The following is a 56,052-nucleotide window of genomic DNA, read 5'->3' on the forward strand; positions in this document are numbered from 1 at the left end:
GGCGATCTGCATCACCCTGGACGGCCGGCCGCGCAAGCCGACGGCGGAGATGGTGGCGCGGCTGGCGCCGTGGTTCGAGGTTTAGGCCTCCATCCCCCCACGTGCAAAAAACCCACTCGCCCGCCTATCGTCATAGTTTCACCATTGCCCCGCTTCATGCCAGTAAGGCGCAACGGAACCAGAGCAGGCGCGCTATCACCTGCTCTTACGAATTTGACGCCCCAACGGAGCAGGACCCCGCATGGACGCCGCCGCAGGCCCCCAGAGCTTTTCCTTCATTTCGCTGTTCCTTCAGGCCGATTGGGTGGTCAAGGCGGTGATGATCGGCCTGATCGTGGCCTCGCTGGGCTCGTGGGCGGTGATCATCGACAAGCTGTTCCGGTTCGGCGCGGCCAACCGGGCCGCCGACCGATTCGAGGATCAGGTCGGCTCGGGCCAGGGGCTGGAGGAGGTCGCCGCCCAAGCCGGGAACAATCCGCGCGACCCGCTGCCGCGCATGCTGCAGGCCGCCCTCAAGGAATGGCGCGAGACCAAGGCCAAGGGCGTGCTGGGCGAGGGGCAGGCCGCCTTCCTGATCCAGCGCATCGACCGCGTGCTCGACACCCTGATCGCCCGCGAGAGCAGCAAGGCCGAGGACGGCCTGGGCAGCCTGGCCATCGTCGCCACCGCCTCGCCGTTCATCGGTCTGTTCGGCACGGTCTGGGGCATCATGCACGCCTTCCAGAACATCGCCCTGTCGAAGAACACCTCGCTGGCCGTCGTGGCCCCGTCGATCGCCGAGGCGCTGTTCGCCACCGCCATCGGCCTGATCGCCGCCATCCCGGCCTATATCGCCTACAACAAGTTCTCGACCGACGCGGGCAAGTACGCCGGCCGGCTGGAGAACTTCGCCGACGACCTGTCGACGGCCATCCAGCGTCGCCTGAGCGAGCGGGTCTGACCCCATGGCGATGTCCGCGAATGACGCCTTCGCCACCGGCGGCCGACGCGGCCGCCGCCGGCGCGGCCGCCGGGGCAGGGGCGCCCTGTCCGAGATCAACGTCACCCCGCTGGTCGACGTGATGCTGGTGCTGCTGATCATCTTCATGATCAGCGCCCCGCTGCTGACCGCCGGCGTGCCGCTGGAACTGCCCAAGACCGAGGCCGCCGCCCTGCAGAACCAGCAGGAGCCGGTGACCGTGTCGATCAAGGCCGACGGCGCGGTGTTCGTCGGCGAGACCCCCGTGCCGTTCGCCGACCTGGCCCCGCGCCTGACGGCGATCACCGGCGACGGCTACGACAAGCCGATCTTCGTGCGCGCCGACGGCAAGGCGAACTACGCCACCGTCGCCCAGGTGATGGCGGCGCTGTCCAACGCCGGCTTCAGCAAGATCAACCTGCTGACCGACACCGGCGGCCCGTCGTCCGGCGCGACGGCCAAGCCGGAGGGCGGTTCGGACGCGGGCGCCCTGCGTCCGGCGCAGTGAATGGGTGGTTCGCTGATGCGTGACCTCCTTTTGTTTACGGAAGCCAACGGTTTCCCCTCCCCCTTGATGGGGGAGGGGTCAGGGGTGGGGGTGACCACGGCGGCGGGGTTCGCCACGGCCGTGCTTCATCCTGAACCGCTGTCACCCCCATCCCCGGCCCTTCCCCCATCGAGGGGGAAGGGAGCAGTCAGCGGGGCGGCCGCGTGAGCTACCGCGAGAACAAGACCAAACTGTCCCCCGCGCTGATCGGCTCGATCAGCCTGCACGCGCTGGTGGTCGCCGCGATCCTGATCGGGCCGTGGAAGGCGTCCAAGCCGGTGGTCATCGGCGAGAGCGTGCCGGTGACCATCGTCACCGAGGGCCCCACCAACGTGCGTCCGGCCCTGGAGGCGCCCGAGGACCAGACGGCCCAGACCGAGGAGCCGACGCCCGAGGCCGACCCGCAGCCGCCGGCTCCGGTCCCCGCGCCCACGCCGACCCCCGCTCCGGCCCCGCCCAAGACCGCCCCGACCCCGACGCCCACGCCCAAGCCGCCGACCCCGAAACCGCCGACCCCCAAGCCGGCCAAGCCCGAGCCCGACTTCTTCGCCTCGCTGGAAAAGACCCTGGCCAAGACGCCCAAGGCGGCCGGCAAGCCGGTGGCCAACGCCGCCCGGGGACCGACCCGTCCGGAGACCGCCACCCAGGCCCGTCCGGGCGCGGGGGCGATGACCGGCCTGCAGGCCGCGGCGATCAACGGCATGAAGGACGAGATCCAGCGGCGCTGGAACCCCAATTGCGAGGTCGAGGGCGGCGCCGCGGTGCAGGTCAAGGTCGGCTTCAAGCTGACCACGGCCGGTCGCATCATCGGCCAGGTGACGGCCGGCGACTCCGAGAAGTCATCCGACCCTGTGGTCCGGGCCGCCGCCGAGCGCGCCATCCGCGCGGTCTATCAATCGGCGCCCTTCGAAGGGCTGCCGCCGGACTATTATGGCCAGCAACTCAATTTGAACTTCAAGGCGCGCGACGCTTGCGCGGCGCGATAGGGAGGACCCGATGAACCTGAAGCCCCTTCTTGCGGCGATGTCCGCCGTGCTGGCCATGACCTGCGCCGCCATCGTCCCGACCGTGGCGCGGGCGCAGATCGAGGTCGACATCGACAAGGGCGCGGTCAAGCCGCTGCCGGTCGCCATCCCGGCCTTTTCGGGGACCGGCGGACGCGGCGCGGACATCTCGCAGGTCATCAGCGGCAACCTCGAGCGCTCGGGCCTGTTCCAGCCGCTCAACGTGGCCAATGTCGCCGACAAGCTGACCGACGTGAACGTCCAACCCCGCTTCCCCGACTGGCAGGCGACCGGGGCCCAGGCCCTGATCAACGGCCAGGTGACGGTGGGCGCCGACGGCGTGCTGCGGGTCGACTTCCGCCTGTGGGACACCTTCAGCCAGCAGCAGCTGCTGGGCCTGCAGTTCACCTCGACCGCCGAGAACTGGCGGCGGGTGGCCCACAAGATCAGCGACGCGGTCTATGAGCGCCTGACCGGCGAGAAGGGCTATTTCGACACCCGCGTGGCCTTCGTCGCCGAGAGCGGCTCGAAGATGGCCCGGGTCAAGAAGCTGGCGATCATGGACCAGGACGGGGCCAATCCCAGCTACATCACCGACGGCTCGTACATCGTCATGACGCCCCGGTTCTCGGCCACCAGCCAGGAAATCACCTACATGGCGCTGCGGCCCACGGGCTCCAGCATCTACCTGCTGAACCTGCAGACCGGCCGCACCGAGACGGTGGGCAAGTTCCCCGGCATGGTGTTCGCCCCGCGCTTCTCGCCGGACGGCACCAAGGTGGCGTTCTCGGTCGAGAAGGGCGGCAACAGCGACATCTACGTGCTGGACCTGCGCAGCCGCGCCTCGACCCGCATCACCACCGATCCGGCCATCGACACCTCGCCGTCGTTCTCGCCGGACGGGTCGAAGATCGTCTTCAACTCCGACCGCGGCGGCCAGGCCCAGCTCTATGTGATGAACGCCGACGGCAGCGGCGTGCGGCGCATCTCCTACGGCGGCGGTCGCTACACCACGCCGGTGTGGAGCCCGCGCGGCGACTTCGTGGCCTTCACCAAGCAGACCGGCGGCCAGTTCCACATCGGCGTCATGCGCCCCGACGGCGGCGACGAGCGTTTGCTGACCACCAGCTACCTGGACGAGGGCCCGACCTGGGCCCCCAACGGCCGGGTGCTGATGTTCTCGCGCGAAGGCTCCAGCGGCGGTTCGCGGCTGTGGACGGTGGACGTCACCGGCCGGATTCTGCGCGCCGCCGCCTATCAGGGCGCGGCTTCCGACCCGGCGTGGTCGCCGCTGCTGGACTGATCGATGTGACTTCGCGGCAACCTTCGCCATAACCACGCGTTGCCGCCTTGTTGTTCATCCGACGTTCACGCGCCGGGTGAAACGAGGTGGTGGTGCGACAATCTGACGCCATTGTGAGGTCCAGGGTACGTTTTCGCACAGCGTCACAAAGGCTTGGCGCGTAAGAAGTATGAACCTTGGCCGTGGACTTGAGGAGAAACAGGATGAGCTTCGAAACCAACCGCGTCGTTAGACTGGCGCTGATCGGTCTGGCGGCCGCCTCGCTCGCCGCCTGCGCCTCGCGGCCGAAGCCCGCGGGTCCGATGGCTCCGACCCCGCCGTCGCAACCCACGGCTCCGGCCGAGACCCAGCCCTCCATGCCGCCGTCGCCGGTGGACCAGGGTCCGCTGCCGGGCACGGTGCAGGACTTCGTCATCAACATCGGTGAGCGGGTCTATTTCGACACCGACCAGTACGACATCCGCAGCGACGCCCAGCCGACCCTGACCGCCCAGGCCCAGTGGCTGAACCGCTATCCGGCCGTGCGCGTGCGCATCGAAGGCAATGCCGACGAACGCGGCACTCGCGAATACAACCTGGCGCTCGGCGCCCGCCGCGCCAACGCCGTCCGCGAATTCCTGGTCGGCCAGGGCGTCTCGGGTTCGCGCATCGAGACCCTGTCCTACGGCAAGGAACGCCCGATCGACCCCGGCACGACCGAAGACGCCTGGGCCAAGAACCGCAACGCCCGCACCGCCATCACCGACGGCGCGCGGTAATCCATAGGGCTCCCTTCCCCCTCGATGGGGGAAGGGCGTTCTATCCTGTCATCCCGGACAAGCGCGTAGCGCGCCGATCCGGGACCGCCGGAAGCTCGGCGCTCACGCGTCGGTCCCGGATCTTCACGCTTCGCGCCAGCCCGTCGTCAGACGGGCCGCTCGCGCGGCCCGAGGCCGGGATGACAATGTTTTTGAAGCGAGCTCTTTAGTGGCCGCACTTTTGTCCGCAACCGGGGCATAATCGCCGACATGAAGCTGAAAGCCGCGCTGTTCGCCTCCGTCCTGACCCTGGCCCCCCTTGTCTTGGCCACCGCCCTGCCGGCGTTCGCCCAGACCCCGCTGCCCGATCCGCTGGACGATCGCTCCGCCAAGCGGCTGGAGCGCATGGAAAAGGTGGTGCGCGAGTTGCGGTCCATCGTCTTCCAGGGGCGCGACACCGGCAAGCCAGTGGTCGTGCAGACGGCCGAGACCGACGCTCAGATCGCGGCGATGTCCGACAAGCTGGGCGACCTGGAACAAACCCTGACCCGGTTGAACGGTCAGAACGAGACCCTGACCCACGACCTGGACCAGGCGCGCCGGGCTGACGAGGCGCAGAAAACCCGCGCCGACGCGCTCGACCAGCGCCTGGCCGCCCTGGAAAAGCGGATCGCCGACCAGGAGGCCGCGGCGGCCGCCGCCGTGCCGGCTCCGCCCCCGCCGCCTTCAGCCTCGGCCGATCCGGCCCAGGCCTTCAAGCAGGCCCGCCAACTGCTGCTGGACGGTGACTACGGCGCGGCCGAACAGGCCTTCTCCGGCTATGTGGACGCCTATCCCGACAGCGCCAAGACCCCGGAGGCCCGCTACTGGCTGGGCGAGACCCAGTTCGTGCGCGAGGCCTATGGCGACGCGGCCGGCTCCTATCTGGGCGCGGTGCGTGGCTGGCCGCAGACCAGCTGGGCGCCCGACGCCGTGCTGAAGCTGTCGCGGTCGCTGGTGGCGCTGAAGAAGCCCGCCGACGCCTGCAAGACCCTGGACGAACTGGCCCGCCGCTACCCCAAGGCCCCCTCGGCGGTGACGGCCAAGGCCGCGACCACGCGGGCCCAGGCCAAGTGCGCGGCCTAGGGTTTCAGCCTCTTTGATCCCGCTCATCCCGGCGAAAGCCGGGACCCAAGCTGAGTGTGTGGTTTCGTTCGGAGGCCGGTCGGCCAGGGTCGCTTGGGTCCCGGCCTTCGCCGGGATGAGCGGAGGAGGGGAGGTCATCGTGCAACATCCCTTCCCCACCTTCACCGCCACCCTCGACCGCCGCCTGCGCGCCGACGGCGCCGCGCCTCTGGCCGTCGGCTTCTCCGGTGGCGGCGACAGCCTGGCCCTGTTGATCCTGACCCTGGACTGGGCGCGCGCCCACGGCCGTCCGGTGGTCAGCCTGACCGTCGACCACCAGATCAACCCGGCCAGCGCCGCCTGGACCGCCGCCGCCGTGGCCAAGGCCCAGGCGCTGGGCGCCACCACCCGCGCCCTGTCCTGGTCCGGCGCCAAGCCCGCCACCGGCCTGCCGGCCGCCGCCCGCGCGGCCCGCCACGCCCTGCTGGCCGACGCCGCCCGGGCGGCCGGGGCCAGCGTCCTGCTGCTGGGCCACACCGCCGACGACCTGGCCGAGGCCGCCGCCATGCGGGCCGAGGGCTCGACGGTCTCCGACCCGCGCGACTGGGCCCCATCGCCGGCCTGGCCGCAGGGGCGGGGGGTGTTCCTGCTGCGGCCGCTGCTGGACGTGGGGCGGCGGACGCTGCGCGACTGGCTGACGGCGCGGGGCGAGGCGTGGCTGGACGACCCGGCCAACGACGACCTGAAGTACGCCCGGGCGCGGGCGCGGCGGGCTCAGGCTTCCCCTCCCCCTGTGGGGGAGGTGTCGCCACAGGCGACGGAGGGGGGCGTGGTTCCACCTCGGCAGGCTCCCCCCACCGGTCCTCTGGACCGCCTCCCCCATGGGGGGAGGGATTATCTCGTTCTCCCTCGCGCCGCTCCAGCCGCCCATGTCGCCGCCGCCTGCCTGTGCGCCGCCGGCACGTCGCAGCCGCCGCGTGGCGAGCGGCTGCGACGCCTGGTCGATCGCCTTCGCGCCGGGGAGACCTTCACCGCCACCCTGGCCGGGGCGCGGATCGAGGCGAGCGGCGACGGCGTGCGGTTCTTCCGCGAACCCGGCGAGGCCCGGCGTCAAGGTCCTCCCCCCGTGGGGGAGGTGTCGGCGCAGCCGACGGAGGGGGGAGGGACCCTAATTCCCCTCGCCCTGCCGGTCGGCGAAACTGTCGTCTGGGACGGCCGCTATGAGATCACCGCCACCGTCCCCGGCCTGACCGTGCGCCCATTGCAAGGCCTGGCCGCCCGCCTGCCGGCCGCCCAGCGCCGGGCGCTGAAGGACCTGCCGGCCGCCGCCCGGTCCGCCTTGCCGGCGATCGTCGATCCCGCCGGGACGGTCGGTTGCCCGATCCTTGCAGGGGTTTTCGCGACGCGCGTGCGTTGTCTTGTCCTGGATCGTTTCGAAGCGGCCGTCGGCCGTGTCGATCAAGAAGCCGCGACATGATATCCCGCGCGTGGCGAAACCGGCCGGGCCGTCCTATCTTGGAAGGTCAGAGATTATCGTTGGGAAGACAACGCGTATGAATTTCAAGACCCTGGGCATCTGGGCTGTGATCGTTCTGGTGCTGGTCACGGCCTATGGCGTGGTCAGCCAGGGCGGAAAGCCCGGCGCCGCCGGCGAGGTCAGCTACTCGCAGTTCCTCAAGAACATCGACAACGGCGACGTCAAGAAGGCCGACATCAGCGGCGACGTGGTCAAGGTCGAGCCGCGCTCGGGCAAGCCTTACGCGGTCAATGTCCCTGGCAACGCCGAGGACATGGTCAAGCGCCTCGAGGCGCACAATTCCGAGATCGTCTACCAGCGCGGCGGCGTCAGCCTGCTGAGCATCCTGTTCCAGATGCTGCCGATCCTGCTGCTGATCGGCGTGTGGATCTTCTTCATGCGCCAGATGCAGGGCGGCACCAAGGGCGCCATGGGCTTCGGCAAGTCCAAGGCCCGGCTGCTGACCGAGAACAAGAACCGCGTGATGTTCGACGATGTCGCCGGCGTCGACGAGGCCAAGGAAGAGCTGCAGGAAGTGGTCGAGTTCCTCAAGGACCCGGCCAAGTTCCAGCGCCTGGGCGGCAAGATCCCCAAGGGCGCCCTGCTGATCGGTCCTCCCGGCACCGGCAAGACCCTGATCGCCCGCGCCGTGGCGGGTGAGGCCGGCGTGCCGTTCTTCACCATCTCCGGTTCGGACTTCGTCGAGATGTTCGTCGGCGTCGGCGCCAGCCGCGTGCGCGACATGTTCGAGCAGGCCAAGAAGAACGCCCCCTGCATCATCTTCATCGACGAGATCGACGCCGTCGGCCGCCATCGCGGCGCCGGCCTGGGCGGCGGCAACGACGAGCGCGAGCAGACCCTCAACCAGCTGCTGGTCGAGATGGACGGCTTCGAGGCCAACGAAGGCATCATCCTGATCGCCGCCACCAACCGCCCCGACGTGCTGGACCCGGCCCTGCTGCGTCCGGGCCGCTTCGACCGCCAGGTGGTGGTGCCCAATCCCGACGTCATGGGCCGCGAGAAGATCATCCGCGTGCACATGAAGAACGTGCCGCTGGCCGCCGATGTCGACGTCAAGACCCTGGCCCGCGGCACCCCCGGCTTCTCGGGCGCCGACCTGGCCAACCTGGTCAACGAGGCGGCCCTGACCGCGGCGCGCAAGAACCGCCGCATGGTCACCATGCACGACTTCGAATACGCCAAGGACAAGGTGATGATGGGCGCCGAGCGTCGCTCGATGGCCATGAGCGAGGACGAGAAGAAGCTGACGGCCTATCACGAGGGCGGCCACGCCCTGGTGGCCCTCAACGTCCCCGTCGCCGACCCGGTCCACAAGGCCACCATCGTGCCGCGCGGCCGGGCCCTGGGCATGGTCATGCAGCTTCCCGAGGGCGACCGCTACTCGATGAGCTTCGACATGATGACCTCGCGCCTGGCGATCATGATGGCCGGCCGGGTGGCCGAGGAGCTGATCTTCGGCAAGGAGAAGATCACCTCGGGCGCCTCCAGCGACATCAGCGCCGCCACCAACCTGGCCCGCAACATGGTCACCCGCTGGGGCTTCTCCGACAAGCTGGGCACCGTGGCCTATGGCGACAACCAGGAAGAGGTGTTCCTGGGCCACTCGGTGGCCCGCACCCAGAACGTCTCGCCCGAGACCATGATCACGATCGACGCCGAGGTTCGCCGCCTGGTCAAGACCGGCGAGGACGAGGCCCGTCGCATCCTGACCGAACAGCTCGAGAGCCTGCACGCGGTGGCCAAGGCCCTGCTGGAGTTCGAGACCCTCAGCGGCGACGAGATCATCGGCGTGATGAAGGGCGTCCAGCCCGTCCGGGTCGAGGACGACCTGATCAAGCCGACCGGGCCGGTGGCCTCGGTGCCGGTCTCGCCCACGAGCGCCACGGCCTAGGTTTTTAAGCCTTCGACGACGTTGAAGCCGGGTCCCTTGGGCCCGGCTTTTTCGTTGGGGACATCCCGCAACCTTGGCTTGGCGCGGGCGCGGGCCGGAGCTAGACCTGTCGCCTCAACCAGAGGGAGCTACCCGCATGAAGACCATCGTCGCTGGCTTGAGCCTGGCCGCCGCCCTGATGTTCGCCGCCAGCGCTTCCGCCGCTGAGATCCATGCCGACGGCATGACCGGCGCCGAAGTCGCCAAGTGGCTGCAGGACGCCGGCTACAAGGCCGAACTGACCAAGGACGACGGCGGCGATCCGATGATCAACAGCGCCGCCAACGGCGCGTCGTTCAAGATCTATTTCTACGACTGCGACAAGGCCCAGCTGCGCTGCAAGGCGCTGCAGTTCTCGGCCGGCTTCGACCTGAAGACGCCGCTGACGCTCGAGAAGATCAACGAGTGGAACCGCAAGAACCGCTACCTCAAGGCCTATCTCGACGACGACAAGGACCCCTACGTCCAGTACGACGTCAACGTGAACGCCGGCCGCACCGTTGCGGGCCTGGACGACGACTTCGGGGTCTGGACCGGCATGCTGGACGACTTCACGACGTTCATCGACTGGTAAGGCGGGAAACCCCCTCCGACCCTTCGGGCCACCTCCCCCAGAGGGGGAGGATCTGGTCGTGCTGGATGCTCCCCCTTTTGGGGGAGCTGTCGCGGAGCGACCGAGGGGGGTAGAACGCCGCATGTCTTCGACCCACCCTCTTCCCCGCGTCATGGGCGTCGTCAACGTCACGCCCGACAGCTTCTCGGACGGCGGCCGGTTCCTCGGGCTCGGCGCGGCCCTGGCCCAGGCGCGGCGGCTGATCGCCGACGGGGCCGACATCCTCGACATCGGCGGCGAGAGCACTCGGCCGGGCGCCGTGCCGGTTCCGGCCGCCGAGGAGATCGCCCGGGTGGTCCCGCTGATCGCGGCGATTCGGGCCGAGAGCGAGGTGACGATCTCGATCGACACCATGAAGCCCGCCGTGGCCCGGGCCGCCGTCGCCGCCGGGGCCAGCCTGTGGAACGACGTCGCCGCCCTGCGCTTCGCGCCCGACGCTCCGGAAGTCGCCGCCGAGCTGGGCTGCGAGGTCGTGCTGATGCACATGCTGGGCCAGCCGGGGACCATGCAGGACGATCCGCGCTACGACGACGTGGTCGCCGAGGTCGAGGCCTTCCTGCTGGCCCGAGCCTTCACCGCCATGGCCGCCGGCGTCGACCGCGAGAAGATCTGGTTGGATCCCGGCATCGGCTTCGGCAAGACCCCGGCCCACAACCTGGCCCTGCTGGCCGCCCTGCCGCGCTTCGTCGCCCTGGGCTACCCCGTGCTGCTGGGGGCCAGCAGGAAGCGCTTCATCGCGGCGCTAGACCCGCTGGGGGCCGAGCCCGACGCCCGGCTGGGTGGCTCCCTGGCGGCGCATCTGCACGGCGCGGCGGCGGGCGTGGCGGCGCTGCGGGTCCACGACGTGCGGGAGACGGCCCAGGCGCTGGCGGTGTGGGGGGCAATCGAGGGCGGTGTTTGAGGCCGGTTTTGACCCAAGTCGGACGTTCGAACGGTCAGCTTCTGAAATCCGAAACCATCTCGTCCCTCCCCCCTCAGGGGAGGGTGGCCCGCGTAGCGGGTCGGGTGGGGGTCCGGTGCAGAGAGTTCAGCGCGGCGGTGAAGCCCCACCCACCAGCTTCGCTGGTCCCCCCTCCCCATAAAGGGGAGGGAAGAACGATCGACCGACAACCACCCTTCTTGGGACCTTCAGAAGGTCTGCTTGGCGCAAGCCAGCATCCGTAGCGGTCTTTTTCGCGCGAACCCTTTGCCACCGATTTCCCAAAGCGTTGTCATCCCGGAAGCCTCGCAGAGGCTGTCCGGGACCTAGGGGACTGGGCCAATGCGGTGCGGCCGCCCCTGGGTCCCGGCTCTACGCTTCGCTTCGGCCGGGATGACAACGATGGGGGTAATTGAGGAGCTTCACGCTCCCACCAACCCATCCCGCTCCGGCAGCGTCTCCGGCGTCCGCACGTCCCAGGCCAGGCCCAGCCACTCCAGCAGGCGGATGAACGCGAAGCCGAAATCCGCCTGACCCGGATACAGGCCCAGCTTCGCCGAGCCTGGCCAGGCATGGTGGTTGTTGTGCCAGGCCTCGCCCATGGTCGGAATCGCCGCCCACGGCACGTCATGGGCCTGGATCCCCGAGGCCTCGACCAACCAGCGTTGCGGACCGGTGCGATGGGCCAGGCGGCCGACGAACCAGTGGCCGGTCACCGACACGCAGACCCGCGCGCAGACGCCCCACAGCAGCCATGACCAGCCGCCGAGCGCGAACAGCACGATAGCCACGGGAAGCTGTTGCAGCATCCAGGTCCGCTCCAGGAACCGGTAGAACCGGTCACTGGCGATGCGCGGCGGGATTTCGACCCGTGGCGGCGAGGCCAGCACCAGCCGGCCGTGCAGGTTCCAGGCATAGTCGGTCCAGAAGCCCGCGCGATTGGACAGGTAGGGATGACAGTCGGGCTGCCTCTGGCCCCAGTCGCGCAGGTCGTGACCCTCGATCATCGCCAGCGGCCCGCTCATCCCGACCAGCGTGCCGGCGTACATCATCAAGTGGTCCAGCCAGAGCGGGCTCTGGAAGCTGCCGTGGATCAGCCGGCGGTGGAAGCCGACCGAATGGCCGACCAGCAGGGTGGCGCCGGTCAGGGCCACGAACACCAAGAGGCCGCTCCAACTGAAGAAGAACGGCGCGGCCAGGGCCCCGGCCAGCATCACGCCCTGCCAGATCGAGGTCAGCGGCGCCCAGACCACGCGACCGGCGACGGCATCGTCGGCGGGCGAAGGGACGATGGAATGGACGGCGTAGGGGGCGTCGTGGGCCGGGTGATCGGTCATGCCGCCGCGCCTTCCATCTCCAGCCGCCGCGCCAGCCGCGCGATGTCGCCGCGTGTCGACAGCCACATCAGGACTTCGGTGCTCAGGGTGATCGCCGCGTCGAACAACCGGCCGAACGGGGCGGGGCGGTCGCCGCGCATCTTCACCGCGTGCTCCAGGTGCTCCATCTCGTCGGCGCTCACCGACTCGATCAGCGCGGTCAGCTCGGCGTCGTGGCGGCGCACGAAGGCCAACTGGATGCTCAGGTGGCGGTGGACGCCGCGCTCGACCACCTCGGTGCAGAGATAGACCGCCCGCGCGCCGAACAACGCCGTCGACAGGCCCATCAGCAGCGCGCCGGCGGTCCAGATCCACGGCAGGCGGCAGACCTTGGCGGCGCGGGCCGGCATCAGCGCCCGGAAGCGGCGGGCGTGGTCGGCCTCGTGGTCGCGGGTCCATTCCAGGAACGGCACGACCTCGGGGCAACGCCAGCGAGCCACCGCCAATTGAGCCCGGTACAGCGCCACCCCGCCGCGCTCGCCGGCGTCGTTGACCCGCAGGATGCGGCGGATGATCTGGGCGGGAGCTGCGTCGGCGGTCGGGCTCATCGCGCGCCGCCTTGCCGGCCATAGGCGACCCTGGCCACGACCCAGCCCACCGCCGCGCCGGCCGCCGCGAACATCGCGGCCTGGGTCAACAGCAACAAGTTCATGTCGCCATGGCCATGACCCAGGGTCAGGACCATCGTCGGCCCCACCGCGGCCATCGGCGCCACGATCCCGCCGACCGCGGCGGCCAGTCGCGTGGGGCGGGCGTTCAACTTGCGCAGCAGACACCAGATCGGTCCGCCGATCACCACTAGGCCCGCCAACCAGGTGACGACGGCGAAGGGTAGGGCCACGGCCGCGAACGCCAGACCCGTCATCGGGTCGTACTGGACGAGGGCCATGGCGAGCACCATGCCGCTCACCAAGACCCCGCCGCACAGCGCGCCCAGCAACAACCCGGCGATGACGCGGCCGGGGTTCGTCGAAGGGCGAGCGGACCCGGACGGGAAGGGTGTCGTCGTCGCGTGGCTCATCATCGCCTCCGGTATCTAGTAAGCTATTCCTTAAATACCTCCTTACCTATTTGCAAGCGCTTAGCGAACAGCTTAAATACCGTCACATGCAACGCGTATTCGAAGCCCTCTCATCCACGGTCCGCCGGAAGATCCTGGCCTATCTGGCCCATGCCGAGCTGACGGCGGGGGACATCGCCTCGCGATTCGAGATCTCCAAGCCGGCGGTGTCGCAGCACCTGTCGATCCTCGAGGCGGCCGGCCTGGTGCGCAGCGAGAAACGCGGCCAGTTCGTGCACTACAGCCTGGTGCGCGACAGCCTGGTCAACACGCTGAACGACTTCGTCCAGGAGGTCTGCCCGGTCTCCAAACCGCTGAAGGGCGAGAGCGCCAAGCTGAAGGCCGGGCGGGAGGAGTAGAGAGTCCTCCCCCGGTGGGGGAGGTGTCGGCGCAGCCGACGGAGGGGGGAGTCATAGGCCGATGGCCGCAACCCCGATCGAACGCCCGACAACTCCCCCCTCCGGCCTGCGGCCACCTCCCCCAAAGGGGGAGGGCCCTTGGAGCCCCTACCCCACGCCCCGACTCACCGCTAGAACAGCTCCCGTGACCCAAGCTCCTCATCTAGGCCGCGTGCTCGTCCTCGCCGGATCGGATTCCGGCGGCGGGGCGGGGATCCAGGCCGACATCAAGACCATCACCGCCCTGGGCGGCTACGCGGCCACGGCGATCACCGCCGTCACCGTGCAGAACACCCTGGGCGTCACCGGCGTCCATCCGATCCCGCTGGACATCGTCGAGGCCCAGGCCCGCGCCGTGCTGGACGACATCGGGGCCGACGCCCTGAAGACCGGCATGCTGGGCGACGCGGCCATGGTCGAGCTCGTTTCCCGCATACTCGACAGCGCCAAGGGTATCCCCGCCGTCATCGATCCGGTGATGGTCGCCAAGGGCGGGGCGTCGCTGCTGGCCGAGCAGGCGGTCGGCGCTCTGCGGACCCTGCTGATCCCCCGCGCCGCCCTGCTGACTCCCAACGCCCCGGAGGCCGCCGTCCTGACCGGGCTGAGCGTCGAGACCACCGACGACCTGCGCCGGGCCGGAGAGGCGCTGCTGGAACTGGGCGCCCAGGCGCTGCTGATGAAGGGCGGTCATATAGCGGGCGACCGGGTCGTCGACCTGCTGATCACCCGCCACGGCGAGACCGCCTTCGAGGGCGAACGCATCGACACCCGCCACACCCACGGCACCGGCTGCACCCTGGCCAGCGCCTGCGCCACGGGCCTGGCCCAGGGGCTGACCCTGACCGAGTCGGTGGCCCGGGCCTGGAACTACGTCCACGAGGCCATGCTGCGTGCTCCCGGGTTCGGAGCGGGGCATGGGCCGCTGGACCATGGCTGGGTGGTGCGGCGGTGAAGGCCTTGAGGCAAGCGCTTGGACGCATGTGCCTGTTGCCTGTCGTTGGGCTGATCTCCGCATGCGGCTTGGTGGAAACCAACGTGACCACGATCAAGGTCGACACCGACGTCGTAGGGGATCAGCCGGAGAACTTGGCCAAGCCTCTTCAACTCGCCACGAAGCTGACGCATGGAGAGACGCTCGTCTGCGAATTCACCCCGAGCGAGCCGCCGTTTCCGTTGATGGAGCCGCTGGGGCGAACCTCTCGCGACGCAGTACGTCTCAGGCAGCGCTGCCCCAACCTGCCGGCCGACATGCCCTTTGCTCTGTTGATGACCGAGAACTCCTACTATGTCGGTCTGAAGGACTGCCGGCCGACGGTGATCTACAAGGTCAAGGGGCGTACGGGCGAGTACCTGCAGGTGTTGCCACAGGGCGAATGCGCTACGCCCGATAAATTCATTCTCCAGCCTTGCCCAGATCGGCAAGGCGATCCGTCCGCAAGATGTGTGTAGGCGCCGATGAGTGATTTAGAAGCCCGCCTCGTCGAGATCGTGCGCCACGTCCCCACCACCATGCAGGTGCTGCGGACGATCCACGACCTCGGCCTGCCCGACGCGATGGTGTTCTCCGGCGCGGTCTATCAGCCGGTGTGGAACCACCTGACCGGCCGCGCCCCGGACTACGGGATCAAGGACTACGACGTCGCCTATCACGACGATTCCGACACCTCCTACGAGGCCGAGGACGTGGTGATCCGGCGGGTGGCGGCGGCGTTCGAGGAGCCGCTGCGCGGCCTGGTCGAGGTCCGCAACCAGGCCCGGGTCCACCTGTGGTTCGAGCGGAAGTTCGGGGCCGACGAGCCCTATCCGCCGCTGCTGTCCAGCGCCGACGCCCTGAAGCGCTTCGTGGCCACCGCCTTCTGCGTGGGCGTGCGGCTGGAGGCCGACGACAGTCTCGGCGTCTGGGCGCCGTTCGGCCTGGAGGACCTGTTCTCCCTGCGCCTGCGGCCCAACCCCTTGCGGGTGAAGGGCGCGGGCGGCTGGGAACGGACCACGGGCTCGGCCAAGGCGCGATGGCCGGAGATCACGATCGAGGGGTAGCGTGGGTTGGGGGCAGGCGCATGCGCCTGTCCCCGGTCGGCGCACGAAACATTGTCACCGAAACAATGTTGGCTTTGATCTAGAGACGGCTCGACCCTACCACTGCGGAAGATCAATCTTCGAAAGACCCCGCCATGCGCCAGTGGACCGTCGACGCCTTCGCTTCCGGCCCGTTCAAGGGCAATCCGGCCTGCGTGGTCGAGCCGCTGGACGCCTGGCCCGCGCCGGCCTGGATGCAGGCCCTGGCCGCCGAGAACAACCAGGCCGAAACCGCCTTCCTGCTGAAGACCGCCGACCCGGCGCGGTTCGGCCTGCGCTGGTTCACGCCGACGGTGGAGGCGCCGATCTGCGGCCACGCCACCCTGGCCTCGGCCCACGTGCTGTTCGCCGAACTGGCCCTGGACGCGCCGCTGATCACCTTCGACACCCTGGCGGGCGAGCTGACCGTGCGTCGGGACGGCGAGGGGCTGGAGATGGACTTCCCGGCCGATCCGCCGCGCCGGATTCCGGTCCCCCAGGGCCTGGCCGAGGCCCTGGGCGTCGATCCGGTCGAGATGTGGGCGGGGATCTATCTGGTGGCGGTCCTGAAGGACGAGGCGACGGTGCGGGGCCTGAAGCCCGACCAGGCCGCGCTGGTGGGCATCGGGGGCGAGGCGACCGGCGGGCCGGGACAGACCGTGGTCGTGGCCCTGGCCGACCCCGGCCGGCCCTATGAGGTGGTCAGCCGCTTCTTCGCCCCGGGCTGCGGCATCCCCGAGGACCCGACCACCGGCTCGGCCCACTGCATCCTGGCCCCGCTGTTCTCCGAACGCCTGGGCCGGGCGACGCTGCGCTACCACCAGGCCTATCCGGGCCGGGGCGGCGACCTGGAATGCGAAGACCGCGGCGCGCGCGTTCTGTTGCGCGGCCGCGGCTTCACGATGGTCGAGAGCCGGCTGAGGGGCGCGCCGGCTCTCGGTTAGCGCCGAGGGCTAGTAACGGTCGCGGCCGTAGCCGTAACCGTAGTCGCGGTCATGGCGCTCGTAGCGGATCTGGGCGCTGATGCGGTCGAAGCGACGATCCAGGTCGGCGCGCTCCCAGCGGGTCAGGCCGTCACGGCCGTAGCGGTATTGCAGACGGGCGGTTTCGCGCAGGTCGCCCTTCAGGCGCCAGGCTTCCCGGCGGTCCAGGCTGCCGTTGCGGATGCCCATGTCGATGCGCTGGTCGAGGCGGGCGACGCGGTCGCCGCCTTGGTTCCAGCCGCCGCGGTCGTCGTGGCCCCGGTCATAGGACTGGGCCATGGCGGCGGCGGGGAGGGCGGTGGCGGCGACGGCCGAGACCGCGGCGATCGAAAGCAGAATCTTTTTCATCGGTACGGTTCCTCTTGAACGGGTCCGCCATCCGGTTGGATGACGTTGACCTCAAGAGACCACACCGCGTCTGAAGCGGTTCTGAGCCGCTCGTTATGTGGCGTTCAGGTAGCTGAACCCGCCCAAACATCCGCTCATCCCGGCGAATGCCGGGACCCAGATGGCATGACGTGGGGCTGACGCCAGAGGCGCGGGGCCTGTCCCATCATCCTTGGTGCTTTGGGATCTGGGTCCCGGCATTCGCCGGGATGAGCGGTGTTATCAGGCCGCCGCCACCTTGGAGCCGTTCTTGCGCGAGGCGGCCACGGCGGTTTCGATGGCGTCGTAGAGCTTGGTCACCTCGATCGGCTTGGCGACGTGGCCATCCATGCCGGCGGCCATGTAGCCCTCGACCTGGTGGACCAGGGCGTTGGCGGTGACCGCCACGATCGGGATGCGCTTGCGGCCCTCGCTGATCTCCAGGCCGCGGATGGTGCGGGCGGCCTCGACGCCGTCCATCACCGGCATGTGGATGTCCATCAGCACGATGTCGAAGCCGCCGCGTTTCCACGCGTCGACGCAGGCCGCGCCGTCGGCCACCAGCTCGACCTCGGCGCCCAGCGGGGCCAGGACGGCGGCGATGACCTTCTGGTTGGTGGGATTGTCGTCGGCGGCCAGCACCCGCAGGCGGCGCTCGGACTCGACCGGCGGCGGGGCGGGTTCGACCGCGATGGGGGCGACGGCCTCGCCGCGCGGCATGGCGACCACGACGGTGAAGGTCGAGCCCTGGCCTTCGCGGCTCTGGACGTGCACGCCGCCGCCCATCAGCGTGGCCAGTTCGTTGCAGATCGACAGGCCCAGGCCCGAGCCGCCGAACCGGCGCGTGGTCGAGCTGTCGGCCTGGACGAACTTGTCGAACAACCGCGGCAGGGTCTCGGCGTCGATGCCGATGCCGGTGTCGACCACGTCGATGCGCAGGCCCCGCCCGTCGTCGGCCGAGGCGAACCGCACCGAGACAGAGCCCTCCAGCGTGAACTTCAGGGCGTTGGAGACCAGGTTGCCGAGGATCTGGCGCAGGCGGTCGGCGTCGCCGCGCCAGGCGCCCAGGGCTTCGGGGGCGACGAAGACGCCGAATTCCAGGCCCTTCTGGCGGGCCTGGGTGGCGTAGGATTCGCGGACCGACAGGGCCAGGCTGGCCAGGTCGAAGTCGCGCTCGACCAGGTCCAGGCGTCCGGCCTCGATCTTGGACAGGTCCAGCACGTCGTTGAGCACCGACAGCAGCAGGGCGCCGGATTCGCGGATCACCGACAGGCGTTCGCGCTGGACGGCGTTCAACTCGCCCATGGCCATCACCTCGGTCATGGCCAGCACGCCGTTCAGGGGCGTGCGGATCTCGTGGCTCATATTGGCCAGGAAGTGCGATTTCAGGACGTTGGCGGCGTTGGCGTCGTCGCGGGCCTTGACCAGTTCGGCCATGGCGCCGCGCAGGTCGTGGTCGTTGATCTCCAGCCGCGAGACCAGGTGGTTGAAGCTGTCGGTCAGGCTGTGGAAGACGTCGTCGTCGGCGGCCTGCACGATGGGCTTGAAGCGGCCGTCGGCGGCGACCTCGCGCATGGCCTGGGACAGGCGCTCCATCGGCTTGGTCATGCGGCGGGCCAGGCCGTTGGCCAGCAGGATCGCCAGGCCTGCCGATCCGAAGAACAGGGTGCCGGTCAGGGCCAGGTCGCGGGCCAGGATGTCCACCAGGCTGGGGCGCTTGGCCATCAGCGCCAGGGCGCCGACCTGACGCGAGCCCAGCATGATCGGCCGGGTGAGGGTTTCGACGTTCGCGCCCGCGCCGGAGCCGATCTGGGCCGTGACCTGACCCTGCATGTCGGTCAGACGCACGGCGACGACGTTCGGGGCCTTGGCCACCGCTTCCAGGGCGCGGTAGGCGCCGACGGTATTGTGGTCGGCCATGGGCGCGGCGGCGCCGGCCGCCACCATCTGGGCCAGGATCTCGTGGCTGGCCTTGGATTCCTGTCGGGCGACGCTCCACTGCTGGAGCATGAAGCACAGACACGCCGCCAATAGCGCGGCCACGGTCGTGGTCAGGGCGACAACCGCGATTCGCGCCTGCAAAGGCGCATGGGTCGCGACTTCGGAGTTGCGGCTGTCGTCGATCATTTCCCGTCCTAGGAGAATCCCAGGGTTTAGCTTGACCCAATCTTCCTAACGCTTCGCTTCCAAGACACGACGAAGGTGCGACAAAACAACGTTAGGGGGCATTTCTGTTTGCATAATTTTTAACTTTCCGTTTACCTCGCTTCTTAGGCTTTCATTAAGGAGACGGGGCATGGAAAAGGTTTTTGTTGTTAAGCGCGCGGCCGCCAAGCTGCACGCAACCGAAGCCGCGATCGATGCGGCCATGGTTCAAGCCGCTGAAATGATGGCGGAACTGGTCCAGACCCGTAAGGATCTGAACCTGTCGGCGACGGTCGGCGCCGGCGCCACCGCCAAGGTCGTCGCCGCGGTCGCCGCTCTGTCGGAAGCCCGTACGGCCATGGTCGACGCGCACGCCGTGATGGACGAAGTCCGCCTGCGCCTCGGTGTCCGCACCAAGATGATGGGCTGGGAATTCAAGATGGAAGCGGCTCCGGTGGCCGACGACCGTCTGGCCGAAGCCAGCTAAGCAATATTGCAAGAGTTTAATCCCTAGAGTCTCCAATTCACGTTAGAGACTCTAGGGATGCATGTTCAGCTAGCGCCGTTCTTTGGATGGGCCGCCACTCTTGTGGTGTGCGGTCTGGCGTGGACCAGAGGCTCCCCCGCGGAGCGCTGGGGCAGCGTCATCGTCCTGATCGGCTCTATCGTGTCCATACCGATCCAGTTTCTGCTGCCGGAACCTAGCCAGGCCGTCGTCTCTCTGCTTTGCGAGGGGCTGTACGGCCTTAGCTTCCTGATGCTGGCCCTGCGCTATGCCAGTCCCTGGCTGGGCGGCGCGATGTTGCTGCAGGCGATCCAGTTCAGCCTGCACGCCTATTACATCGTCGGCGACCTGCCGCACGACCAGACCTACCGCATCGTCAACAATCTGAACTCCGCCGGGGTGCTGATCTGCATCCTGTTCGGCATCTTCGCGTCCTGGCGCCGCCAGGCCCGCGTCCAGGCCAAGCTCCGCGCCGCAAAATAATTGCCGGGCGCGGACGATTCGTTCGTTCCGCGGCAAAATCTCTCCTTGCCTTCATCGCGAAAACACTGTTTCTCGCCGGCGGGCCACGCCCCCCCAACGGGGCGCTGTCCATCTGTAAGGATGGGAGACATCGCTATGACCACCCCCCTCGCCAAGCCGGCGATCCGCCCGGCTCGTCCCGAGTTCTCTTCCGGCCCCTGCGCCAAACGGCCCGGCTGGACCCCCGAAAATCTCAGAAACGCCGTGCTGGGCCGGTCGCACCGCTCCAAGCTGGGCAAGGGCCGCCTGAAGGCCGCCATCGACCAGACGCGCGAAGTGCTGGAGGTCCCCGAGGACTTCCTGATCGGCATCGTCGCCGGCTCCGACACCGGCGCCGTCGAGATGGCGATGTGGTCGATGCTGGGCGCCCGCCCGGTGCAGGTCATGGCCTTCGAATCCTTCGGCAAGGACTGGGTCACCGACGTGACCAAGCAGCTGAAGCTGCCCAATGTCGAGGTGCTCGACGCGCCCTATGGCCAGCTGCCGGACACCGCCAAGGTCGATCCGGCCAAGGACCTGGTCTTCACCTGGAACGGCACCACCTCGGGCGTCCGCGTCCCGAACGCCGACTTCATCAGCGCCGACCGCGAAGGCATCGTCATCTGCGACGCCACCAGCGCCGCCTTCGCCCAGGAGCTGGACTGGACCAAGCTGGATGTCGTGACCTTCTCCTGGCAGAAAGCCTTGGGCGGCGAGGGCGCGCACGGCGTGCTGATCCTGTCGCCGCGCGCCGTGGCGCGACTGGAGAGCTACACCCCGGCCTGGCCGATGCCGAAGCTGTTCCGGATGACGAAAGGCGGCAAGATCGCCGCCGACATCTTCGAAGGCGCGACCATCAACACGCCGTCGATGCTGTGTGTCGAAGACGCCCTGGACGCCCTGAAGTGGGCCGCCTCGATCGGCGGGCTGGAAGCCATGCAGGGCCGCGCCGACCAGAACCTGGCGGTGCTGGCCGACTGGGTGGCCAAGACCCCGTGGGTCGATTTCCTGGCGGCCACGCCGGACATCCGCTCCAACACCTCGGTGTGCCTCAAGGTGGTCGATCCGACAATCGCCGCCCTGCCGGAAGACGCCCAGGCCGACTTCGCCAAGAAGCTGGCCAGCCTGCTCGAGAAGGAGGGCGCCGCCCTCGACATCGGCGGCTACCGCGACGCCCCGGCCGGCCTGCGCATCTGGTGCGGCGCCACGGTGGAGGCCTCGGACGTCGAGGCCCTGACGCCCTGGCTCGACTGGGCGTTCGCGACCGTCTGCGCCGAACTGGCCGCCGCTTAAAGCCTTAGAACTCCCCCCTCCGTCGGCTTCGCCGACACCTCCCCCACAGGGGGAGGACTTCGCTTCCAAGCCCTCCCCCTGTGGGGGAGGCGGCGCGAAGCGCCGGAGGGGGGAGTGTTCTCAACATTCTCCGCAAGGAACACCTCCATGACCGCTCCCCGCGTCCTCATCGCCGACAGCCTGTCCCCCGCCGCCGTCGCCATCTTCACCGCCCGCGGCGTCCAGGCCGACGTCAAGACCGGCCTCTCCAAGGCCGAACTGCTGGAAATCATCGGCGACTATGACGGCCTGGCCGTCCGTTCGGCCACCAAGGCCGACCCCGAGGTGATCGCCGCCGCCAAGAAGCTGAAGGTCATCGGCCGGGCCGGCATCGGCGTCGACAACGTCAACATCCCGGCCGCCACCGCCGCCGGCATCGTGGTGATGAACACCCCGTTCGGCAACTCGATCACCACCGCCGAGCACGCCATCGCCATGATGTTCGCCCTGGCCCGCCAACTGCCCGCCGCCGACGTCTCCACCCAGGCCGGCAAGTGGGAGAAGAACCGCTTCATGGGCGTGGAGCTGTACGCCAAGACCCTGGGCCTGATCGGGGCCGGCAACATCGGCGGCATCGTCGCCGACCGGGCGCTGGGCCTGAAGATGAAGGTCGTGGCCTACGACCCCTTCCTGTCGCCGGAACGCGCCATCGAGATCGGCGTCGAGAAGGTCGAGCTGGACGAGCTGCTGGCCCGCGCCGACGTCATCACCCTGCACACCCCGCTGACCGACAAGACCCGCAACATCCTGTCGGCGGACGCCCTGAAGAAGACCAAGAAGGGCGTGCTGATCGTCAATTGCGCCCGCGGCGGCCTGGTCGACGAGGTCGCCCTGCGCGAACTGCTCGACAGCGGCCATGTCGGCGGCGCCGGCTTCGACGTCTTCACCGAGGAGCCGGCCAAGGCCAACCCGCTGTTCGGTTCGGACAAGGTCGTGGCCACCCCGCACCTGGGCGCCAGCACCAACGAAGCCCAGGAGAACGTCGCCCTGCAAGTCGCCGAGCAGATGAGCGACTACCTGCTGACCGGCGCGGTGACCAACGCCCTCAACAGCCCGTCGATCAGCGCCGAGGAAGCCCCCAAGCTGAAGCCGTTCGTGGCCCTGGCCGAGAAGATCGGCGCCCTGGCCGGCCAGATGGTCGACTTCGGCATCCTGGCCATCGACATCGCCTACGAGGGCGAGGTGTCCAACCTCAACGTCAAGCCGATGACCTCGGCCGCCCTGGCCGGAATCCTCAAGCCGATGCTGGCCGAGATCAACATGGTCTCCGCGCCGGCCGTGGCCAAGGAACGCGGCATCACCGTCTCCGAGAGCCGCCAGGAGGTCAGCCCCACCTATGACAGCCTGATGCGCATCACCATCACCACCGAGAAGGGCAAGCGCGCCTTCGCCGGCACGGTGATCGCCGGCGCGCCGCGCATGGTCGAGGTCAAGGGCATGGAGCTGGACGCGGGCTTCTCGCCGGCCATGCTCTACATCAACAACCTCGACAAGCCGGGCTTCATCGGCGCCCTGGGCATGCTGCTGGGCGAGGCGGGCGTCAACATCGCCACCTTCAACCTGGGCCGGCTTTCCGCCGACGAGGACGCCATCGCCCTGGTCGGCGTCGACCAGGCCCCGGACGAGGTCCTGCTGGGCAAGATCCAGGCCCTGCCGCACGTCAAGGAAGCCCGCGCCCTGACGTTCTAGGACCCGGATCCTTCTCGGTCGGGGACAGGCGCATGCGCCTGTCCCCAGCCAAGTCCGCATTCGCAGATTCCGTGCAGAGACGAAGCGGAAGTCGAGCAGGCCTCGGAACGCCGTTCCCAAGCCGCGCCGCAGCGGCTAGTCGGGACCGTCACCCTCAGGAGTCCGCATGCCGCCTCGCGTCCGCCGCAAGATCAATCGCCTGGTCTTCGCCGTCTTCGTGGCCGCTTCGGCCTTCGCCCTGTGGCGGGCCCTTGTTCCGGGCGACGACAGCGTCGGCCTGATCCCCTGGGACAAGGCCAAGCACTTCATCGTCTTCTACGTGCTGGCGACCCTGGCCAGCCTGGCTCTGCCGCGCAGCCGCCTGTGGCGCATCGGCCTGGTGGTGCTGGCCTTCGGCGGCCTGATCGAGATTTTGCAGGGCCTGCCGATCATCGGCCGCGACGCCTCGTGGTTCGACCTGCTGGCCGACGCCTGCGGCATCTGCGCGGCGTTCGGGCCGATGGTGCTGACACAGTGGCGGGAGCGGTAGGCGGACCCTAGGCCGCCGCTTCGGCTTCGTCGTCCTCGCCGCCGAGCAGGGCGCTGAGCACCACGGCCAGGCGCTCGGGCTTGATCGGCTTTTCGACCACGTCCTGCATTCCGGCGGCGATATAGGTCTGGACGTCGGCCGGATCGGCGTTGGCGGTCAGGGCGACGATCGGCGCCGAGCCGGCGCGGCCGGGCAGTTCGCGGATGGCGCGGGTGGCGGTGATTCCGTCCATGCGCGGCATCTTGATGTCCATCAGGATCAGGTCGAACCGCCCCGAACGGGCCGCCTCGACCGCCTCGATCCCGTCGACCACCTGTTCGGAGGTGCAGTCGAACATCTCGCACAGGGCCTCGGCGACCATGCGGTTGGTGGCGTTGTCGTCGACGATCAGGATGTGGGCCGAGCGGGCGTCCAGGGTCGGGGCCGCGTGACGGTCGTCGGCCAGGCTGGCGGTCGGGGCCACCAGCGAGAATTGCAGGGTCAGGCCGGCGCCCAGATTGGCCTCGGCCTTCAGCGGGCCGCCCATGGCGCGGGTCAGGCTGTGGGCCAGGGCCATGCCGACGCCCAGGGCCAGTTCGCTGCGGTCCTCGATGCGCGCCGCGCCCAGCGGGTCGAACACCCGGGCCAGGCGGTCCCGCGGCGAGCCGCCGGTGTTGTCGCGCACGCGGCCTTCCAGCCGCAGCCCGCCCTCGACGCCGCGGGCCTTGAGGCTGGCCTCGATGACGCCGCGGCCGCTGGACAGGGCGCTGTCGATCAGGGCGTCGAACACCTGCAGCACCCGGTTGGCGTCGATCAGGGCCGTGGCCTCGGGGTCGCCGTCATAGGAGAACAGCAGGGTCGAGCCGCCCTCGGCGGCGCGGGCGCTCCAGCGCGCCTCGACGGCGTCGCTGAGGTCGCGCAGCAGGGACGGGGCCAGGTCGAGCACCAGGTCGCCCACGGCGGCGCGGCGCAGGTCCATGGCGCGGCCGAGCACGGCGCTCATGTCGCGGCTGGTCTCGCCGATGGCGCGGACATAAGCGCTGGCGTCGGGCGTCAGGCGCGACTGCTCCAGCCGTTCGGTGAAGGCCAGCACGCCTTCCAGGTGGTGGCCGATGTCGGTGGCCATGCGCTCGACCAGGGCCATGGCCTCGCCGGCTTCGCGCTGCTTGCGGCGGTGCGAGCTCAGCAGCGAGGTCAGGCCGCCGACTCCGACATAGTCCCCGGCCTCGTCCACGGCGATGAAGGCGCTGCGGAACACCGGGATGGCGCTCTGCGAGATGCGTTCGACCAAGGCGTCGGGGTCGAGGTCCAGGGCGACGACGCGCGGCCCCAGGTCCATCACCTCGACGATCGAGCGCGGGCCCAGGGTGTCGGCGGCGACGGCCATCTGGCCCAGCATCACGTCGCGATAGACCAGGCCCACGGGCTTGCCCTTCTCGACCACGGCCAGCGCGGCGATGTGCGGTTCGGCGAGGAAGATCGCCCGGACGTCGGCGCATGGCGTCGTCGGGTCGATCGGGGCTCGGCGGTCGATAAGGCGGGCGAGCGTGTCCATGCGGCCGTTCGGGCAGGCGTCCATTGGGATCCTACCTTGGCCTGATTGGCGTTGCGGAGTCGTAAATGGCCAAACGACTTTCCCTTTTCCGGGTGGGACGAAAGGTCGCGCACGCGAAGAGGGCGGCGGATCGCTCCGCCGCCCTCCCTGGTGGTGTCCAGACTGGGGACAGGCGCATGCGCCTGTCCCCAATCGAGTTGACCTAGAACGACTTGGTCAGGCTGACGCCGTAGAGGCGCGGTTCCAGCGTGATCAGGTTGGTGAACAGGCCCGAGCTGTCGTCGGTGGTGTAGGCGTCGGTGATCGGCGTCTTGTTGCTCAGGTTCTTGACGTAGGCGTCGATCTGCAGACCCCAGTCGGGCTTTTCGACCTTCAGGGTGATGTTGGCGTTGTTCCACGATTTCAGTTGGTCATAGGCGGTGTTGTAGACCCGCGTGTACTGCTTGCTCTGGCGGTAATAGTCGCCGCGCAGGGTGGCCGACCAGCCGTCGGCGAAGTCCCAGGTGTATTGGGCGCCGACCGAGGTGGTCCAATGCGGCGAGTTGGGCAGTTCGTTGCCGCCCAGATTCGCCGCCGTGCCCTCGATCGAATAGCCCGGGCCGTAGTTGAACAGGCCCGTGGCGTTGGCCAGGAAGGCCGCCGTGCCGGCCGGCAGGCCCGCGCCGCCCGCCGCGGCGGGGGTTTGCAGGAAGGCCTGGTAGACCGCCGCGCCGCCGCAGGCGAACGGGATGGTGGCCCCCGCGCCAGCCGCGATGATCGTCGCCACCCCGGCGGTGGTCAGCACGCAGTTGGAGCCGACCGCGACGTTGGGCAGGCTGGGGCCCGCCTTGACCACGGTGTAGAGCGGGTTGCTCTGCGTGCGGTTCATGGTGTCGATGGACGAGACGCCGCTGGCGATCTTGGTGTGCAGATAGCCGACGTTGGCGTTGAGCTTCAGGTTGTGGACCGGCGACCAGACCGACTCCAGTTCCAGGCCGTAGACCGTGGCGTTGACGTTCTCGTTGACCGAGGTGCGGTTGACGATCTTGGAGATCTGGTAGCCCTGATAGTCATAGTAGAAGCCGGTGGCGTTCAGCATCACGCTGCCGCCCATCAGGGTGTTCTTCGATCCCAGCTCGAAGGCGTTGACGAATTCCGGGTCGAACTGCGGCTTGACGCTGGCCGAGCCGGCCGCCGCGGGCGGGTTGGAGCCGCCGCCCTTGTAGCCCTTGGAATAGAAGGCGTAGAGCAGGTTGTCGTCGGTCAGCTTGTAGTCGAAGCCGAAGCGGCCGGTCAGTTCGTCGAAGACCGACTTTTCTTCCGGCGTCGTCGTGCTCTGCTTCAGGCCGATGCCTGGCGACAGCAGGACGGTGTCGTAGACCTGCAGGCGCTTGTCGTCGTGGGTGCGGCGCAGGCCCAGGGTGAACTTCAGTTTCTCGTTGGCCTGCCAGTACAGCTCGCCGAAGATGGCGTTCGACTTCAGGTGATAGGGCGAGCGGTTGTCATAATAGTTGTGGCCGCTGCCGTCCGGGGTGGCGTTCGGGTCGATGCCGATACAGCTGGTCGGCAGGGTCACCGGGTTGCAGTTGGGATTGCCGGTCCGCTGGAAGTTCAGGGCCAGGGCCGACAGGGTCAGCGAGTTGCCGATCACGTAGTAGTCGGTGGTGGTCTTGTAGTCGAAATAGATGCCGCCGATGTTGAAGTTCAGCGGACCGTCGAAGGCCGACTGCAGGCGGAACTCCTGGCTGAACTGCTTGGAGTTGCCCGACGACACGTCGAGCGTCGTGAACTTGTTGGTCGTGCCGACCTGCGGGTCGGTGAAGAAGCCGCCGGGGGTCAGGCCCGTGCTGTTGAACGGCACGGTCGAGACGTTCCGATTGTAGTCCAGCTTCGTATAGACCTTGCCCTTGCTGTACGAGGTCATGGCCGTGAAGGTCAGGTTCTCGGTCAGGTCGTAGGCCAGGTTGAACTGGTAGATGTCCGACTTCGACTGGTAGATCGGGTCGAACAGCGACTCGATTTCGCGCAGGTTGCGGCTGGTGGTGTCGCCGGCGTTGGCGTCGCCGCTGGTGAAGCCGAAGATGTTGCCCAGTTCGCCGGTCAGGGTGCCCGAGGTGTTGACCGTGCCGTAGGCGCTGTCGCCGTACAGCGAGGCGGACAGGCAGCCCTGGGACAGGAAGCGCCGCGCCACGCCGCTGGGTACGCCGCCGACCGTGGCCGGGCCGAGGTCCTTGGTGCAGAGCTGCTTGCCGACGCGGGAGCGGCTGTCGTCCTCGTCGAAGTGCTCCCACATGAAGTTGGTGCGCAGCGACTCGATCGGGTTGAACATCACCGACACGCGGGTCGAATAGAGCTCGCGGTCGTCGACCTTGTGGCTGTTGAAGGTGTTGGTGGCGAAGCCGTCGCGCTTCAGGTAGTTGCCCGCCACCCGGACGGCCAGCTTGTCGCCGAAGATCGGCATGTTGATCATGCCGCGCAGCTTCTGGGTGCCGTAGTTGCCGACCTCGGCGCGGATGTTGGCCTCGAACTCGTCGGTCGGCTTGGCGGTGATGATGTTGACCACGCCGCCGGTGGCGTTGCGGCCGTACAGCGTGCCTTGCGGGCCGCGCAGCACTTCGACGCGCTCCACGTCGAAGAACTCGGCGTCGAACAGGTTGCCCGACTGCAGGGGCGCGTTGTTCTCATGGACGCCGACGCCGCCATCGGTCGAGACGCCGACGGCCTTGTTGCCGATGCCGCGGATCGCGAAGTTGAAGCTGTTGGTGAAGTTGCCCTTGGCGAAGCTGACGTTCGGGATGGCCTGCATCAGGTTGGGGCCGCCGTCGATCTTCTGCGCTTCCAGGGTGTCCTGGCTGAAGGCGGAGACCGCGATCGGCACGTCCTGAAGGGCTTCCTCCTTCTTCTGAGCGGTGACGACCAGTTCCTCGAGCACGTTGCCCCCGCCTTGTGGGGCGGTCTGGGCGAAGGCTGGGGCGGCGACGGCTGCGAGCACGGCCGCCGAAGCGCCCATGGCCAGCAGGCTCCGCATACGCAGAGATTGCGACATTCTATTCCCTCCCTGGACGTCGCGGCTCCTTATGACGGATCCTGCGGACGTCGCGTTGTTTCCTCGGCGCCATACTTTTGTGCACCACGCGGGGTGTACGGCAAACCCTTCGCAGCATAAACGGATTGCATACTTGGTAACTTGGCCTGTCAACCGGCCTTGGCGTAAGTAATCATCGATAGGTTACGCCTTTTCACTTTACCTAAGGTCACATTCACCTGAGGCGGGTAAGTTTTCGGAGAAATTAGAAAAGAGGGTTCGGCGCCTGACGTTGCGTCAAGCGTGGATCCGGGCCCCGATCCCGTGCGTGGACTAGGCTCACGCGCCATCCATACTGTCCTATTCGCGCTGAAGGTACAGTCCAAATATCGGCGTTCGAAACGATTGTTTCACACGTGATGAGCCGGGGACACACACACTCATGGCGGGACCTGCGCGAGCCCGGCCGGGGCCTTGCCGTGAGCGCGTGTGTCGCCATCGGCGTCCCCCACGTGCCAATCCCGGCGGCCTCGTGTAGAGAGGGGCCATGTCCACCTTCCAAGTTTCCGCGGCTTCCGGCGCTTCGCCTGGAGCGCGCCCCGACGCCGCCCTGGTGCTGTTCTCCGGCGGCCAGGACAGCAGCGTCTGCCTGGCCTGGGCCCTGGAGCGCTACGCCCGGGTCGAGACCGTCGGCTTCGACTACGGCCAGCGCCATGTCATCGAGATGCAGGCCCGGGTCGCCGTGCGCCACCAGATGGCCGAGCGCTTCCCGCACTGGGCCGACCGGCTGGGCGAGGATCACGTGCTGGACCTCAAGGGTTTCGGCGCGGTGGCCCAGTCGGCCCTGACCGCCGACGTCGCCATCGAGATGACCGAGCGCGGCCTGCCCTCGACCTTCGTGCCCGGCCGCAACCTGGTGTTCCTGATCTACGCCGCCGCCCTGGCCGATCGCCGGGGCCTGGGGGCTCTGGTCGGTGGCATGTGCGAGACCGACTTCTCGGGCTATCCCGACTGCCGCCGCGACACCCTGGACGCCATGCAGAGCGCCCTGAACCTGGGCATGGACCGCGACTTCGTCATCGAGACCCCGCTGATGAAGCTGACGAAAGCGCAGACCTGGGCTCTGGCCAAACAGCTGGGCGGCGAGGACCTGGTCGACCTGATCGTGGTCGAGAGCCACACCTGCTACCAGGGCGAACGCGGCGAACTGCACGCCTGGGGGCATGGGTGCGGGGAATGCCCCGCGTGCGAGCTGCGCCAGCGGGGGTATGAGGAATGGGACGCAAGCGGGCGTCTTGAACTCGCATGATCGTGCCTCATTTTTCCGTTTTCCCGGCGAAGGCCGGGACCCAGATTCATCCTGGGTGTCTCGTGGGTTTCACCTGGGCCCCGACCTTCGTCGGGGAAACGGGTTTGGGTTGGCTTGAGGTCGGCGCCGTTCGATGACCTACTCCGTCAAGGAAATCTTCCTCACCCTGCAGGGCGAGGGCGGGCAGGCTGGTAAGGCGGCGGTGTTCTGCCGGTTCGCCGGCTGCAACCTGTGGACCGGCCGTGAGCAGGATCGCGCCAAGGCCGTCTGCACGTTCTGCGACACCGACTTCGTGGGCACGGACGGCGAGGGCGGCGGCAAGTTCGCCACGGCCGACCTGCTGGCCGAGGCGGTGGAAGCCGCCTGGACCGGTGGCCTCGACGACCGCCTGGTGGTCTGCACCGGCGGCGAGCCGCTGCTGCAGCTGGACGCCGCCGCCATCGACGCCCTGCACGCCCGCGGCTTCATGATCGCGGTCGAGAGCAACGGCACGCTCGAAGCGCCCGAAGGAATCGACTGGGTCTGCGTCAGCCCCAAGGCCGACGCCCCCGTCGTCCAGACACGGGGGCAGGAGCTGAAGCTGGTCTACCCGCAGGACAAGGCCCTGCCGGAACGCTTCGCGACCCTGGATTTCGAGCGTTTCTACCTGCAGCCGATGGACGGGCCGGACCGCGAGCGCAACACGCAATTGGCCGTCGCCTATTGCCTTTCGCACCCACAATGGCGTTTAAGCGTCCAGACGCACAAATATCTCGGCCTGCCCTGACGGATAAGGCGCTCGACCTGGTGACAGGGTCGAGCCGCTAGAGCCTCCCAGGCCTTGTCAAAAGAAGTACCTGATGAAGCCCGTCTTCGAGATCACGAAGGCCGCGCATTTCGACGCGGCGCATTACATCGAGCAAGGTCCCGCCGACCATCGCTACCGCAAGCTGCACGGCCACTCGTTCAAGGTCGAGGCCAGCGTGCGCGGGACCATGCAGGTCGCCGGCTGGGTCGCCGACCTCGACGGCCTGGACGCGGCGCTGAAGGCGGTGGCCGCCGAGCTGGACCACGGCCTGCTCAACGACCGCCCCGGCCTGGAGAGCCCCACCCTGGAGCGCCTCTGCCTCTATTTCGCCGACCGCCTGACGCCCCGGTTTCCGGGCCTGTCGCGCGTGGTGATCTCGCGCCCGACGATCGGCGAGAGCTGCGCGCTGGTGCTGTAGTTCACCCTCTCCCTATGGGAGAGGGTTTTCACGCGCGGTCTCGTGCCCTATCCCTACCGTCCATGACGCCGGGGAAAGCCGCGAATGCTCTTCATGCTGATCTGCTACAACAACGAGGCCCAGGTCATGGGCTGGACCCAGGAAGAGGACGACGCCGTCATGGGCCGGCTCTCGGTCGTCCATGACAAGCTGATCGCCGAGGGCAAGCTGGGCCCGTCCGGCCGGCTGCAGGCCACCGGCAGCGCCAAGACCCTGGTGAAGTCCGATCCGCCCTTCGTGCACGACGGCCCCTATGCCGAGACCAAGGAGCAGTTCCTGGGCTTCTACGTGATCGACGTCGCCGACATGGACGACGCCCTCGATGTCGCCCGCCAGCTGGGCAAGGCCAATCCCGGCGGCGCCTACGAGGTGCGGCCGATGCGGCTGTACGCGCCGGGCGAGGCGGTGGGGTAGGCTTGGCGTTGAAGGCTGGGCGTTGAAGGCTGGGCGGGTCTGGAGCCGTCACGGCAGGCGCGGGGCGATCATTTCGCGGCCGTTCTGGTGCAGGGTCAGGCTGGTCGCCTTGCCGTCGGGGCCGACCTCGAAATGGGCTTGGGCGTCGACCACCTTCCAGAAGAAGTCGGTCGGGTTTTCGGCGAAGATCTCGAATATCGGCTGACCGGTCAGCTGGGCCATCAGCCGCTTGTCCTGCCGGGTGACGGTGACCAGCATCGCCGGCGTCAGCTGGTACTGACCGACATAGCGGTCGAGGATCTCGGTCGCGACCGGAACCGTCTGGCGGGGCGGGGCGGACTTGGAGACGGGCGCGCCGGTCAGGACGTACATGCCGATGTCGTCGCCGCCGACGTCGTTGGAGGTGTTCATCAGGACCACGACGCCCACGCCCCGCGCCTTGTCGAAGCCCACGAAACTGCGGAAACCGCCGGTGCCGCCATTGTGCCAGACGATCTCGCCAGCGGGGTCTCCGGACGCTCCAGGCCCGGGCGAGATGTGCCAGCCCAGTGCGACCTTCAGGTTTCCGCCCGCCGGGCGGCGTGGGACCAACTGGTCGGCCATGGCTCCCTTCAGCGGCGTGTCGACATAGCCCAACTCCGCCGCCAGGAAGGCCAGCAGGTCGTTGGCGGTGGAGTGCAAGGCACCCGCCCCGGCCAGGGCGTCGAGATCCCAATAAGGCGTCGGCGACAGGCCGCTGTCATGGCCCACGGCCAGGCGGGCCTTCTGGGCCGGGGTCAGGGTGATCGTCGTGTCCTTCAGGCCCAGAGGCCCGGTGATCCGCGCCTGGACCAGGTCGGCGTAGGACGTTCTCGCCCGCCGCGCCAGAAGTTGGCCCAGCAGGCCCACGCCGAGGTTGGAATAGCCATAGGTCGTACCGATGTCGCTGTTCAGGGGCGCGGTGGGCAGGAAGGCGTAGAGTTTGGCGTCGTCATAGTCGGCGTAGGGATTGCTCGGATCCCTGGGCGTGAAGTTGCCCGGTATCCGGGGCAGGCCGGAGGTGTGGGTGGCCAGGTCGATCAGCGTGATCTGGCGGCCGCCGCGCTGGGGCAGGCTGACACCCGGCGGCAGGTACTTGGCGGCCGGGTCGTCGAGCGCCACCGCGCCGCGCCGAACCATGTCGGCCAGCAGCAGCGACGTGAAGACCTTGGTCACCGAGCCGATCTCGAACTCGGTGTCGCCATCCAGCGGCCGGGTATCGCCGGCGCCGCGCGCGCCGGTCACGATGATGTGGCGGCCCTTGGCGTCGATCACCCCCACCACCACGCCGATCGTGCGCCGCTCGGTCTCGACCCGGGTCTTGAGAATGGCCGCGATCTCGGCCTCGCTAGGCGGGGCAGCCGCCGCCGCCGGCGCCGCGTTCCCCGTCGCCGCCGTCATGGTGAGCATAATTGCGGCGAGCCCGCCCAGGACCCGTTTCGTCAGGCCGTTCTCGAACATGATCGATCACCCACCGCTGTATGGCGGCGCCATCTGACGTTGTGCGAGGCGTCAGCGCAAGATGAGTCGATAAGCGGAAGGCGTCTTGCGGCGGCCCGAGCCTAGTCGCGCCGCTGCTTCTTCCATTCCTTGAATTCGCGCTTTTCGCGGTCCTCCTTGCTCTCGCCCGGGACGACCGCCTTGCCGGTGGCGACCACCACCTTGGCGCCCGTGCCGACCACGGCTCCGGCCGCCCCGACCACGGCGCCGCCGGCCGCGACGGCCAGGCAGCCCTGGGCGCCGAGCGCGACGGCCAGCAGGGATAGGGCGAGGGTGACGCGGCGGACGGTCATGGCGGGTACTCACGGGAAAACCAGGGATCGCCTTCTAGCCCGGCGCGGCGCCAGGGTCGCCGCGTCCGATGGCCGCTATGTGTCCGCCGATCAGTACGATGCTTCCGCGACCCCCGGATCACCGCAGCGCCGCCAGGGACCGGTGAAGCCCGGGTCCTGCCGCCGGCGGCGGTCGGGGCCGAAATAGGTCTCGCAGCGGATGTAGGGGCGGGGGTGCTCGACGATCAGGTTGATGCGGTGGATCACGCCGCGCGCCGTCACCGGCTTGGCCAGGAACTCGTTGACCCCGACGTCGCGGGCCTCGGCCACCCGGCGCTGGGTGGAATGGCCGGTGATCATGATCACCGGGGCGAACGGGGCGGGGCTGTCGGGCGAATTGCGCAGCAGGTTGACGAAGTCGATGCCGTCCAGCGGCCCCATGGTCAGGTCGGTCATGATGATGTCGATCGGCGTCTCGCGCAGCAGATGCAGGGCTTCGGCCCCGTCGAGGGCCTCGAAGACGTGGCGCACGCCCAGCGCCCGCAGGATCTCGGTCAGCAGCATGCGCATGTGCTGATTGTCGTCGATCAGCAGAATCTTGAGCAGATCGAAGCGCACGCGTCCTCGGTTCGTCGGTCAGGATCGCGCGGGGGCGCAACCGGGAAGGGAAGGCGCTCCGCGAGGCCGCCCGACCGGCGAGACATTACGGGGGCGTAATGATCGGTCAACCGGAAATCGGCCGGAAAACTGAGTGTTTTCAGGCGTCAGGCCGAGCGCGGCCGAGGCTGGCGGGCTCGCGCGGGACGCGGTCCCGATCGTGCGCCGGCAGGAGGGTTCGGCGAGTCTGGCAGCGATCTGGCCGCTCAACTCAAGACTATAGTTAACGACAGCGACGGTTGATTACCGTTTGTCAACGAAAAACTCAGGAACGAGTCGCGCGGCGAAGAGTTGAGGGCGTGAAGGAGTTTCAAGTCACATGGCGTCCCGCGATGATCTCATTAAACGAGAGGCCCTGGAGCTCTGGAGCCAGATGCATGACGAGCCCGCGCCGGAGGTCAGTGGCGGTGAGTTGCTTCAACTCATCTGCCGTGACCTCGATCTCTTCGCCTACGACCGCGTCCAGTCGCCGTTCCTGCGCCCGACCCTGATCATGCGCCCCGAGGAATGGCCGGAGGCGCGCAAGGGGTAGGACTCTTTAAACCCGCCCCTCGCCGCCCGGCGTGAACGCCCCGCCGCCGGTCTGGGCCCGGTGCCGCAGGAACGCGTCGGCCAGCACGCAAGCCGTCATCGCCTCGACCACCGGCACGCCGCGGATGCCCACGCACGGATCGTGGCGGCCCTTGGTGCGCAGGTCGACCTCCTCGCCGGCCTCGTTGAGGCTCTGGCGCAAGGTCAGGATCGAGGAGGTCGGCTTGAACGCCACCCGGGCCGTCACCGGCTGGCCGGTCGACAGGCCGCCCAGCACGCCCCCGGCATGGTTGGACAGGAACACCGGCCCGTCATCGCCCATCCGCATCTCGTCGGCGTTCTCCTCGCCCGACAGCGCTGCCGAGGCGAAGCCCTCGCCGATCTCGACGCCCTTGGCGGCGTTGATCGACATCAGGGCGGCGGCCAGTTCGGCGTCGAGCTTGCCGTACAGCGGAGCGCCCCAGCCGGCCGGCACGCCCGTGGCTTCCACCTCGACGACGGCGCCGGTCGACGAGCCGGCCTTGCGCACGGTCTCCAGGTGCTCTTCCCACACCGGGATGATGCCGGCGTCGGGCGACCAGTAGGGGTTCTGTTCGATCTGGTTCCAGTCCCAGCGCGCGCGGTCGATCCTGTGCGGGCCGATCTGCACCAGGGCGGCGCGCACCGTGACGCCGGGGATCACCAGGCGGGCGATCGCGCCGGCCGCCACCCGGGCGGCGGTTTCGCGGGCCGAGCTGCGGCCGCCGCCGCGATAGTCGCGGACGCCGTACTTGGCGAAATAGGGGTAGTCGGCGTGGCCGGGCCGGAAGGCCTGGGCGATCTCGCCATAGTCCTTGGAGCGCTGGTCGGTGTTGTCGATCATCAGCGAGATCGGCGTGCCGGTGGTGCGCTGGCCGTCGCTGCGCGCGTCCTCGAACACCCCCGACAGGATCTTCACCGCGTCGGCCTCCTGGCGCTGGGTGACGAACTTGCCGTTCCCGGGCCGGCGCTTGTCGAGGAAGCCCTGGATCAGCTCGGCGGTCAGGGCGATGCCCGGCGGCACGCCGTCGACCACGCAGCCCAGGGCCGGGCCGTGGCTTTCGCCCCAGGTGGTGACGCGGAACAGGTGGCCGAAGGTGTTGTGCGACATGCGGGGGCTTGTAGAGGAAAGCGGGGCGAGCGGCAAAGGTGAGGGGCCAGTAAAAGCCCTCTCCCTCCGGGAGAGGGCGATATGATCGCAACCGAGGCGTGGTTTGCCTCAATATCGGGCACACTTCCGATGTTCGTCCTATCTGGCCCACCAAATCGCGCGACCTATTGTCCGACCCCCATGCCGCGAACCTGACACTGGTGTCATCCTCGCCCGTCTGGCGAGTGATTCGGGTTTTCCGCGTCCCGCCGCCCGGTTTCGGGGGAAACCACCCATGGCCAACGACGACGCCAGCCTCCGTCCAGAACGCATCCTGGAGCTGTCCGAGCGCCTCAGCGCCGTGGCCGGCGAGAAGATCGGCGAGATCGCCTATGTCAACCGCTCGGCCAAGATGCTGGCCATCAACGCCCTGATCGTCGCCGCCCGGGCCGGCGAGGCCGGGCGCGGCTTCGCGATCGTGGCCGAGGAGTTCAAGACCATCTCCACCCAGATCGACGTGGTGGCCGCCGCCCTGGAAAGCCAGGTGCGGGCCGATCTCGACGAACTGACCAAGATCGGCGGGGCGATCCTTGGCCACCTGCGCGGCCAGCGCCTGGCCGACCTGGCGCTCAACGCCATCGAGATCATCGACCGCAACCTCTATGAGCGCACCTGCGACGTGCGCTGGTGGGCCACCGACAGCGCCGTGGTCGACTGCGTCGCCGCCCCGAGCCGCGAGGCCGTGGCCTATGCCAGCCAGCGGCTGAAGGTGATCCTCGACGCCTACACCGTCTATCTGGACCTGTGGATCTGCGACCCGTCCGGGCGGGTGATCGCCAGCGGCCGGCCGGACCGTTATCCGGGCGCGAAGACCGCCTCGGTGGCCGACGCCGCCTGGTTCCAGCAGGCCCTGCGCACCAGGTCGGGCGACGAGTTCACCGTCTGCGACATCGAGCGGGTCAAGGCCCTGAACGACGCCCCGGTCGCCACCTACGCCACGGCCATCCGGGCCGGCGGCCAGGCCAATGGCAAGGTTCTGGGCGTGCTGGGCGTCCATTTCGACTGGAAGCCCCAGGCCCAGGCGGTGGTCGACGGCGTGCGGCTGACCGAGGAGGAGAAGGCCCGTTCGCGGGTGCTGCTGCTCGACCAGAACCACCGGGTGCTGGCCGCCTCCGACGGCCAGGGCGTGCTGGAGGAGACCTTCAAGCTCGACACCACCGGCGGCGCCATGGGCAGCTACGCCGACGGCGCCCGCACGGTCGGCTACGCCCTGACGCCCGGCTACGAAACCTATGCCGGCATGGGCTGGTACGGCTGCCTGGTGCAGACGGCCGAGGAGGGGGCGGCATCCTCGAACCCTCTCCTTTTGGGAGAGGGAGGGGCCCGCCGCGCAGCGGTGGGAGGGTGAGGAGTTAAGGCGCCCGACGTCTCACCCCGCCAACGCCGTCCAGAACCGGAAGCTCTCATACCCCGCGCCGATGTCCGGCCCGGCGACGCCGAACATGTGGGCCAGCAGGAAGGCCGCGCCGAAGAACAGGCGCGACACCGGCGGCACGAAGAAGATCGCCAGGAACAGGCCGATGAACACCAGGTTGCCCAGGCGCACCGCCTTCTGCTGGATGTCCGGCGGCAGGTAGGGGCGGATCACCCCGAAGCCATCCAGGCCCGGCAGGGGCAGCAGGTTGAGGATCAGCGCCCAGGCCTGCAGCAGGGCCAGGAAGGCGGCCGCGTGGGTCAGGGCGCTGTCCCGGGCGCCGAACGTCCGGTCGGCGGCCAGGCCGATCGCCAGGCAGGCCAGCACCAGCAGCGTGCCCAGCGGTCCGGCCAGCGAGGCCAGGGCCCGGCCCCGGCGGCTGCGCATCAGGTCGTCGCGCAGATAGACCGCCCCGCCCGGAAAGCCGATGCCGCCCATGGCCAGGGCCAGCAGCGGCAGGACCAGGCTGGTCGACAGGTCGGTGTATTTCAGCGGGTCGAGGGTCAGGTAGCCCTTCTCGGCGATCGTGTGGTCGCCGGCCTTGTGGGCCACGAAGGCGTGGCAGAACTCGTGGATCGCCACGCTGAGGATCCATCCGACCACCACGAAGGCGAAGGTCAGCACGCCGGGCGGATCGGGCAGCCGGGCCAGGGCGATGGCCAGGCCGGCGAAGATCGCCGCCAGGATCACGGCGTTGGCGCTGATCGGGGCGGGCTTGGTCGAGCGGGCGTTGGTGAGGGTCATCCCTCCTTATACCCTCTCCCATGGGGAGAGGGAGGGCCCAAGCAAAGCTTGGGAGGGTGAGGGGGTTAGACGTCCGACGGCGTAGGCGTTCAGTCGACCCCGCTCAACACCGTCCGGATCGTCTCCACCACTCGGTCCACCTGCGGCTTCTCGATGATCAGCGGCGGCGACAGGGCGATGATGTCGCCCGTCACCCGCGTCAGCAGCCCCTGGTCGAAGGCGGTCTCGAACGCCGCCATGGCCCGGGCGGTCGGCGCGCCCGGGCGGGGCTCCAGCTCGATGCCGGCGATCAGGCCGAAGTCGCGGATGTCGATGACGTGGCGGGCGTCGCGCAGGGAATGCACGGCCTGTCGCCAATAGGGCTCCATCTCCAGCGCGCGCTGGAAGAGGCCCTCCTCCTGGTAGACCTCCAGTGTCGCCATCCCGGCCGCGCAGGCCAGGGGGTGGGCCGAATAGGTGTAGCCGTGGAACAGCTCGATGGCCGCGTCGGCGCCGTCCATCATCGCCTGGTAGATCGTGTCGGAGGCGGCCACCGCCCCGGCCGGCACGGCGGCGTTGGTCAGGCCCTTGGCCATGCAGATCATGTCCGGCGTCACCCCGAACCGCTCGGCCGCGAAGGCCGCGCCGACCCGGCCAAAGCCGGTGATCACCTCGTCGAAGATCAGCAGGATGTCGTGCTTGTCGCAGATCGCCCGCAGGCGTTGCAGGTAGCCCTCGGGCGGCACCAGCACGCCGGTTGACCCCGCGACGGGCTCGACGATCACGGCGGCGATGTTGCTGGCGTCATGCAGGGCGACGATGGCCTCCAGGGCGTCGGCCAGCTGCGCCCCGTTCTTGGGCTGGCCCTGGCTGAACAGGTTGCCGGCCACGCCGTGGGTGTGGGGCAGGTGGTCGACGCCGGTCAGCAGGGAGCCGAAATACCTGCGGTTGGTCGGGATGCCGCCCACCGAGATGCCGCCGAACCCGACCCCGTGATAGGCGCGCTCGCGGCCGATCAGCCGGGTCTTGGTCCCCTTGCCGCGGGCCCGGTGATAGGCGAGCGCGATCTTCAGGGCGGTGTCGACCGACTCCGAACCGGAGTTGGTGAAGAAGATGCGGTCCAGGCCCGGCGGGGTGATCTGGGCGACGCGGCTGGCGAAGGCGAAGGCCGCGGGGTGACCCATGTTGAAGGTCGGGGCGAAGTCCATCTCGCCGGCCTGGCGGCGGATGGCCTCGACGATCTTCGGACGATTGTGTCCGGCGTTGACGCACCACAGGCCCGAGGTGGCGTCGAGAATCTCGCGGCCGTCCGGCGTGCGGTACCACATGCCCTCGGCGTGGCTGAGCATCCGCGGATTGGCCTTGAAGCGCCGGTTGGGCGTGAACGGCATCCAGAAGGCGTCGAGGTCGTTGGCGCGGGTTTCTGGCATGAGCGTTTTCCGATGCTGGCGCCTTGCGAGGAGTCTTGCATTGTGATCGCAATTGCAGGCCTCCTGGCAACCCCTCACCTCCGCTCATCCCGGCGAAGGCCGGGACCCAAGCCGAGTCTCCGGGCGGAGCGCCGAGGGACGGCCAGGCTGAACGTCATCCCGAGCGTCAGCTTGGGTCCCGGCTTTCGCCGGGATGAGCGGGTTTAAAAAGGAAGGGGGAGGGGGAGATGTCCGAACCGAAACCTCCCAAGTCCTCGCAAAGGCGCCCCCTGGCCGACAATCCAGCCGTCCACGACCAGGTCTACGAGGCCATCCGCCAGGCCCTGATCACCGGTCGCATCGCCCCCGGCGTCGGGGTGTCCTTGCGCAGCCTGGCCGCCGAGCTCGGGGTTTCGCCGATGCCGGTGCGCGACGCCGTGCGGCGGCTGGTGGCCGAGCGGGCCCTGGCGATCAACCCCGCCAACAAGCGGCTCTCGGTCCCGTCGCTGACCGCCGCGCGGCTGGAGCAACTGTCCCAGGCGCGGCTGTGGATTGAGCCCGAGCTGGCGGCCCGCGCCGCGCCGCGCGCCGACGCCGCCCTGATCAAGCTTCTGCAGTCCATCGACGAGGAGGTCGACGCCGCCCTGACCCTCGGCGACGTCGACCGCTACATGACCGCCAACCACCGCTTCCACTTCGCGATCTACGAACAGGCCGAGGCCGACGTGCTGCTGTCGATGGCCGGCGGGCTGTGGCTGCAGATCGGGCCGTTCATGCGGGTGGTGTTCGGCCGGGTCGGGGCCGACGGCCTGGTCGCCGACCGCCACGCCGAGGCTCTGGAGGCGCTGAAGGCCGGCGACGCCGAGGGCGCGCGAAGGGCGATCGCGGCGGACCTGAGCGAGGGCATGGACAAGATGCGGGCGGCGGTGGAGGCGGGGGGGTGAAGGGCGCGGCAAGACTGGGGACAGCAAGACTGGGGACAGCAAGACTGGGGACAGCAAGACTGGGGACAGCAAGACTGGGGACAGGCACATGTGCCTGTCCCCGATCGCGTCGGCGGCGCCCATCGTTTGGGCGCGGCGCGCATCGCGTCCTCCCCCGCCTTGACAGCCGCCCCTCCGGCGCGAACTGTGATCACAGTTTCATGAAAGACGCTCCGTGACCGTGCTTTCCCCCATCGACGCGTTGAAGACCCTCGCCCTCCCCGGGCGGGCGGTGATCGACGGCGCGCTGGTCGAGGCGGCCTCGGGGGCGACCTTCCACAACGTCTCGCCGCGCGACGGCCAGGTGATCAACCAGGTCGCCGCCTGCGAGGCCGCCGACGTCGAGCGCGCCGTGGCCAGCGCCCGCGCCGCCTTCGAGGACGGCCGCTGGCGTGACCAGGGTCCGCGCGACAAGAAGCGGGTGCTGTTCAAGCTGGCCGAACTGATGGAGCGCGACGCCGAACCGCTGGCGCTGCTGGAATCCCTCGACACCGGCAAGCCGATCCGCGACGCCCGGGCGGTGGACGTCCCCCTGGCGATCAACACCGCCCGCTGGTACGCCGAGGCGCTGGACAAGGTCTATGGCGAGGTCGGCGCCTCGCCCGTCGATCGGCTGTCCTACGCCGTGCACGAGCCGCTGGGGGTGATCGGGGCCATCGTGCCGTGGAACTTCCCGCTGCACATGGCGATGTGGAAGGTCGCCCCGGCCCTGGCCATGGGCAACAGCGTCGTCCTCAAGCCCGCCGAGCAGTCGCCCCTGACCGCCCTGAAGCTGGGCGAACTGGCGCTGGAGGCCGGCCTGCCGCCGGGCGTGCTGAACGTCGTGCCCGGCTTCGGCGGCGTGACCGGCCAGGCCCTGGCCCTGTCGATGGACGTCGACATGATCGCCTTCACCGGCTCGGGGCCCACCGGCCGACGGCTGACGGAATATTCGGCCCGCAGCAATCTCAAGCGGGTGTCGCTGGAGCTGGGCGGCAAGTCGCCGCAGATCGTCTTCGCCGATTGCCCCGACCTGGAGGCCGCCGCCCAGGCCGCCGCCTGGGGGGTGTTCTATAACCAGGGCGAGGTCTGCACCGCGGCTTCTCGTTTGCTTGTCGAGGATTCGATCAAGGACGACTTCCTCAACCGGGTGATCGCCGTGGCCAGGACCATGATCCCCGGCGACCCGCTGGACCCGGCGACGGTGTTCGGGGCGATGGTCAGCGAGCGGCAGATGAACACCGCGCTGGACTACATCGCCACCGCCCAGAGCCAGGGCAACCGCCTGCTGATGGGCGGCCGGCGAGCGCGCCAGGACAGCGGCGGCTTCTATGTCGAGCCGACCATCTTCGACCGGCTGGAGCCCGACGACACCCTGGTCCGCGAGGAGGTGTTCGGCCCGGTGCTGGGAGTGCAGACCTTCACCTCGGACGACCAGGCCATCCATCTGGCCAACGACACCGTCTACGGCCTGGCCGCCGGCCTGTGGACGTCCGACATAAACCGGGCGCTCAAGGGCGCGCGGAGTCTGAAGGCGGGCCTGGTGTGGATCAACGGTTGGGACGCCTGCGACATCACCATGCCGTTCGGCGGCTTCAAGCAGTCGGGTTTCGGTCGCGACCGCAGCCTTCACGCGTTGCACAAGTATGCCGACCTGAAGTCGGTGTCCGTGACGCTGAGGTGACCGTCCCATGACCTACAAGACCCTGGAGCTCGTCGAAACCGCCGCCCTCATCGATGGCCTCTGGATCGAGGCCGACGTGACCTTCGCGGTGACCAACCCGGCCGACGGTTCGGTGATCGCCCAGGTCGCCGACCTGGGCGCGTCGGAGACCAAGGTCGCCATCGAGGCCGCTCATCGCGCCTTCCCGGCCTGGGCCGCGCGCACCGTCAAGGACCGCGGGGCGATCCTGCGCAAGTGGTCCGACCTGATGCTGCTCCACGCCGAGGCCCTGGCCCGGCTGATGACCGCCGAGCAGGGCAAGCCGCTGGCGGAGTCCCGGGGCGAGGTGGCCTATGGCGCGGCGTTCATCGACTGGTTCGCCGAGGAGGCCAAGCGGTCCTACGGCCACACCATCCCGACCCCGATGCCGGGCAAGCGCCTGGTGTCGATCAAGCAGCCGGTCGGGGTCTGCGCGGCCATCGCGCCGTGGAACTTCCCGATCGCCATGATCACCCGCAAGGTCGGCCCGGCCCTGGCGGCCGGCTGCACCGTGGTGGTCAAGCCGGCGGCCGAGACCCCGCTTTGCGCCCTGGCCATCGCCCGGCTGGCGGTGGAGGCGGGCGTGCCGGCCGGGGTGCTCAACATCGTCACCGGCAAGGACAGCGGGGCCATCGGCAAGGCGCTGTGCGACGACGCGCGGGTGCGCAAACTGTCGTTCACCGGCTCGACCCCGGTGGGCAAGCTGCTCTACGCCCAGTGCGCCGGCACCATGAAGAAGCTGTCGCTGGAACTGGGCGGCAACGCGCCGTTCATCGTCTTCGACGACGCCGACCTCGAGGCCGCCGTCGATGGGGCGATCGCCAGCAAGTACCGCAACACCGGCCAGACCTGCGTCTGCGCCAACCGGCTGATCGTCCAGGCGGGGATTCACGACGCCTTCGCCGCGCGGCTGACGCAGAAGGTCGCGGCGATGAAGGTCGGGCCGGGCACGGGCGAGGGCGTGACCATCGGCCCGCTGATCAACGCCAAGGCCATGCGCAAGGTCGGAGACCTGGTCAGCGAAGCCGTCCTGTCCGGCGCCGAGGCGCTGACGGGCGGCGGGCCCGATCCCCTGGACGAAGAGCGGTTCTACACGCCGACGGTCCTGGTGGGCGTGACGCCGGACATGCGCATCTTCCAGGAAGAAATCTTCGGCCCGGTCGCCGCGATCGTCCGGTTCGAGACCGAGGCCGACGCCATCGAACTGGCCAACGCCACGCCGTTCGGCCTGGCCTCCTACTTCTACAGCCGCGACGTCGGCCGCTGCTGGCGGGTGGCCGAGGCGATCGAGGCCGGCATGGTCGGCATCAACGAAGGCATCATCTCCACCGAGGTGGCGCCGTTCGGCGGGGTCAAGGATTCGGGTCTGGGGCGCGAGGGCGCGTCCGAGGGCTTGGATGAGTATCTGGAGACCAAGTACCTCTGCTTCGGCGGGGTGGGGGGATGAGGGTCACGATCGTTGATCTCGACCCGAGCGTTCTCCCTTCCCCCTGGAGGGGGGAAGGGCCGGGGATGGGGGTGGGAGACTGTCCACCCCAAAAGCCCTGGTCGTTCGAGCACTATCGGCTGACCCAGCGTAGCGGATCCGGCGCCACCCCCATCCCTGACCCTTCCCCCCTCCAGGGGGAAGGGAACAAGCCCGGGGCATCCGCGCCATGATCCCCAAACCCGCCACATCCCCCACCCTAGCGGACCTGATCCAGGCCGAAGCCGCGCGCTTCACCGCCGAGCATCCGCGCTCGGTCGCCATGTCGCGCCAGTCGGCCGAGGTCTGGCGCGGCGGGGCGCCGATGCATTGGATGACCGACTGGGCCAGCCCGTGCCCGATCTTCGCGGCCCAGGGCGTCGGGGCTCAGATCACCGACGTCGACGGGGTGCTGTACGACGACTTCTGCCTGGCCGACACGCCGGCGATGTTCGGCCATGGCGAGAGCGCGGTGGCGCGGGCCATCGCCGACCAGGCCCAGCGCGGCACGGGCTTCATGCTGCCCACCGCCTCGGCGGTGATCGTCGGCCGGCTGCTGGCGCAGCGGTTCGGCCTGCCGCTGTGGCAGGCGGCGACCACGGCCAGCGACGCCAACCGCGCCGCCATCCGCTGGGCGCGGGCGGTCACGGGGCGTCCGGTGATCCTGGTGTTCGACGGCGGCTATCACGGCATGGTCGACGACGCCTTCGTGGTGTTGAAGGACGGCCAGCCGGTGATGAAGCCGGGCCTGCTGGGCCAGGTCCACGACCTGACCGCCACCACCCGGGTCGTGCCGTTCAACGACCTGGCCGCCCTCGAAGCCGCCCTGGCCCCCGGCGATGTCGCCTGTGTGCTGGCCGAGCCGGTGATGACCAATTGCGGGATGATCCTGCCCGAGCCCGGCTTCCACGACGCCCTGCGCGCCCTGACCCTCGCGGCCGGGACGCTGCTGGTCATCGACGAGACCCACACCATCTCCACCGGCCCCGGCGGCTACACCCGGGCCCACGGCCTGGAGCCGGACATCTTCGTGATCGGCAAGGCCATCGCCGGCGGCGTGCCGGCCGCCGTCTGGGGCGTGACGGCGCGGCTGTCCGAACGCATGGACGAGGCGGCCGCCAAGGTCGGGCCGGGACAGTCGGGGATCGGCACCACCCTGTCGGGCGCCGCCCTGGCCCTGGCCGCCATGCGCGCCATGCTGTCGGAGGTGATGACCGACGCGGCCTATGAGCGGATGCTGGCCGGAGCCGAGCGGCTGGTCGCCGGCCTGCGCGCCGTCATCGCCAAGCGGGGCCTGGCCTGGTCGGTGGTCCATGTTGGGGCGCGCGTCGAGCTGATCCTGGCCGACCCGCCGCCGAAAAACGCCGCCGCGATGCGCGAGGCGCTGGACCCCGACCTGCTGTCCGCGCTTCATCTGTGGCTGATCAACCGTGGGGTGCTGATCGCGCCCTTCCACACCATGATGCTGGTGTCGCCGGTGACTCAGGACGCGGCGGTGGACCGACTGGTCGCCGCCGTGGATGGGTTCGCCGGGGCGCTGGAGGGGTTAGAGGCATGAGTTTTCACCTAAATCCGATCATCCCCGCGAAGGCGGGGACCCAAGCCGAGGTTGGCGTTTCGCTCCGGATGTTTGCCGCCGCCTCAGCTTGGGTCCCCGCCTTCGCGGGGATGATCGGAGAAGAGGGCCGGCACCCATGACGCTCCCTTCGGTCGCCGATCCCCAGGAGTGCCGTGACTTCCTCGCCGCCAACCCCGGCGTCAAATATGTCGAGGTGTTCTTCACCTCCATGACCGGCGTGCCGCGCGGCAAGCGGCTGCGGATTCATGAGCTGCCGGCGATCTACGACTACGGCCGCTTCCTGCCCGGCTCGATCCTGGTGGTCGACACCCTGGGGGCCGACTGCGAGGAGACCGGCCTGGTCTGGGAGGACGGCGACGCCGACCGCCGCGCCCGGCCCGTGCCCGGGACCCTGACCCTGGCCCCGTGGCTGGGCCCGGACATGTGCCAGGTGATGCTGTCGCTGTACGAGCTGGACGGGACGCCCAACGACCTGGACCCCCGCCACGTGCTCAAGCGCGTGCTGGACCGCTTCGCCGCCGACGGCCTGACGCCGGTCGCGGCCTGCGAGCTGGAATACTATCTGGTCGACACCGAGCGCGGCCCGAACGGTCAGCTGCAGCCGCCGAAGTCGGCCCTGACCGGCCGGCGGCCGCAGGGCATCGAGGTCTATGGCCTGCCCGAGCTGGAGGCCATCGCCCCGTTCCTGCGCGAGCTGTGGGACACCTGCGACGTGCTGGGCGTGCCGCTGGAGGGGGCGATCTCGGAGTTCGCCCCCAGCCAGGTCGAGCTGACCCTCAAGCACAAGCCCGACGCCCTGGCCTGCGCCGACGACGCTCTGCTCTACAAGCGCGCCGCCAAGGGCGTGGCCCTGCGCCACGGCTGCGAGGCCACCTTCATGGCCAAGCCCTGGGCCGACAAGGCCGGCAACGGCTTCCACGTGCATATGAGCTTCAACGACGCGGCCGGGAACAACCTGTGCGCCAGCGACGATCCGGAGGGCTCGGACCTGCTGCGCCACGCGATCGGCGGCATGAAGACGCTGATGGCCGAGTGCATGGCCATCCTGGCGCCCAACGCCAACAGCTATCGCCGCTTCAAGGCCAACAGCTACGCCCCCGTCGCCCCGACCTGGGGCGTCAACAACCGCACGGTCAGTCTGCGCGTGCCGGCCGGCCCGCCGCCGACCCGGCATGTCGAGCATCGGGTGGCCGGGGCTGACGGCAACCCGTACCTGGTGCTGGCCGTGCTGCTGGCCTGCGCCCACCACGGCATCACCAACCGGATCGACCCGGGCCCGGGGGTGGTCGGCGACGGCTACGCGGCCGCCGCCAAGGAGAAGATCCGCCTGCCGACCGACTGGTACGCGGCCGTCAACCTGTTCGAAGGCTGCGAGGTGCTGCGCGACTATCTGGGCGACCGGTTCGTGGAGATGTTCGTCTCGGTGAAACGCACCGAACAGGCGCGCTTCGCCGAGGTGGTCACGCAGCTGGATTATGACTGGTATCTGCGCAACGCCTGAGGGTTGCCAGATGAATAGGGAGCTTGAGTTGCAAGCGTGATCTCCCTTCCCCCTTGATGGGGGAAGGGCCGGGGATGGGGTGAAGGAGGTTCCGGATGTGGCGCGGCCGAGGTCGCCGCCATCGCCGTGGTCACCCCCACCCCCGACCCCTCTCCCATCGAGGGGGAGGGGAGTTCTGATTTATCCGCCATCGGACGAATTCAAGGGGAGACACCAGGGCCATGAGCACCAACCGCATTCCTTCCGGGCGAGTTTTGGGCACTCGCCGCTCACTGCTGACGGCCATGGGCGCCGCGGCCATCGGCATCAGCTTCACCGCCTGCGGCGAGAAGCCCAAGGCTCCGGCCGGCGGCGCCGAGGAGCCCAAGCTGAACTTCTACAACTGGGACACCTATATCGGCGAGACGACGCTGGGCGACTTCAAGAAGGCCTCGGGCGTCGACGTCAATATGAGCCTGTTCGCCACCAACGACGAACTGTTCGCCAAGCTGAAGGCGGGCAATGCCGGCTATGACGTGATCGTGCCGTCCAACGAGTTCGTCACCCGCATGGGCCAGGCGGGCATGCTGGAGGCGCTGGACCATTCCAAGATCCCCAACGTCAAGAACGTCGACCCCACCTTCCTCAACCCGGACTACGATCCGGGCCGCAGGTTCTCGATGCCCTACACTTGGCTGGTGCTGGGCATCGGCTACCGCAAGAGCAAGGTGAAGGGCGTGCCCGACAGCTGGAAGTGGCTGTTCGACAGCGACCAGTACAAGGGCCGCATCGCCCTGCTGTCGGAAAGCGCCGACCTGATCCGCCTGGCCGCCAAGTACAAGGGCCACAGCGTCAACAACATCCCGCCCGAGCTGGTCAAAGAGATCGAGCAGATGCTGATCAAGCAGAAGCCCTATGTGAAGGCGTTCCACGACGACAACGGCCAGGACATGCTGGTGGCCGGCGATGTCGACCTGGTGCTGGAATACAACGGCGACATCGCCCAGGTGATGAAGGACGATCCGGACCTCGGCTTCGTGGTCCCCAAGGAAGGGTCGCTGATCAATTCCGACACCCTGTGCATCCCCAAGGGCGCGCCGCGTCCGGACAACGCCCACAAGTTCATCAACTATCTGCTGGACGCCCAGGCCGGGGCCGAGATCTCCAAGACCATCCTCTACCCGACCCCCAACGCGGCGGCCAAGGCGCTGATGCCGGCGTCCTATCGCGACAACCCGGTGATCTTCCCGGCCGCCGACATCATGAGCAAGTGCGAGTACGGAGCGTTCGAGGGGGCCGAGAAGGCCAGCCTGTACGAGGAAGTGATCACCCGGGTCCGGGCGGCTTAGGGGGCTTTGGGTCCTCCCCCTTTGGGGGAGGCGATCGCGTAGCGATCGGTGGGGGGAGTTTTGGGATCGCCGATCCGGGGTGTGGTCGCGATCCAGATACTCCCCCCTCCGTCGGCTTCGCCGACACCTCCCCCACAGGGGGAGGCTTTAGAGGAAAGGGACCCGTCGATGGAGCAGAGCTGGAAACAGGCCAAGGGCGTCTTCGCCGCGGCGCTGGGCGCGCCGCTGGTGTGGCTGGTGCTGTTCTTCCTCGTGCCGCTGGCCATCGTCTGGGCCTACAGCTTCGGCCACAACGAGGGCCTGACCCAGATCGCCATCACCGGCACGTTCAAGAACTACGCGCGGGCGATCGAGCCGCTGTACCTGAAGATCTTCCTGAAGTCGGCCGGGGTGGCGGCCCTGACCACCGGCCTGTGCCTGGTGATCGGCTTCCCCGTGGCCCTGGCCATCACCTTCGCCTCGCAGAAGGCCAAGGCCTGGCTGCTGCTGCTGATCATGCTGCCGTTCTGGACCAACCTGCTGATCCGCACCTACGCGCTGATCGCCGTGCTGCGCAACGAGGGCTACATCAACAAGGGCCTGGAGTGGCTGTGGAACCTGGCCGACAAGGTCACGCCCCTGGCTCCGTTCCAGCCGCTGGAGATGATGCACACCAATTTCGCGGTGATCGTCGGCCTGGTCTATGTCCACCTGCCGTTCATGGTGCTGCCGCTGTATTCGGCGCTGGACCGGCTGGACAAGTCGCTGCTGGAGGCCAGCCTCGACCTGGGAGCCGGGCACATGCGCACCCTGTTCAAGGTGGTCGTGCCCCTGGCCCTGCCGGGCATCGCCTCGGGCGTGCTGATCACCTTCATTCCGGCGCTGGGCGCCTATCTGACCCCCGACCTGCTGGGCGGCCCCGACAGCCAGATGATCGCCAACGTCATCGAGCGCCAGTTCAAGCGCGCCAACGACTGGCCGTTCGGCGCGGCCCTGTCGTTCCTGCTGATGTACCTGACCTTCGTGGCGATCGCGGTGCAGGCGGTGGTGGGACGGAAGAAGGGGGTGCGGGCGTGAGCGTTCGCGCACTCAAAGCCTCCCCCCGTGGGGGAGGTGTCGGCGCAGCCGACGGAGGGGGGAGCGATCGGCCGATGACCGCCACCTGGATCCTCGACCCTAAAACTCCCCCCACCGGCCTTCGGCCACCTCCCCCACGGGGGGAGGCCTTCCAATGACCCGCAAATCCCCGCCCGGCCCCCTCGAATACCTCCGCCGCTGGCAGATGCAGGCCTGGCTGGCGGCCGTGGGGATCTTCCTCTACGCGCCGCTGATCGCCCTGATGGCCTTCAGCTTCAACGACAGCCGGCGCAACATCGTCTGGAAGGGCTTCACTCTCAAATATTACGAGAAGGCCCTGAACAACGACGGGCTGATCGAGGCCTTCGCCAATTCCCTGACCATCGCCGCCCTGTGCACCGTGCTCAGCGTCGTGCTCGGGGCCATGGTCGCCCTGGCCCTGTGGCGCTTCCGGTTCCCAGGCAAGACGGCGCTGGACGGGGCCCTGGCCCTGCCGATCGTGGTGCCCGAGATCTGCATGGGCGTGGCCATGCTGGTGTTCTTCGCCAAGGTGCTGCCCTGGCCGGTGGGCCTGCCCTGGCCGTTGAACCTGGGGGCCATCACCATCGCCCACGTGTCGTTCTCGTTCCCGTTCGTGGCGGTGGTGGTGCGGGCCCGCATGGCCAGCTTCAACCGCGAGATGGAGGAGGCGGCCCGCGACCTGGGGGCCGGCGAGTGGCGCACGATCAAGGACGTGATCCTGCCGCACATGGCGCCGTCGCTGGTGGCGGGCGCCCTGCTGGCCTTCACCCTGAGCCTCGACGACTTCGTCATCACCTTCTTCACCGCGGGACCCGATACCGTGACCTTCCCGGTCAAGGTCTATTCGATGGTGCGGTTCTCGGTGACGCCGGAGGTCAACGCCGCCTCGACCATCCTGATCGTGCTGACGGTGCTCCTGACGGCGGTGGCGCTGAAGCTGCAGGGCGACCCGGCCGGCGTGGCCGGCGGGCATGGGGGGGAGAAGGCATGAGCCTTTCCTTTCAACCGCTCATCCCCGCGAAGGCGGGGACCCAAGCTGGACTGGCCGGTTCGCTCGCTCTCGCAACGACAAACACCGCTTGGGTCCCCGCTTTCGCGGGGATGAGCGGAGATTCTGGAATCCGCCAGTGACCCAACCCATCATCACCTTCGAGAACGTCACCAAGCGCTTCGGCAAGATGGTGGCCGTCGACAACGTCTCCCTCACCATCCAGGAGGGCGAGTTCTTTTCGCTGCTGGGCCCGTCGGGCTGCGGCAAGACCACCCTGCTGCGGATGCTGGCCGGGTTCGAGACCCCTACCGAGGGCCGCATCCTGATCGACGGCCAGGATGTCAGCCTGGTGCCGCCCAACAAGCGGCCGGTCAACATGGTGTTCCAGTCCTACGCCGTGTTCCCGCACATGAGCGTGGCCGACAATGTCGCCTACGGCCTGAGGGTCGACCGCGTCTCGCGGGCCGAGTGCGACCGCCGGGTCGAGGAGGCGCTGGACCTCGTCCAGCTGACCGGCCTGGGCGGCCGCAAGCCAGACCAGCTGTCGGGCGGCCAGCGGCAACGTGTTGCGCTGGCGCGAGCTCTTGTAAAACGGCCCCGCGTGCTGCTGCTCGACGAGCCGCTGTCGGCCCTGGACGCCAAGCTGCGCGACCAGATGCGCACCGAGCTTTCCACCCTGCAGGAGAAGGTCGGCATCACCTTCATCATGGTCACCCACGACCAGGACGAGGCCCTGGCCCTGGCGTCGCGCTGCGCGGTGATGAACCGCGGCCTGCTGCAGCAGGTGGCCGGGCCCAGCGACCTCTACGAGTTCCCCAACAGCCGGTTCGTGGCCGACTTCATCGGCAGCGTGAACCTGTTCGAGGGCGTGCTGGCCGTCGACGAGCCCAGCCACGCGGTGGTCAAGTCGCCGGACGTCGACTGCGACATCTTCCTCGACCACGGGGTCACCGGCGCGCGCGGCGGCACGGTCTGGGCGGCCCTGCGGCCCGAGAAGATCGAGCTGCACAAGCGCTCCGAGGGCTCGCCGCCGCCCAACATGGGCGACGCGCCGATGGGCACGAACGCCGTGGCCGGAGTGATCAAGCTGGAAGCTTATCTGGGCAGCGAAAGCGTCTACGACGTCGAGATCAAGGGTGGCCGGAGGGTGAAGGTCACGCGCTCGAACCTGACCCGCTGGGACCAGGAGGACTTCAAGCTGGGCGAGGCGGTGTGGCTGGGCTGGCACGCCTGCTCGCCGGCGGTGCTGTTGTCGTGATGACGGCGGCTCACCCACTCGCCCCCACCTGGCGGCTGCGCCGCCTTCGCACTCCAAGGTCCTCCCCCTGTGGGGGAGGTGTCGCCCGAAGGGCGACGGAGGGGGGAGTGATGGGCAACTGGCCGGGTCTACGATCTTCGATCCGACAACTCCCCCCTCCGATCGCTACGCGATCGCCTCCCCCACAGGGGGAGGGACTGCGGTCCGCGGGGGCAAGTAGGCCATGACCCGCCCCGTCGCCGGCATCATCTGCTGCACCCGCACTGTCGGGATCGAACCGGCCCAGGCGGTGATGAACCGCTATGTCGCCAACGCCATGCGCTATGCCGACGCCGCGGCCCTGCTGGTCCCGTCGATGCCGGAGCTGATGAAGGCCTCCGAGGTCGCCTCCCGCCTCGACGGCCTGATGCTGACCGGCAGCCCCTCCAACCTCGACCCCGCCCTCTACGGCCAGGACGTCCCCGACGCCCCAGGCCCGTTCGACGCGGCGCGCGACACCATGACCAGCGACCTGATCAAGGCGATGCTCGATCAGGGCAAGCCGGTGTTCGGCGTCTGCCGGGGCTTCCAGGAGATCAACGTGGCGTTCGGCGGCACCCTGCGCCGCGACATGGGTCAGGGAGGAGGGGCGGCCAGCGGCGACCTGATCGCCCACCACGCGGCCGACGACGTCGATTTCAACGGCATGTTCGACCACCTGCACGAGGTCGAGCTGACCTCCGGCGGCGTGCTGGCCACGGCGTTCGACACGCGGGCCGCCACCGTCAATTCCGTGCACTACCAGGGCGTCGACCGGCTGGGCGACGGCCTGACCGTCGAGGCCCGCGCGCCCGACGGCGTGGTCGAGGCGGTGTCGGCGACGGTGGGCGGCGCCCCGGTTCTGGCCGTCCAGTGGCACCCCGAATGGCGCACCGACCTCAACCCCCAGAGCCAGGTGTTCTTCCAGCTGTTCGGGAAGGCGTTGCGGGGGGAACCCCTGATTGCTCCCCTCCCCCTGGAGGGGGGAGGGGCCGGGGGTGGGGGTGGCGCCGCCGGCGGAACCCGCCACGTCTCAGCGCCACCCTGAACCGTTTCCACCCCCATCCCCAACCCTTCCCCCCTCCAGGGGGAAGGGAGCGCGCAGCGGTTCGACCTGCTGCCTGACAATAAGAACAAGACCCAGGAGTACCCCCCGATGACCGTCCCGATCCGCAACCACGACATCGCCGAGCTCAAGCGCCTGGATCTGGCCCACCACCTGCCGGCCCAGAGCGACTACAAGCTGCAGCAGGAACTGGGCGGCAGCCGGATCATCACCCGGGCCGATGGCGTCTACATCCACGACGGCGAGGGCCACCAGATCCTCGACGGCATGGCCGGGCTGTGGTGCGTCAATGTCGGCTACGGTCGCGAGGAGCTGGCCAAGGCGGCCTACGACCAGATGCTGGAGCTGCCCTACTACAACACCTTCTTCAAGACGGCCTCGCCGCCGCCGATCCAGTTGGCGGCCAAGATCGCCGAGAAGATGGGCGGCCATCTGACCCACGTGTTCTACAATTCGTCGGGCTCGGAGGCCAATGACACGGTCTTCCGCCTGGCTCGGCACTACTGGAAGCTGAAGGGCCAGCCGCAGCGCAAGGTCTTCATCAGCCGCTGGAACGCCTATCACGGCTCGACCGTGGCCGGGGTGTCGCTGGGCGGCATGAAGCCCATGCACGCGCAGGGCGACCTGCCGATCGCCGGCGTCGAGCACGTCATGCAGCCCTACGCGTTCGGCGACGGCTTCGGTGAGGACCCGGCCGCCTTCCGCGATCGCGCGGTCCAGGCCATCGAGGACAAGATCCTCGAGGTCGGCCCCGAGAACGTCGCCGCCTTCATCGGCGAGCCGGTGCAGGGGGCGGGCGGGGTGATCATCCCGCCGGATGGCTACTGGCCGGCGGTCGAGGCGGTGTGCCGCAAGTACGGCATCCTGCTGGTCTGCGACGAGGTGATCTGCGGCTTCGGACGCCTCGGCCAGTGGTTCGGCCACCAGCACTACGGGATCAAGCCCGACATGATCGCCATGGCCAAGGGCCTGTCGTCCGGCTACCTGCCGATCAGCGCCGTCGGCGTGGCCGATTTCATCGTCGCCGAGATGCGCGAGAAGGGCGGCGACTTCATCCACGGCTTCACCTATTCGGGCCACCCGACGGCGGCGGCCGTGGCGCTGGCCAATATCGAGATCATCGAGCGCGAGGGCCTGGTCGAGCGCACCCGCGACGACACCGGCCCCTACCTGACCAAGGCCCTGGCGACGCTGAACGACCACCCGCTGGTCGGCGAGACGCGGTCGCTGGGCCTGATCGGCGCCGTCGAGATCGTCCGCGAGAAGGGGACCAACCACCGCTTCCTCGACAAGGAGGGCGAGGCCGGGCCGGTCGTCCGCGACCTGTGCATCGCCAACGGTCTGATGGTCCGCGCCATCCGCGACAGCATTGTCTGCTGCCCGCCGCTGATCATCACCCACGGGCAGATCGACGAGCTGGTGGGGATTATCAGGAAGTCGCTGGACGAGGCGGAGCCGGTGCTGCGGGCGTTGAAGTGATGCCCCCATCAACACCAGTATGGGCGACCTTAGTGGCTCTGCTTGGGCTGACTGCGTGTGATCGCGCCAGTGTGCCGATCCCAAATGGTAGCGAGGCCCCAATCCCGGCCGCGGCCGCTTTGGCGTGCCATTTTAGAGCCGCCCATGTTGGCTCGTTGGAGCCAAGTTATGCGCGCATAAAGGCGAGCGACGAACTGGAGCTGACGTTTGCGTCGCTCAACAAGGATGCTCAGACGGCTCAAATGATTGGCAATGGTGGCGCTGCCGATGTGACCTATTGGGCGGCGGGGAGCCAACTCCAGTTCATCGAGCACACCCTCTCAGGGAACCTCACCATGACGTCCGTGTTCGCCCCGCCCGCCCAAGGCCGTCCGCTACCAGCTGTTCACTCTCGGCACATTTGGGTCGGTCCCAACAGCGTCGTGGTTTCGCAATACGTGGGAACCTGTGATGCCAGGAACTGAAGTAAAAGGGCACGCAGGGGATGACAGGCGGTGCGGTTATTCACCGCGCACGTGGTTTCGCAGGGCTTCGAAATATTCGGGACCGACCGGATCGGAGGGGGGCGAAGTCGCGCCCTCGACCAAGACGTTTCGCAGGCGCAGCCGTGCGGCCGCTTGGTCCGGTGTTCCCAGCGTCTTGAGCCATTCGCGGACAAGGGCATGGGGAACGAGGCGCCCCTCGGCGACGTCAGCGTCGGCCAACCGCTCGTTCTCGTCGATGGGATCGTTGTCGTCCTCGGCCATGCCTAAGGATGCCAGAAACACCTCCTGACGCCCACCCACCTCCGTCATCCCCCGCTTCATGCGGGGGACCCAAGCTGAGCTGGCCGGCGTCGCTTGGGTTCCCCGAACAAGTCGAGGGATGACGATCGTTTTGTCGTCGAGACCGGCCAGGATAGACTTCGAAAAGCGCGAGGAGCGCCCCATGAAGTACAAAGAAAAGAAATCCAAGCCCGCCCCCAAGACCACGCGTGGGGTGGCCTCCCTCGACGACGCCAAGGACTGGTTCAGCCGCCAGAACATCGAGGAGATCGAGTGCGTCGTGCCCGACCTGGCTGGCGTGGCGCGCGGCAAGATCATGCCGGTGCGCAAGTTCCTGGGCACGCCGTCGATGAACCTGCCGCTGGCGGTGTTCTACCAGACCATCACCGGCGACTTCCCCGAGTTCGAGGGCGCGGTGAACGCCGTGCAGTCCGACACCGACATCTTCCTGACCCCGGACCTGGCGACCCTGGCCGTGGTGCCCTGGGCCCAGGACCCGACCGCCCAGGTGATCCACGACGCCTTCCACCCCGACGGCCGGCCGGTCGAGGAGAGCCCGCGCCAGGTGCTGCGGCGGGTGGTGGCGCTGTTCCGCGAGAAGGGCTGGGAGCCGATCGTCGCCCCGGAGATCGAGTTCTACCTGGTCGAGAAGAACACCGATCCCGACTATCCGCTGAAGCCGCCGATCGGCCGTTCCGGGCGACCGGAAACCGGCCGCCAGGGCTACTCGATCGCGGCGGTCAACGAGTTCGACGCCCTGTTCGAGGACATGTACGAATATTCCGAGCGCCAGGGCCTGGAGATCGACACCCTGATCCACGAGAGCGGCGTGGCCCAGATGGAGATCAACCTGCGCCACGGGGCGCCGCTGGAGCTGGCCGACCAGGTGTTCATGTTCAAGCGCACCATCCGCGAGGTGGCGCTGGAGCACGAGATCTACGCCACCTTCATGGCCAAGCCGATGGCGGCCGAGCCCGGCAGCGCCATGCACATCCACCAGTCGATCCTGAACACCGACGGCGAGAACCTGTTCTCCGATCCCAAGTCGGGCGACGCCACCCCGATGTTCTACGCCTTCATCGCCGGGCAGCAGCGCTACCTGCCGGCGATCATGGCCATACTGGCGCCCTATGTGAACTCCTACCGCCGGATCGCCCGGGACTCGGGCGCGCCGGTCAACACCCAGTGGGGCTACGACAACCGCACCTGCGGTCTGCGGGTGCCGCCGTCCGACCCCGCCAACCGGCGGCTGGAGAACCGCATTCCCTCGTCGGACGCCAACCCCTACCTGGCCATCGCCGCGGTGCTGGCGGCCGGCTACCTCGGCATGGTCCATAACCTGACCCCCACCGCCCCGGTCGACACCGACGCCAACAACCGGGGCATCGAGCTGCCGCGCAGCCTGCTGGAGTCGGTGGCCCTGTTCGAGGCCGCCACGCCGCTGGTCGAACTGCTGGGGGCGACGTTCTGCAACGCCTACGCCACGGTGAAACAGGCCGAGTACGAGACCTTCATGCGGACCATCAGCCCGTGGGAGCGGGAGTTCTTGTTGCTGAATGTCTAGCGCTCACCTTCTCCCAGAGGGAGAAGGAGGGGCCCGCGCCGTCAGGCGTGGGAGGATGAGGGGTTACGCCGTAGGCCGTCGTGCCGGCACGACGTCGAACTCACCACCCCCTCACCCTCCCACCGCTTCGCGGCGGGCCCCTCCCTCTCCCCATGGGAGAGGGTCGTGAATAGCGGCCACCCCTCCACCTCCTGGTACGCCGCCACGGCCACGCCCTTCCCGCAACTCCCAGCGCTGACCACCAATGTCCGCGCCGACGTCTGCGTCATCGGCGCCGGCTATACCGGTCTGGGCGCGGCGCTCGAGCTGGCGACGCGCGGCGTGTCGGTGACGGTGCTGGAGGCCGCCCAGGTCGGGTCCGGCGGGTCGGGGCGCAACGGCGGCCAGGTGCATGTCGGCCAGCGCAACGACCAGGCCTGGCTGGAGAAGACCGTCGGCCGCGACGACGCCCTGGCCCTGTGGCGGATGAGCCAGCAAGCCCGCGCCCACCTGCTGGGCCTGATCGCCACC

General features: G+C 68.7%; 55 protein-coding genes (2 of these 55 only partly in view). 41 read left to right on the plus strand and 14 right to left on the minus strand.

The genetic code is table 11. From position 1 onward, the window contains the following. The 11 genes from ASD79_RS03935 to folP all read left to right on the plus strand — a co-directional run. Positions 1–85, plus strand: the 3' portion of a protein-coding gene (locus ASD79_RS03935; RefSeq protein ID WP_156400348.1) for a YbgC/FadM family acyl-CoA thioesterase. Its footprint begins 359 nt before the window's first position; 85 of the gene's 444 nt are visible here — the last part of the coding sequence; the start codon falls outside the window, past its left edge; the stop codon is at positions 83–85. 156 nt (positions 86–241) lie between these two features. Then, positions 242–940, plus strand: coding sequence for a protein TolQ (tolQ, locus tag ASD79_RS03940; RefSeq protein ID WP_056719702.1), 699 nt, complete (start codon positions 242–244; stop codon positions 938–940). 4 nt (positions 941–944) lie between these two features. After that, positions 945–1,466, plus strand: a complete 522-nt coding sequence (locus ASD79_RS03945; protein ID WP_056719703.1) for a biopolymer transporter ExbD — start codon at positions 945–947, stop codon at positions 1,464–1,466. A gap of 203 nt (positions 1,467–1,669) precedes the next feature. Further along, on the plus strand, positions 1,670–2,491 hold the full coding sequence (locus tag ASD79_RS03950) for a hypothetical protein (protein WP_056719704.1): 822 nt from the start codon (positions 1,670–1,672) through the stop codon (positions 2,489–2,491). A 10-nt stretch (positions 2,492–2,501) separates the two neighbouring features. Further along, on the plus strand, positions 2,502–3,812 hold the full coding sequence (gene tolB, locus ASD79_RS03955) for a Tol-Pal system beta propeller repeat protein TolB (RefSeq protein ID WP_056719705.1): 1,311 nt from the start codon (positions 2,502–2,504) through the stop codon (positions 3,810–3,812). Between the two features lie 188 nt (positions 3,813–4,000). Continuing rightward, positions 4,001–4,570 (plus strand): peptidoglycan-associated lipoprotein Pal, encoded by a 570-nt coding sequence (gene pal / locus ASD79_RS03960; RefSeq protein ID WP_056719893.1) that lies wholly within the window; start codon positions 4,001–4,003, stop codon positions 4,568–4,570. Between the two features lie 249 nt (positions 4,571–4,819). Then, the gene (gene ybgF / locus ASD79_RS03965; protein ID WP_056719706.1) at positions 4,820–5,674 is read left to right on the plus strand and encodes a tol-pal system protein YbgF; all 855 of its coding nucleotides are present in this window, start codon (positions 4,820–4,822) and stop codon (positions 5,672–5,674) included. Positions 5,675–5,789: 115 nt separating this feature from the next. Further along, complete coding sequence (gene tilS / locus ASD79_RS03970) at positions 5,790–7,130, plus strand: tRNA lysidine(34) synthetase TilS (RefSeq protein ID WP_056719894.1); 1,341 nt, start codon at positions 5,790–5,792, stop codon at positions 7,128–7,130. Between the two features lie 76 nt (positions 7,131–7,206). Then, complete coding sequence (gene ftsH / locus ASD79_RS03975) at positions 7,207–9,081, plus strand: ATP-dependent zinc metalloprotease FtsH (RefSeq protein WP_056719707.1); 1,875 nt, start codon at positions 7,207–7,209, stop codon at positions 9,079–9,081. Positions 9,082–9,217: 136 nt separating this feature from the next. Then, entirely contained in the window at positions 9,218–9,694 is a 477-nt protein-coding gene (locus ASD79_RS03980; RefSeq protein ID WP_056719708.1) for a YbjN domain-containing protein, read from the plus strand. 121 nt (positions 9,695–9,815) lie between these two features. Continuing rightward, the gene (gene folP, locus ASD79_RS03985; RefSeq protein ID WP_056719709.1) at positions 9,816–10,634 is read left to right on the plus strand and encodes a dihydropteroate synthase; all 819 of its coding nucleotides are present in this window, start codon (positions 9,816–9,818) and stop codon (positions 10,632–10,634) included. 440 nt (positions 10,635–11,074) lie between these two features. On the opposite strand, the gene ASD79_RS03990 is transcribed toward folP, so the two are convergent. Genes ASD79_RS03990 through ASD79_RS04000 form a run of 3 tightly spaced genes read right to left on the minus strand, consistent with a single transcriptional unit; the run spans position 11,075 to position 12,929 of the window. Then, positions 11,075–11,989, minus strand: coding sequence for an acyl-CoA desaturase (locus tag ASD79_RS03990; RefSeq protein WP_056719710.1), 915 nt, complete (start codon positions 11,987–11,989; stop codon positions 11,075–11,077). Beyond that, positions 11,986–12,576, minus strand: a complete 591-nt coding sequence (locus tag ASD79_RS03995) for a demethoxyubiquinone hydroxylase family protein (protein WP_056719711.1) — start codon at positions 12,574–12,576, stop codon at positions 11,986–11,988. The genes ASD79_RS03990 and ASD79_RS03995 overlap by 4 nt, the downstream gene beginning before the upstream one ends. Further along, a complete protein-coding gene (locus ASD79_RS04000) occupies positions 12,573–12,929 on the minus strand; it encodes a hypothetical protein (protein WP_056719712.1) in 357 nt (118 codons plus the stop codon). The genes ASD79_RS03995 and ASD79_RS04000 overlap by 4 nt, the downstream gene beginning before the upstream one ends. On the opposite strand from ASD79_RS04000, the gene ASD79_RS23685 reads away from it, so the two are divergent. The 6 genes from ASD79_RS23685 to ASD79_RS04025 all read left to right on the plus strand — a co-directional run bounded on the left by ASD79_RS23685 (position 12,928) and on the right by ASD79_RS04025 (position 16,485). After that, a complete protein-coding gene (locus ASD79_RS23685; RefSeq protein WP_156400350.1) occupies positions 12,928–13,068 on the plus strand; it encodes a hypothetical protein in 141 nt (46 codons plus the stop codon). The genes ASD79_RS04000 and ASD79_RS23685 overlap by 2 nt on opposite strands. A 67-nt stretch (positions 13,069–13,135) precedes the next feature. Continuing rightward, positions 13,136–13,447, plus strand: a complete 312-nt coding sequence (locus ASD79_RS04005) for a metalloregulator ArsR/SmtB family transcription factor (RefSeq protein ID WP_056719713.1) — start codon at positions 13,136–13,138, stop codon at positions 13,445–13,447. Between the two features lie 184 nt (positions 13,448–13,631). Beyond that, positions 13,632–14,438: a bifunctional hydroxymethylpyrimidine kinase/phosphomethylpyrimidine kinase gene (thiD, locus tag ASD79_RS04010; protein WP_056719714.1), complete on the plus strand. Its 807-nt coding sequence runs from the start codon at positions 13,632–13,634 to the stop codon at positions 14,436–14,438. An 83-nt stretch (positions 14,439–14,521) separates the two neighbouring features. Then, positions 14,522–14,935 (plus strand): hypothetical protein, encoded by a 414-nt coding sequence (locus ASD79_RS04015; protein ID WP_156400351.1) that lies wholly within the window; start codon positions 14,522–14,524, stop codon positions 14,933–14,935. Between the two features lie 6 nt (positions 14,936–14,941). Continuing rightward, positions 14,942–15,523: a nucleotidyltransferase family protein gene (locus tag ASD79_RS04020; protein WP_056719716.1), complete on the plus strand. Its 582-nt coding sequence runs from the start codon at positions 14,942–14,944 to the stop codon at positions 15,521–15,523. Positions 15,524–15,657: 134 nt separating this feature from the next. After that, positions 15,658–16,485: a PhzF family phenazine biosynthesis protein gene (locus ASD79_RS04025; RefSeq protein ID WP_056719717.1), complete on the plus strand. Its 828-nt coding sequence runs from the start codon at positions 15,658–15,660 to the stop codon at positions 16,483–16,485. A gap of 9 nt (positions 16,486–16,494) precedes the next feature. On the opposite strand, the gene ASD79_RS04030 is transcribed toward ASD79_RS04025, so the two are convergent. After that, positions 16,495–16,872, minus strand: coding sequence for a hypothetical protein (locus tag ASD79_RS04030; RefSeq protein ID WP_056719718.1), 378 nt, complete (start codon positions 16,870–16,872; stop codon positions 16,495–16,497). Positions 16,873–17,133: 261 nt separating this feature from the next. Further along, entirely contained in the window at positions 17,134–19,017 is a 1,884-nt protein-coding gene (locus ASD79_RS04035) for an ATP-binding protein (protein ID WP_056719719.1), read from the minus strand. Positions 19,018–19,186: 169 nt separating this feature from the next. On the opposite strand from ASD79_RS04035, the gene ASD79_RS04040 reads away from it, so the two are divergent. The 5 genes from ASD79_RS04040 (at position 19,187) to ASD79_RS04060 (ending at position 23,591) form a co-directional block, all read left to right on the plus strand. Then, on the plus strand, positions 19,187–19,522 hold the full coding sequence (locus tag ASD79_RS04040) for a hypothetical protein (RefSeq protein ID WP_056719720.1): 336 nt from the start codon (positions 19,187–19,189) through the stop codon (positions 19,520–19,522). A 180-nt stretch (positions 19,523–19,702) separates the two neighbouring features. Next, positions 19,703–20,023, plus strand: coding sequence for a hypothetical protein (locus ASD79_RS04045; protein ID WP_235524312.1), 321 nt, complete (start codon positions 19,703–19,705; stop codon positions 20,021–20,023). A 135-nt stretch (positions 20,024–20,158) separates the two neighbouring features. After that, positions 20,159–21,334, plus strand: a complete 1,176-nt coding sequence (locus tag ASD79_RS04050; RefSeq protein ID WP_056719722.1) for a phosphoserine transaminase — start codon at positions 20,159–20,161, stop codon at positions 21,332–21,334. Between the two features lie 147 nt (positions 21,335–21,481). Further along, positions 21,482–23,062 (plus strand): phosphoglycerate dehydrogenase, encoded by a 1,581-nt coding sequence (serA, locus tag ASD79_RS04055; RefSeq protein ID WP_056719723.1) that lies wholly within the window; start codon positions 21,482–21,484, stop codon positions 23,060–23,062. A gap of 166 nt (positions 23,063–23,228) precedes the next feature. Then, positions 23,229–23,591, plus strand: coding sequence for a VanZ family protein (locus ASD79_RS04060; RefSeq protein ID WP_056719724.1), 363 nt, complete (start codon positions 23,229–23,231; stop codon positions 23,589–23,591). Between the two features lie 7 nt (positions 23,592–23,598). Here the strand turns inward: ASD79_RS04060 and ASD79_RS04065 are convergent, their stop codons facing one another. After that, on the minus strand, positions 23,599–25,125 hold the full coding sequence (locus ASD79_RS04065; protein ID WP_056719895.1) for a response regulator: 1,527 nt from the start codon (positions 25,123–25,125) through the stop codon (positions 23,599–23,601). Positions 25,126–25,327: 202 nt separating this feature from the next. Then, positions 25,328–28,150, minus strand: a complete 2,823-nt coding sequence (locus ASD79_RS04070; protein WP_056719725.1) for a TonB-dependent receptor — start codon at positions 28,148–28,150, stop codon at positions 25,328–25,330. A 526-nt stretch (positions 28,151–28,676) separates the two neighbouring features. Between ASD79_RS04070 and queC the strand changes: the two genes are divergently transcribed. The 4 genes from queC to ASD79_RS04090 all read left to right on the plus strand — a co-directional run bounded on the left by queC (position 28,677) and on the right by ASD79_RS04090 (position 31,096). Then, positions 28,677–29,438, plus strand: a complete 762-nt coding sequence (gene queC / locus ASD79_RS04075) for a 7-cyano-7-deazaguanine synthase QueC (RefSeq protein ID WP_056719726.1) — start codon at positions 28,677–28,679, stop codon at positions 29,436–29,438. A gap of 133 nt (positions 29,439–29,571) precedes the next feature. Continuing rightward, entirely contained in the window at positions 29,572–30,204 is a 633-nt protein-coding gene (gene queE, locus ASD79_RS04080; RefSeq protein WP_056719727.1) for a 7-carboxy-7-deazaguanine synthase, read from the plus strand. A 73-nt stretch (positions 30,205–30,277) separates the two neighbouring features. Continuing rightward, a complete protein-coding gene (locus tag ASD79_RS04085; RefSeq protein WP_056719728.1) occupies positions 30,278–30,643 on the plus strand; it encodes a 6-carboxytetrahydropterin synthase in 366 nt (121 codons plus the stop codon). Between the two features lie 84 nt (positions 30,644–30,727). Beyond that, positions 30,728–31,096, plus strand: coding sequence for a YciI family protein (locus tag ASD79_RS04090; protein ID WP_056719729.1), 369 nt, complete (start codon positions 30,728–30,730; stop codon positions 31,094–31,096). Positions 31,097–31,144: 48 nt separating this feature from the next. On the opposite strand, the gene ASD79_RS04095 is transcribed toward ASD79_RS04090, so the two are convergent. The 3 genes from ASD79_RS04095 to ASD79_RS04105 form a co-directional block, all read right to left on the minus strand. Further along, positions 31,145–32,524 (minus strand): serine hydrolase, encoded by a 1,380-nt coding sequence (locus tag ASD79_RS04095; RefSeq protein ID WP_056719730.1) that lies wholly within the window; start codon positions 32,522–32,524, stop codon positions 31,145–31,147. 152 nt (positions 32,525–32,676) lie between these two features. After that, complete coding sequence (locus ASD79_RS04100) at positions 32,677–32,907, minus strand: hypothetical protein (protein WP_056719731.1); 231 nt, start codon at positions 32,905–32,907, stop codon at positions 32,677–32,679. A gap of 90 nt (positions 32,908–32,997) precedes the next feature. Next, a complete protein-coding gene (locus tag ASD79_RS04105) occupies positions 32,998–33,504 on the minus strand; it encodes a response regulator (RefSeq protein ID WP_056719732.1) in 507 nt (168 codons plus the stop codon). A gap of 358 nt (positions 33,505–33,862) precedes the next feature. On the opposite strand from ASD79_RS04105, the gene ASD79_RS04110 reads away from it, so the two are divergent. Further along, positions 33,863–34,075, plus strand: a complete 213-nt coding sequence (locus ASD79_RS04110) for a hypothetical protein (protein WP_056719733.1) — start codon at positions 33,863–33,865, stop codon at positions 34,073–34,075. Positions 34,076–34,081: 6 nt separating this feature from the next. On the opposite strand, the gene aroC is transcribed toward ASD79_RS04110, so the two are convergent. Next, on the minus strand, positions 34,082–35,203 hold the full coding sequence (aroC, locus tag ASD79_RS04115; RefSeq protein ID WP_056719734.1) for a chorismate synthase: 1,122 nt from the start codon (positions 35,201–35,203) through the stop codon (positions 34,082–34,084). Between the two features lie 274 nt (positions 35,204–35,477). On the opposite strand from aroC, the gene ASD79_RS04120 reads away from it, so the two are divergent. Continuing rightward, on the plus strand, positions 35,478–36,590 hold the full coding sequence (locus ASD79_RS04120) for a cache domain-containing protein (RefSeq protein WP_056719735.1): 1,113 nt from the start codon (positions 35,478–35,480) through the stop codon (positions 36,588–36,590). Between the two features lie 21 nt (positions 36,591–36,611). Here ASD79_RS04120 and ASD79_RS04125 read toward each other — a convergent pair whose 3' ends face one another. Both ASD79_RS04125 and ASD79_RS04130 read right to left on the minus strand, forming a co-directional pair. Continuing rightward, positions 36,612–37,400, minus strand: coding sequence for a site-2 protease family protein (locus ASD79_RS04125; RefSeq protein ID WP_056719736.1), 789 nt, complete (start codon positions 37,398–37,400; stop codon positions 36,612–36,614). A gap of 89 nt (positions 37,401–37,489) precedes the next feature. Beyond that, positions 37,490–38,809 carry an aspartate aminotransferase family protein gene (locus ASD79_RS04130; protein WP_056719737.1) on the minus strand — a complete coding sequence of 440 codons (1,320 nt, stop codon included), beginning with the start codon at positions 38,807–38,809 and terminating at the stop codon, positions 37,490–37,492. A gap of 227 nt (positions 38,810–39,036) precedes the next feature. On the opposite strand from ASD79_RS04130, the gene ASD79_RS04135 reads away from it, so the two are divergent. The 11 genes from ASD79_RS04135 to ASD79_RS04185 all read left to right on the plus strand — a co-directional run bounded on the left by ASD79_RS04135 (position 39,037) and on the right by ASD79_RS04185 (position 53,214). Then, entirely contained in the window at positions 39,037–39,732 is a 696-nt protein-coding gene (locus tag ASD79_RS04135; protein WP_056719738.1) for a GntR family transcriptional regulator, read from the plus strand. Between the two features lie 214 nt (positions 39,733–39,946). Then, the gene (locus ASD79_RS04140) at positions 39,947–41,434 is read left to right on the plus strand and encodes an aldehyde dehydrogenase (protein WP_056719739.1); all 1,488 of its coding nucleotides are present in this window, start codon (positions 39,947–39,949) and stop codon (positions 41,432–41,434) included. A gap of 7 nt (positions 41,435–41,441) precedes the next feature. Further along, a complete protein-coding gene (locus tag ASD79_RS04145) occupies positions 41,442–42,899 on the plus strand; it encodes an NAD-dependent succinate-semialdehyde dehydrogenase (protein ID WP_056719740.1) in 1,458 nt (485 codons plus the stop codon). 208 nt (positions 42,900–43,107) lie between these two features. Further along, positions 43,108–44,475, plus strand: a complete 1,368-nt coding sequence (locus ASD79_RS04150; RefSeq protein WP_056719741.1) for an aspartate aminotransferase family protein — start codon at positions 43,108–43,110, stop codon at positions 44,473–44,475. A 136-nt stretch (positions 44,476–44,611) separates the two neighbouring features. Further along, positions 44,612–45,997 (plus strand): glutamine synthetase family protein, encoded by a 1,386-nt coding sequence (locus ASD79_RS04155; RefSeq protein WP_056719742.1) that lies wholly within the window; start codon positions 44,612–44,614, stop codon positions 45,995–45,997. Positions 45,998–46,218: 221 nt separating this feature from the next. Continuing rightward, entirely contained in the window at positions 46,219–47,325 is a 1,107-nt protein-coding gene (locus ASD79_RS04160) for a PotD/PotF family extracellular solute-binding protein (RefSeq protein WP_056719743.1), read from the plus strand. 168 nt (positions 47,326–47,493) lie between these two features. Continuing rightward, positions 47,494–48,381 (plus strand): ABC transporter permease, encoded by an 888-nt coding sequence (locus ASD79_RS04165; RefSeq protein ID WP_056719744.1) that lies wholly within the window; start codon positions 47,494–47,496, stop codon positions 48,379–48,381. 154 nt (positions 48,382–48,535) lie between these two features. Further along, a complete protein-coding gene (locus ASD79_RS04170; RefSeq protein WP_056719745.1) occupies positions 48,536–49,393 on the plus strand; it encodes an ABC transporter permease in 858 nt (285 codons plus the stop codon). 187 nt (positions 49,394–49,580) lie between these two features. Beyond that, complete coding sequence (locus tag ASD79_RS04175; protein WP_235524327.1) at positions 49,581–50,651, plus strand: ABC transporter ATP-binding protein; 1,071 nt, start codon at positions 49,581–49,583, stop codon at positions 50,649–50,651. 223 nt (positions 50,652–50,874) lie between these two features. Then, positions 50,875–51,717 (plus strand): gamma-glutamyl-gamma-aminobutyrate hydrolase family protein, encoded by an 843-nt coding sequence (locus tag ASD79_RS04180; protein ID WP_056719747.1) that lies wholly within the window; start codon positions 50,875–50,877, stop codon positions 51,715–51,717. 108 nt (positions 51,718–51,825) lie between these two features. Then, the gene (locus tag ASD79_RS04185) at positions 51,826–53,214 is read left to right on the plus strand and encodes an aspartate aminotransferase family protein (RefSeq protein ID WP_056719748.1); all 1,389 of its coding nucleotides are present in this window, start codon (positions 51,826–51,828) and stop codon (positions 53,212–53,214) included. 500 nt (positions 53,215–53,714) lie between these two features. Here the strand turns inward: ASD79_RS04185 and ASD79_RS24875 are convergent, their stop codons facing one another. Further along, complete coding sequence (locus ASD79_RS24875; protein WP_235524313.1) at positions 53,715–54,167, minus strand: hypothetical protein; 453 nt, start codon at positions 54,165–54,167, stop codon at positions 53,715–53,717. Between ASD79_RS24875 and ASD79_RS04195 the strand changes: the two genes are divergently transcribed. Together ASD79_RS04195 and ASD79_RS04200 are read left to right on the plus strand one after the other, a co-directional pair. After that, on the plus strand, positions 54,142–55,542 hold the full coding sequence (locus tag ASD79_RS04195; RefSeq protein ID WP_056719750.1) for a glutamine synthetase family protein: 1,401 nt from the start codon (positions 54,142–54,144) through the stop codon (positions 55,540–55,542). The genes ASD79_RS24875 and ASD79_RS04195 overlap by 26 nt on opposite strands. A gap of 165 nt (positions 55,543–55,707) precedes the next feature. Then, positions 55,708–56,052, plus strand: partial view of an FAD-binding oxidoreductase gene (locus ASD79_RS04200; protein WP_056719751.1) — the 5' portion only. It continues 969 nt past the right edge of the window; the window shows 345 of its 1,314 coding nt (coding positions 1–345); its start codon is at positions 55,708–55,710; its stop codon lies off the right edge, out of view.

It is taken from the genome of Caulobacter sp. Root655, from assembly GCF_001427665.1.
In the GTDB taxonomy this organism is placed as follows: Bacteria; Pseudomonadota; Alphaproteobacteria; order Caulobacterales; family Caulobacteraceae; genus Caulobacter.

What these genes read in the sequence shown, in the direction of transcription:
- ASD79_RS03945 (WP_056719703.1), top strand. Translation starts at nt 945, where the DNA reads ATGGCGATGTCCGCGAATGACGCCTTCGCCACCGGCGGCCGACGCGGC.
- ASD79_RS04130 (WP_056719737.1), bottom strand. Translation starts at nt 38,809, where the DNA reads ATGCCAGAAACCCGCGCCAACGACCTCGACGCCTTCTGGATGCCGTTC.
- queC (WP_056719726.1), top strand. Translation starts at nt 28,677, where the DNA reads ATGTCCACCTTCCAAGTTTCCGCGGCTTCCGGCGCTTCGCCTGGAGCG.
- ASD79_RS04070 (WP_056719725.1), bottom strand. Translation starts at nt 28,150, where the DNA reads ATGTCGCAATCTCTGCGTATGCGGAGCCTGCTGGCCATGGGCGCTTCG.
- ASD79_RS04185 (WP_056719748.1), top strand. Translation starts at nt 51,826, where the DNA reads ATGACCGTCCCGATCCGCAACCACGACATCGCCGAGCTCAAGCGCCTG.
- ASD79_RS23685 (WP_156400350.1), top strand. Translation starts at nt 12,928, where the DNA reads ATGCCGCTCACCAAGACCCCGCCGCACAGCGCGCCCAGCAACAACCCG.
- ASD79_RS04025 (WP_056719717.1), top strand. Translation starts at nt 15,658, where the DNA reads ATGCGCCAGTGGACCGTCGACGCCTTCGCTTCCGGCCCGTTCAAGGGC.
- ASD79_RS04090 (WP_056719729.1), top strand. Translation starts at nt 30,728, where the DNA reads ATGCTCTTCATGCTGATCTGCTACAACAACGAGGCCCAGGTCATGGGC.
- ASD79_RS04165 (WP_056719744.1), top strand. Translation starts at nt 47,494, where the DNA reads ATGGAGCAGAGCTGGAAACAGGCCAAGGGCGTCTTCGCCGCGGCGCTG.
- tilS (WP_056719894.1), top strand. Translation starts at nt 5,790, where the DNA reads ATGAGCGGAGGAGGGGAGGTCATCGTGCAACATCCCTTCCCCACCTTC.
- ASD79_RS04035 (WP_056719719.1), bottom strand. Translation starts at nt 19,017, where the DNA reads ATGATCGACGACAGCCGCAACTCCGAAGTCGCGACCCATGCGCCTTTG.
- ASD79_RS04050 (WP_056719722.1), top strand. Translation starts at nt 20,159, where the DNA reads ATGACCACCCCCCTCGCCAAGCCGGCGATCCGCCCGGCTCGTCCCGAG.
- serA (WP_056719723.1), top strand. Translation starts at nt 21,482, where the DNA reads ATGACCGCTCCCCGCGTCCTCATCGCCGACAGCCTGTCCCCCGCCGCC.
- ASD79_RS04150 (WP_056719741.1), top strand. Translation starts at nt 43,108, where the DNA reads ATGATCCCCAAACCCGCCACATCCCCCACCCTAGCGGACCTGATCCAG.
- ASD79_RS04020 (WP_056719716.1), top strand. Translation starts at nt 14,942, where the DNA reads ATGAGTGATTTAGAAGCCCGCCTCGTCGAGATCGTGCGCCACGTCCCC.
- ASD79_RS04060 (WP_056719724.1), top strand. Translation starts at nt 23,229, where the DNA reads ATGCCGCCTCGCGTCCGCCGCAAGATCAATCGCCTGGTCTTCGCCGTC.
- ASD79_RS03980 (WP_056719708.1), top strand. Translation starts at nt 9,218, where the DNA reads ATGAAGACCATCGTCGCTGGCTTGAGCCTGGCCGCCGCCCTGATGTTC.
- ASD79_RS04180 (WP_056719747.1), top strand. Translation starts at nt 50,875, where the DNA reads ATGACCCGCCCCGTCGCCGGCATCATCTGCTGCACCCGCACTGTCGGG.
- tolB (WP_056719705.1), top strand. Translation starts at nt 2,502, where the DNA reads ATGAACCTGAAGCCCCTTCTTGCGGCGATGTCCGCCGTGCTGGCCATG.
- ASD79_RS04170 (WP_056719745.1), top strand. Translation starts at nt 48,536, where the DNA reads ATGACCCGCAAATCCCCGCCCGGCCCCCTCGAATACCTCCGCCGCTGG.
- ftsH (WP_056719707.1), top strand. Translation starts at nt 7,207, where the DNA reads ATGAATTTCAAGACCCTGGGCATCTGGGCTGTGATCGTTCTGGTGCTG.
- ASD79_RS04005 (WP_056719713.1), top strand. Translation starts at nt 13,136, where the DNA reads ATGCAACGCGTATTCGAAGCCCTCTCATCCACGGTCCGCCGGAAGATC.
- ASD79_RS04125 (WP_056719736.1), bottom strand. Translation starts at nt 37,400, where the DNA reads ATGACCCTCACCAACGCCCGCTCGACCAAGCCCGCCCCGATCAGCGCC.
- ASD79_RS04100 (WP_056719731.1), bottom strand. Translation starts at nt 32,907, where the DNA reads ATGACCGTCCGCCGCGTCACCCTCGCCCTATCCCTGCTGGCCGTCGCG.
- ASD79_RS04175 (WP_235524327.1), top strand. Translation starts at nt 49,581, where the DNA reads ATGGTGGCCGTCGACAACGTCTCCCTCACCATCCAGGAGGGCGAGTTC.
- ybgF (WP_056719706.1), top strand. Translation starts at nt 4,820, where the DNA reads ATGAAGCTGAAAGCCGCGCTGTTCGCCTCCGTCCTGACCCTGGCCCCC.
- aroC (WP_056719734.1), bottom strand. Translation starts at nt 35,203, where the DNA reads ATGTCGCACAACACCTTCGGCCACCTGTTCCGCGTCACCACCTGGGGC.
- ASD79_RS04085 (WP_056719728.1), top strand. Translation starts at nt 30,278, where the DNA reads ATGAAGCCCGTCTTCGAGATCACGAAGGCCGCGCATTTCGACGCGGCG.
- ASD79_RS04065 (WP_056719895.1), bottom strand. Translation starts at nt 25,125, where the DNA reads ATGGACACGCTCGCCCGCCTTATCGACCGCCGAGCCCCGATCGACCCG.
- ASD79_RS04000 (WP_056719712.1), bottom strand. Translation starts at nt 12,929, where the DNA reads ATGGTGCTCGCCATGGCCCTCGTCCAGTACGACCCGATGACGGGTCTG.
- ASD79_RS04030 (WP_056719718.1), bottom strand. Translation starts at nt 16,872, where the DNA reads ATGAAAAAGATTCTGCTTTCGATCGCCGCGGTCTCGGCCGTCGCCGCC.
- folP (WP_056719709.1), top strand. Translation starts at nt 9,816, where the DNA reads ATGTCTTCGACCCACCCTCTTCCCCGCGTCATGGGCGTCGTCAACGTC.
- ASD79_RS04145 (WP_056719740.1), top strand. Translation starts at nt 41,442, where the DNA reads ATGACCTACAAGACCCTGGAGCTCGTCGAAACCGCCGCCCTCATCGAT.
- ASD79_RS04135 (WP_056719738.1), top strand. Translation starts at nt 39,037, where the DNA reads ATGTCCGAACCGAAACCTCCCAAGTCCTCGCAAAGGCGCCCCCTGGCC.
- ASD79_RS03995 (WP_056719711.1), bottom strand. Translation starts at nt 12,576, where the DNA reads ATGAGCCCGACCGCCGACGCAGCTCCCGCCCAGATCATCCGCCGCATC.
- ASD79_RS03990 (WP_056719710.1), bottom strand. Translation starts at nt 11,989, where the DNA reads ATGACCGATCACCCGGCCCACGACGCCCCCTACGCCGTCCATTCCATC.
- ASD79_RS04120 (WP_056719735.1), top strand. Translation starts at nt 35,478, where the DNA reads ATGGCCAACGACGACGCCAGCCTCCGTCCAGAACGCATCCTGGAGCTG.
- queE (WP_056719727.1), top strand. Translation starts at nt 29,572, where the DNA reads ATGACCTACTCCGTCAAGGAAATCTTCCTCACCCTGCAGGGCGAGGGC.
- ASD79_RS04095 (WP_056719730.1), bottom strand. Translation starts at nt 32,524, where the DNA reads ATGCTCACCATGACGGCGGCGACGGGGAACGCGGCGCCGGCGGCGGCG.
- ASD79_RS04110 (WP_056719733.1), top strand. Translation starts at nt 33,863, where the DNA reads ATGGCGTCCCGCGATGATCTCATTAAACGAGAGGCCCTGGAGCTCTGG.
- ASD79_RS04160 (WP_056719743.1), top strand. Translation starts at nt 46,219, where the DNA reads ATGAGCACCAACCGCATTCCTTCCGGGCGAGTTTTGGGCACTCGCCGC.
- ASD79_RS04195 (WP_056719750.1), top strand. Translation starts at nt 54,142, where the DNA reads ATGAAGTACAAAGAAAAGAAATCCAAGCCCGCCCCCAAGACCACGCGT.
- tolQ (WP_056719702.1), top strand. Translation starts at nt 242, where the DNA reads ATGGACGCCGCCGCAGGCCCCCAGAGCTTTTCCTTCATTTCGCTGTTC.
- ASD79_RS04040 (WP_056719720.1), top strand. Translation starts at nt 19,187, where the DNA reads ATGGAAAAGGTTTTTGTTGTTAAGCGCGCGGCCGCCAAGCTGCACGCA.
- ASD79_RS04155 (WP_056719742.1), top strand. Translation starts at nt 44,612, where the DNA reads ATGACGCTCCCTTCGGTCGCCGATCCCCAGGAGTGCCGTGACTTCCTC.